At 46.0% G+C, this 57,671-nt stretch carries 54 protein-coding genes, 1 pseudogene and 1 other annotated feature (2 of these 56 cut by a window edge); of the genes and pseudogenes, 8 read left to right on the top strand and 47 right to left on the bottom strand.

The window, feature by feature from the left end; genetic code table 11:
* From V756_RS0103790 to V756_RS0103730, 13 genes are all read right to left on the bottom strand, one after another.
* Nucleotides 1-666, bottom strand: partial view of a sugar phosphate isomerase/epimerase family protein gene (locus V756_RS0103790; RefSeq protein WP_024713497.1) — the 5' portion only. It extends 252 nt beyond the left edge of the window; only the first 666 of its 918 coding nucleotides appear in the window; the start codon lies at nucleotides 664-666; its stop codon lies off the left edge, out of view.
* A 3-nt stretch (nucleotides 667-669) separates the two neighbouring features.
* On the bottom strand, nucleotides 670-1,347 hold the full coding sequence (locus tag V756_RS0103785) for a PIG-L deacetylase family protein (RefSeq protein WP_024713496.1): 678 nt from the start codon (nucleotides 1,345-1,347) through the stop codon (nucleotides 670-672).
* Complete coding sequence (locus V756_RS0103780) at nucleotides 1,310-2,068, bottom strand: WbqC family protein (protein WP_024713495.1); 759 nt, start codon at nucleotides 2,066-2,068, stop codon at nucleotides 1,310-1,312. Before V756_RS0103780 ends, V756_RS0103785 begins: the two co-directional genes overlap by 38 nt.
* Nucleotides 2,041-2,922, bottom strand: coding sequence for a GNAT family N-acetyltransferase (locus V756_RS0103775; RefSeq protein WP_024713494.1), 882 nt, complete (start codon nucleotides 2,920-2,922; stop codon nucleotides 2,041-2,043). Before V756_RS0103775 ends, V756_RS0103780 begins: the two co-directional genes overlap by 28 nt.
* 16 nt (nucleotides 2,923-2,938) lie before the next feature.
* Nucleotides 2,939-4,183, bottom strand: coding sequence for an aminotransferase class V-fold PLP-dependent enzyme (locus V756_RS0103770; protein ID WP_024713493.1), 1,245 nt, complete (start codon nucleotides 4,181-4,183; stop codon nucleotides 2,939-2,941).
* Nucleotides 4,149-5,078: an NAD-dependent epimerase/dehydratase family protein gene (locus tag V756_RS0103765; RefSeq protein ID WP_024713492.1), complete on the bottom strand. Its 930-nt coding sequence runs from the start codon at nucleotides 5,076-5,078 to the stop codon at nucleotides 4,149-4,151. The genes V756_RS0103770 and V756_RS0103765 overlap by 35 nt, the downstream gene beginning before the upstream one ends.
* Entirely contained in the window at nucleotides 5,075-6,205 is a 1,131-nt protein-coding gene (locus V756_RS0103760) for a DegT/DnrJ/EryC1/StrS family aminotransferase (RefSeq protein WP_024713491.1), read from the bottom strand. Before V756_RS0103760 ends, V756_RS0103765 begins: the two co-directional genes overlap by 4 nt.
* 48 nt (nucleotides 6,206-6,253) lie before the next feature.
* The gene (locus tag V756_RS0103755; protein WP_024713490.1) at nucleotides 6,254-7,588 is read right to left on the bottom strand and encodes a nucleotide sugar dehydrogenase; all 1,335 of its coding nucleotides are present in this window, start codon (nucleotides 7,586-7,588) and stop codon (nucleotides 6,254-6,256) included.
* Nucleotides 7,589-7,849: 261 nt separating this feature from the next.
* Nucleotides 7,850-9,127 (bottom strand): M20/M25/M40 family metallo-hydrolase, encoded by a 1,278-nt coding sequence (locus V756_RS0103750; RefSeq protein ID WP_024713489.1) that lies wholly within the window; start codon nucleotides 9,125-9,127, stop codon nucleotides 7,850-7,852.
* Between the two features lie 179 nt (nucleotides 9,128-9,306).
* On the bottom strand, nucleotides 9,307-10,599 hold the full coding sequence (eno, locus tag V756_RS0103745) for a phosphopyruvate hydratase (protein ID WP_024713488.1): 1,293 nt from the start codon (nucleotides 10,597-10,599) through the stop codon (nucleotides 9,307-9,309).
* A gap of 28 nt (nucleotides 10,600-10,627) precedes the next feature.
* Nucleotides 10,628-12,163 carry a 2,3-bisphosphoglycerate-independent phosphoglycerate mutase gene (gene gpmI, locus V756_RS0103740; RefSeq protein ID WP_024713487.1) on the bottom strand — a complete coding sequence of 512 codons (1,536 nt, stop codon included), beginning with the start codon at nucleotides 12,161-12,163 and terminating at the stop codon, nucleotides 10,628-10,630.
* Nucleotides 12,156-12,917 carry a triose-phosphate isomerase gene (gene tpiA / locus V756_RS0103735; protein ID WP_024713486.1) on the bottom strand — a complete coding sequence of 254 codons (762 nt, stop codon included), beginning with the start codon at nucleotides 12,915-12,917 and terminating at the stop codon, nucleotides 12,156-12,158. The genes gpmI and tpiA overlap by 8 nt, the downstream gene beginning before the upstream one ends.
* A gap of 30 nt (nucleotides 12,918-12,947) precedes the next feature.
* A complete protein-coding gene (locus tag V756_RS0103730) occupies nucleotides 12,948-14,132 on the bottom strand; it encodes a phosphoglycerate kinase (RefSeq protein WP_024713485.1) in 1,185 nt (394 codons plus the stop codon).
* Between V756_RS0103730 and V756_RS1000000123825 the strand changes: the two genes are divergently transcribed.
* Entirely contained in the window at nucleotides 14,131-14,337 is a 207-nt protein-coding gene (locus tag V756_RS1000000123825; RefSeq protein WP_255210010.1) for a hypothetical protein, read from the top strand. The genes V756_RS0103730 and V756_RS1000000123825 overlap by 2 nt on opposite strands.
* 112 nt (nucleotides 14,338-14,449) lie before the next feature.
* Here the strand turns inward: V756_RS1000000123825 and gap are convergent, their stop codons facing one another.
* The 3 genes from gap to araE all read right to left on the bottom strand — a co-directional run bounded on the left by gap (nucleotide 14,450) and on the right by araE (nucleotide 18,221).
* Nucleotides 14,450-15,457 (bottom strand): type I glyceraldehyde-3-phosphate dehydrogenase, encoded by a 1,008-nt coding sequence (gene gap / locus V756_RS0103720; RefSeq protein ID WP_024713484.1) that lies wholly within the window; start codon nucleotides 15,455-15,457, stop codon nucleotides 14,450-14,452.
* 46 nt (nucleotides 15,458-15,503) lie between these two features.
* The gene (gene cggR / locus V756_RS0103715) at nucleotides 15,504-16,526 is read right to left on the bottom strand and encodes a gapA transcriptional regulator CggR (protein ID WP_024713483.1); all 1,023 of its coding nucleotides are present in this window, start codon (nucleotides 16,524-16,526) and stop codon (nucleotides 15,504-15,506) included.
* 300 nt (nucleotides 16,527-16,826) lie between these two features.
* Entirely contained in the window at nucleotides 16,827-18,221 is a 1,395-nt protein-coding gene (gene araE / locus V756_RS0103710; protein ID WP_024713482.1) for an arabinose-proton symporter AraE, read from the bottom strand.
* Between the two features lie 203 nt (nucleotides 18,222-18,424).
* On the opposite strand from araE, the gene araR reads away from it, so the two are divergent.
* A complete protein-coding gene (gene araR / locus V756_RS0103705; RefSeq protein ID WP_024713481.1) occupies nucleotides 18,425-19,513 on the top strand; it encodes an arabinose utilization transcriptional regulator AraR in 1,089 nt (362 codons plus the stop codon).
* A gap of 48 nt (nucleotides 19,514-19,561) precedes the next feature.
* On the opposite strand, the gene V756_RS0103700 is transcribed toward araR, so the two are convergent.
* Nucleotides 19,562-20,572, bottom strand: coding sequence for an LLM class flavin-dependent oxidoreductase (locus V756_RS0103700; protein ID WP_024713480.1), 1,011 nt, complete (start codon nucleotides 20,570-20,572; stop codon nucleotides 19,562-19,564).
* A 161-nt stretch (nucleotides 20,573-20,733) separates the two neighbouring features.
* Complete coding sequence (locus tag V756_RS0103695; RefSeq protein WP_024713479.1) at nucleotides 20,734-21,612, bottom strand: LysR family transcriptional regulator; 879 nt, start codon at nucleotides 21,610-21,612, stop codon at nucleotides 20,734-20,736.
* A 99-nt stretch (nucleotides 21,613-21,711) separates the two neighbouring features.
* Between V756_RS0103695 and V756_RS0103690 the strand changes: the two genes are divergently transcribed.
* Nucleotides 21,712-22,629 (top strand): DMT family transporter, encoded by a 918-nt coding sequence (locus V756_RS0103690; RefSeq protein WP_024713478.1) that lies wholly within the window; start codon nucleotides 21,712-21,714, stop codon nucleotides 22,627-22,629.
* A gap of 45 nt (nucleotides 22,630-22,674) precedes the next feature.
* On the opposite strand, the gene V756_RS0103685 is transcribed toward V756_RS0103690, so the two are convergent.
* The 11 genes from V756_RS0103685 to V756_RS0103635 form a co-directional block, all read right to left on the bottom strand.
* The gene (locus V756_RS0103685) at nucleotides 22,675-24,018 is read right to left on the bottom strand and encodes an amino acid permease (protein WP_024713477.1); all 1,344 of its coding nucleotides are present in this window, start codon (nucleotides 24,016-24,018) and stop codon (nucleotides 22,675-22,677) included.
* Nucleotides 24,019-24,088: 70 nt separating this feature from the next.
* Nucleotides 24,089-24,324: a binding site (T-box leader), on the bottom strand.
* Between the two features lie 98 nt (nucleotides 24,325-24,422).
* On the bottom strand, nucleotides 24,423-25,457 hold the full coding sequence (locus tag V756_RS0103680; RefSeq protein WP_024713476.1) for a glycosyl hydrolase family 18 protein: 1,035 nt from the start codon (nucleotides 25,455-25,457) through the stop codon (nucleotides 24,423-24,425).
* 105 nt (nucleotides 25,458-25,562) lie between these two features.
* Nucleotides 25,563-26,288, bottom strand: coding sequence for a lactate utilization protein LutC (gene lutC / locus V756_RS0103675; RefSeq protein ID WP_024713475.1), 726 nt, complete (start codon nucleotides 26,286-26,288; stop codon nucleotides 25,563-25,565).
* Nucleotides 26,288-27,727 carry a lactate utilization iron-sulfur protein LutB gene (lutB, locus tag V756_RS0103670; protein ID WP_024713474.1) on the bottom strand — a complete coding sequence of 480 codons (1,440 nt, stop codon included), beginning with the start codon at nucleotides 27,725-27,727 and terminating at the stop codon, nucleotides 26,288-26,290. Before lutB ends, lutC begins: the two co-directional genes overlap by 1 nt.
* A 27-nt stretch (nucleotides 27,728-27,754) precedes the next feature.
* Nucleotides 27,755-28,471: a lactate utilization iron-sulfur protein LutA gene (gene lutA / locus V756_RS0103665; RefSeq protein ID WP_024713473.1), complete on the bottom strand. Its 717-nt coding sequence runs from the start codon at nucleotides 28,469-28,471 to the stop codon at nucleotides 27,755-27,757.
* 173 nt (nucleotides 28,472-28,644) lie between these two features.
* On the bottom strand, nucleotides 28,645-29,262 hold the full coding sequence (locus tag V756_RS0103660) for a DUF2812 domain-containing protein (protein WP_024713472.1): 618 nt from the start codon (nucleotides 29,260-29,262) through the stop codon (nucleotides 28,645-28,647).
* Nucleotides 29,259-29,588 (bottom strand): PadR family transcriptional regulator, encoded by a 330-nt coding sequence (locus tag V756_RS0103655; RefSeq protein WP_024713471.1) that lies wholly within the window; start codon nucleotides 29,586-29,588, stop codon nucleotides 29,259-29,261. The genes V756_RS0103660 and V756_RS0103655 overlap by 4 nt, the downstream gene beginning before the upstream one ends.
* Before the next feature lie 118 nt (nucleotides 29,589-29,706).
* On the bottom strand, nucleotides 29,707-30,309 hold the full coding sequence (locus V756_RS0103650) for a response regulator transcription factor (protein ID WP_024713470.1): 603 nt from the start codon (nucleotides 30,307-30,309) through the stop codon (nucleotides 29,707-29,709).
* A gap of 15 nt (nucleotides 30,310-30,324) precedes the next feature.
* Complete coding sequence (locus V756_RS0103645) at nucleotides 30,325-31,440, bottom strand: sensor histidine kinase (RefSeq protein WP_024713469.1); 1,116 nt, start codon at nucleotides 31,438-31,440, stop codon at nucleotides 30,325-30,327.
* A 3-nt stretch (nucleotides 31,441-31,443) separates the two neighbouring features.
* Nucleotides 31,444-32,181 (bottom strand): ABC transporter permease, encoded by a 738-nt coding sequence (locus V756_RS0103640; RefSeq protein WP_024713468.1) that lies wholly within the window; start codon nucleotides 32,179-32,181, stop codon nucleotides 31,444-31,446.
* Complete coding sequence (locus V756_RS0103635; RefSeq protein ID WP_081719762.1) at nucleotides 32,182-33,087, bottom strand: ABC transporter ATP-binding protein; 906 nt, start codon at nucleotides 33,085-33,087, stop codon at nucleotides 32,182-32,184.
* Between the two features lie 286 nt (nucleotides 33,088-33,373).
* Between V756_RS0103635 and rsbQ the strand changes: the two genes are divergently transcribed.
* A complete protein-coding gene (rsbQ, locus tag V756_RS0103630; RefSeq protein WP_024713466.1) occupies nucleotides 33,374-34,183 on the top strand; it encodes a sigma factor SigB/phosphatase RsbP regulator RsbQ in 810 nt (269 codons plus the stop codon).
* A gap of 34 nt (nucleotides 34,184-34,217) precedes the next feature.
* Nucleotides 34,218-35,429: a phosphoserine phosphatase RsbP gene (gene rsbP, locus V756_RS0103625; protein ID WP_024713465.1), complete on the top strand. Its 1,212-nt coding sequence runs from the start codon at nucleotides 34,218-34,220 to the stop codon at nucleotides 35,427-35,429.
* Nucleotides 35,430-35,471: 42 nt separating this feature from the next.
* On the opposite strand, the gene ganB is transcribed toward rsbP, so the two are convergent.
* From ganB to lutR, 5 genes and pseudogenes are all read right to left on the bottom strand, one after another.
* On the bottom strand, nucleotides 35,472-36,749 hold the full coding sequence (gene ganB, locus V756_RS0103620) for an arabinogalactan endo-beta-1,4-galactanase (RefSeq protein WP_024713464.1): 1,278 nt from the start codon (nucleotides 36,747-36,749) through the stop codon (nucleotides 35,472-35,474).
* A 59-nt stretch (nucleotides 36,750-36,808) separates the two neighbouring features.
* The gene (gene ganA, locus V756_RS0103615) at nucleotides 36,809-38,872 is read right to left on the bottom strand and encodes a beta-galactosidase GanA (protein WP_081719761.1); all 2,064 of its coding nucleotides are present in this window, start codon (nucleotides 38,870-38,872) and stop codon (nucleotides 36,809-36,811) included.
* Nucleotides 38,873-38,890: 18 nt separating this feature from the next.
* A pseudogene (gene ganQ / locus V756_RS01000000121795) lies at nucleotides 38,891-39,660 on the bottom strand (galactooligosaccharide ABC transporter permease GanQ); the annotation flags it as partial.
* Between the two features lie 188 nt (nucleotides 39,661-39,848).
* Entirely contained in the window at nucleotides 39,849-40,841 is a 993-nt protein-coding gene (gene ganR, locus V756_RS0103605) for a galactan degradation operon transcriptional regulator GanR (RefSeq protein WP_024713462.1), read from the bottom strand.
* 182 nt (nucleotides 40,842-41,023) lie between these two features.
* Entirely contained in the window at nucleotides 41,024-41,746 is a 723-nt protein-coding gene (gene lutR, locus V756_RS0103600) for an L-lactate utilization/bacilysin biosynthesis transcriptional regulator LutR (RefSeq protein ID WP_024713461.1), read from the bottom strand.
* 228 nt (nucleotides 41,747-41,974) lie between these two features.
* On the opposite strand from lutR, the gene lutP reads away from it, so the two are divergent.
* Complete coding sequence (gene lutP / locus V756_RS0103595) at nucleotides 41,975-43,666, top strand: L-lactate permease LutP (protein WP_024713460.1); 1,692 nt, start codon at nucleotides 41,975-41,977, stop codon at nucleotides 43,664-43,666.
* Between the two features lie 39 nt (nucleotides 43,667-43,705).
* On the opposite strand, the gene V756_RS0103590 is transcribed toward lutP, so the two are convergent.
* Nucleotides 43,706-44,875, bottom strand: a complete 1,170-nt coding sequence (locus tag V756_RS0103590; RefSeq protein ID WP_024713459.1) for a DUF4885 family protein — start codon at nucleotides 44,873-44,875, stop codon at nucleotides 43,706-43,708.
* An 89-nt stretch (nucleotides 44,876-44,964) separates the two neighbouring features.
* Here V756_RS0103590 and V756_RS0103585 point away from each other — a divergent pair, with 89 nt between their 5' ends.
* Entirely contained in the window at nucleotides 44,965-45,258 is a 294-nt protein-coding gene (locus V756_RS0103585) for a hypothetical protein (protein ID WP_024713458.1), read from the top strand.
* Nucleotides 45,259-45,445: 187 nt separating this feature from the next.
* Here V756_RS0103585 and rpoN read toward each other — a convergent pair whose 3' ends face one another.
* Nucleotides 45,446-46,756: an RNA polymerase factor sigma-54 gene (rpoN, locus tag V756_RS0103580; RefSeq protein ID WP_024713457.1), complete on the bottom strand. Its 1,311-nt coding sequence runs from the start codon at nucleotides 46,754-46,756 to the stop codon at nucleotides 45,446-45,448.
* 78 nt (nucleotides 46,757-46,834) lie between these two features.
* Here rpoN and yvfG point away from each other — a divergent pair, with 78 nt between their 5' ends.
* Nucleotides 46,835-47,053, top strand: a complete 219-nt coding sequence (gene yvfG / locus V756_RS0103575) for a protein YvfG (RefSeq protein WP_003235267.1) — start codon at nucleotides 46,835-46,837, stop codon at nucleotides 47,051-47,053.
* 9 nt (nucleotides 47,054-47,062) lie between these two features.
* Here yvfG and V756_RS0103570 read toward each other — a convergent pair whose 3' ends face one another.
* The 11 genes in view from V756_RS0103570 to epsE are tightly spaced (at most 24 nt apart) and all read right to left on the bottom strand, a layout consistent with a single transcriptional unit that may run on beyond the window.
* Nucleotides 47,063-48,031, bottom strand: a complete 969-nt coding sequence (locus V756_RS0103570; protein ID WP_024713456.1) for a polysaccharide pyruvyl transferase family protein — start codon at nucleotides 48,029-48,031, stop codon at nucleotides 47,063-47,065.
* Nucleotides 48,010-49,176 (bottom strand): DegT/DnrJ/EryC1/StrS family aminotransferase, encoded by a 1,167-nt coding sequence (locus V756_RS0103565; protein WP_024713455.1) that lies wholly within the window; start codon nucleotides 49,174-49,176, stop codon nucleotides 48,010-48,012. Before V756_RS0103565 ends, V756_RS0103570 begins: the two co-directional genes overlap by 22 nt.
* Before the next feature lie 17 nt (nucleotides 49,177-49,193).
* Nucleotides 49,194-49,832 carry an acetyltransferase gene (locus tag V756_RS0103560; RefSeq protein WP_024713454.1) on the bottom strand — a complete coding sequence of 213 codons (639 nt, stop codon included), beginning with the start codon at nucleotides 49,830-49,832 and terminating at the stop codon, nucleotides 49,194-49,196.
* Nucleotides 49,829-50,437: a sugar transferase gene (locus V756_RS0103555; RefSeq protein ID WP_024713453.1), complete on the bottom strand. Its 609-nt coding sequence runs from the start codon at nucleotides 50,435-50,437 to the stop codon at nucleotides 49,829-49,831. The genes V756_RS0103560 and V756_RS0103555 overlap by 4 nt, the downstream gene beginning before the upstream one ends.
* On the bottom strand, nucleotides 50,434-51,951 hold the full coding sequence (locus V756_RS0103550; protein WP_024713452.1) for an MATE family efflux transporter: 1,518 nt from the start codon (nucleotides 51,949-51,951) through the stop codon (nucleotides 50,434-50,436). The genes V756_RS0103555 and V756_RS0103550 overlap by 4 nt, the downstream gene beginning before the upstream one ends.
* A complete protein-coding gene (locus V756_RS0103545) occupies nucleotides 51,948-52,982 on the bottom strand; it encodes a glycosyltransferase (protein WP_024713451.1) in 1,035 nt (344 codons plus the stop codon). The genes V756_RS0103550 and V756_RS0103545 overlap by 4 nt, the downstream gene beginning before the upstream one ends.
* On the bottom strand, nucleotides 52,979-54,055 hold the full coding sequence (locus V756_RS0103540; protein ID WP_024713450.1) for a polysaccharide pyruvyl transferase family protein: 1,077 nt from the start codon (nucleotides 54,053-54,055) through the stop codon (nucleotides 52,979-52,981). The genes V756_RS0103545 and V756_RS0103540 overlap by 4 nt, the downstream gene beginning before the upstream one ends.
* A gap of 4 nt (nucleotides 54,056-54,059) precedes the next feature.
* Nucleotides 54,060-55,094: a glycosyltransferase family 2 protein gene (locus V756_RS0103535; protein WP_024713449.1), complete on the bottom strand. Its 1,035-nt coding sequence runs from the start codon at nucleotides 55,092-55,094 to the stop codon at nucleotides 54,060-54,062.
* A 24-nt stretch (nucleotides 55,095-55,118) separates the two neighbouring features.
* On the bottom strand, nucleotides 55,119-56,222 hold the full coding sequence (epsG, locus tag V756_RS0103530; protein ID WP_024713448.1) for a biofilm exopolysaccharide biosynthesis protein EpsG: 1,104 nt from the start codon (nucleotides 56,220-56,222) through the stop codon (nucleotides 55,119-55,121).
* Nucleotides 56,223-56,224: 2 nt separating this feature from the next.
* On the bottom strand, nucleotides 56,225-57,373 hold the full coding sequence (locus V756_RS0103525) for a glycosyltransferase family 1 protein (protein ID WP_024713447.1): 1,149 nt from the start codon (nucleotides 57,371-57,373) through the stop codon (nucleotides 56,225-56,227).
* Nucleotides 57,366-57,671 carry the end of a glycosyltransferase EpsE gene (gene epsE / locus V756_RS0103520; RefSeq protein WP_024713446.1) on the bottom strand. Its footprint extends 531 nt past the window's final position, so the window shows 306 of its 837 coding nt (coding positions 532-837); its start codon lies beyond the right edge, outside the window; its stop codon occupies nucleotides 57,366-57,368. The genes V756_RS0103525 and epsE overlap by 8 nt, the downstream gene beginning before the upstream one ends.

Raw genomic sequence — 57,671 nt, 5'->3', positions numbered from 1 at the left:
ATGATAATGTTTTATGCTTTCCTGTAAGCTAAGAAACTGAAAAAAATCAGGGTATCTCAGTTTTTCATCCCTGAACATAAGTGATGATGACAGATGTGTCTGATAGGTAATGGCCCAATGACACAGATCCCATGTAATGCCGACATGTTTTAATCCGAGCTGAATCAGTTCCTCAAAATCCTCAGGATAAATAAATATCGGGTCAAAGTCTTCGCCCAAATTCCCGATAATCGGCAGATTTTCGACTCCAATCCATATATCCGTGCCCTTCAGTTCATCATCAAACGCAGCAAAAAATTCAATGACTTTTCTACGGTTTCCTTCTAAATCATAGCCTTGGAATTCTTCAACGGACATAAATTGATTGGCATGAACAGTGATGCCCTTAGCGCCGTACATATCCGCAAGCTCTGCAAATTGCAGCAGACGGTCCTTTATATGCGCTTTGTGAACATAATCCGCATTGTCGGTGGGAAAATGAAGCGTTAATAATGACGGCTCAAGCTGTTTTGTGTAATCAAGTGCCCGCTTAAAAGTTTTCACATAATCGGTTTCTTCAAACGATTTTCCGTCGAAGATGTTGGCTTCAAGACCGTATCCTGCTTCGACCCACTTTTTATCGATTTGCTTCGGGTCTAACCCGAAAAACGGTATTTGCGCAATCATCCGTCACCACGTCCCTCTCACAAGCATAAATGCTTCTGCTGCAGAAAAACCCGATTTTGCTCCCCATACGTACGCGTTATTTTCTATCGCTTGCAAGGATCGCGGATGCGGGAAATCCCTCAGCTCTGAATCATAGCACGCCATGGCCTTCAGCTTCAGTTCAAGCTCTTCTTCTATATTAATGAAGAAATTTGCATGGAATTGATCCTTATTCAAGTAGTTCCACTCAGTCGAGGATAACGTTTCGTATGCGAGAACCTGTTTTACGGAATGACCCGGAAGCGGGCGGGTTGCTGTCATCACCGCTCTGAATACGACAGCATGGTCAATATTAATGTCACCGCCGTATTGTGTATATACGATATCGGGCTGAAACCGTTCAATTTGTTTTTCTGCTTCTTTTACTACATCTAGCAAATCCATTGAATCAAGCCTGTTATCAGGAAGATTCAACCTGACAAAATCGCTTATGCCGAGCGTGCTAAGCGCTTGTTCCGTCTCACTATAGGAATGCTGCATGATCGAATCACAAGGTTTTTCATAATCTTCTTTTCTAGACGATTTACCTTCAGCCATAATGACAGCCGACACACTGTCTCCTTGGCGGACATGTTTCGCCAATGCTCCGCCGACGCCGATAATTTCATCGTCCGGGTGCGCCGCAAATACCATTACTTTCATCATATTGTCCCCCTTTAATTAACGTTTCGGAAATATCCGCTCCGCAATTCATAAGCATATCAAGCATAGAGAGATGAGGAATGTGCTCCCCGAACAGCTGTGGATACTGTATGGCTCTGATTTGCTGGTATTCGATTGTAATTCCGCTTTTATCAAAATCACTTTCTATTAAATAGTCTGATCCTTGGCTGCCTGAATAATAGTGATCAGCCCCAAGTTCCTTACAAAGCGCGAGCACAAAATCACTCTTTTTTTCATTTTGGCATTCAAGCTCCGACACATAGCAAATTGGCGTCGATATACGAAGTTCCCGCAGAAAAAAATCAATGATGAACATATTTAAATCATGAAGGTACTCCCATTCCCGCTGATAGACATCTTTAAAAAACATTTGATATTCCTCGAAATAGGGAGCTTTCGCATAATTCATTTTAATCGCCATCCAGTGTTTCTTCCGCCAGTCCTGTTCTTGATCGATTTTCATATCACGAAGTCTGATATCCTTGTAATTTTTCATTTGCAGAGGAACAGTCAGCCACATCGGGCCTTGGGATGTTTTAATCCTGTTCCGATTGAGAAATCCCTTTTTCTCAAACTGGGCTGTATCGTGAATCGCAAATACATCTGATTTGTAGATTTTTTCAAAAAAACCATACCATGGGAGATAACTGGATTGATGGCCGCTTACCACCTTTACTCCGCTTCTGTGAAATGTCGACATCGTTTCTCTTCAGCTCCCCAATATCGTTTCGGTCGGGCAATTTCTTTACTGTGAGAATATCCAAAATCAACCCATTGCAGTTTCTTGCCGATGGCGAATGATAAAGCGTTGCGCATTAACAAATAAGAGGCCTGCGTTTCTTTTCCGGCAGGGCTGTTTACATTTTGCCAATAATAGAAATGGGAATGGTCATATAGAAAAATACTGCTGCTGATCATTTCACTCTCAAGAAATGCCCCTACCCAAAAGACTTGCCTTCCAAGGCTTTCTAGCAGCTTTTGAAAAAAATCCTGACTCAGCATATAGGCTGCGCCGATCGCTGCTGTATGCGCCTTATACAGTTCGTAAAATTCAGGTATCAATTCCTGTCCGATTAGGCGGACGGACACATTTTTCTTCTCCGCATATCTGACGGCAGTCCGAGCTTTTCCCGAACAGTTTGTCCATAGCTCTTCAAATGTATCGGGAAGCGTCAATATATGTGTGGCTTTCTCCGCCCATTGTTCTCCCTTTTCTTCGATAAAAGAAGTTTGGCCATGCGGAAGCAGGAGCCGCGATAATTTCTGTCCAAATAAAGCCTCGATTTCGCTTTGCAGCCATTCAAATGAAATCGGACGGTCTGAAATGACACCGCCGTAACCGATCATATTCCCGCTGAGCAAGCCATTCTGCTCAAACACCGGAACATATATCACCTGCCCGCCGTCCGATATCAGCTTAATGGGATGAAACGAGGTATTGGGGAGCTCTTCCATGAGCTTCCCCCAATCATAGCTTTGAAACAATCCAGTCTGAAATATGCCAGCTGCCCGATCCCATGCTTGACGAGTTACCAAATTCGCTGTGTTTTGCACAATATATCACCAACATTCATTTCTTATTCTTTTGCTCTGCATACGCTAAAACAGTTTCAGCAATATACTTCACCTGCTCTGTACCTAGAGGCGGTTTGAACGGCAGTGAAAGAACCCTTTTCCAAAGAGAATGTTCATCCTCTTGCCGTGAATAAGGCTGATACAGCGGAATAAGGTGAAGGGGAAGGTAGTTCCAGCAGGTTTGAATCCCTTTTGCCGCTAAATAAGCGGAGCAGTCGTACCTTTGGCCTTCATGAGGAAAGACGATTGTCAAATAGTTCAGGCTTTCTCCCTCCTGCGGCTGTATCATCTTGATCCCGTATAACTCTTCTGCCTGCGCAAAAATGCATTTTGCAGTCTCCAAATTTTTAGATGAGTCTTTCACCAGCCGCTCCATCTTTGACAGCTGGTATTCGATCATAGCTTGTCTCACCGGATGCATTCGCAATAAAGGGACAGTAGCAGGTGTTTTCGGAAGGACTTCAAGCTTGCTCGTTTTCATAGAAGTCTGAACACCCATTTTTCTCAATAAGAAAGACAGAGTCCTAGATCTCATCAAAACCTGTATTCGCTGCTGTCTCATATAAGCATAGTAATCAGCATTGACTTGCTTTCGCTGTTCCATCGGCAGCCTGCCGTTTTTCTCCAGAACCTCTTTTCGAGCGATTAACGCTCCGCCCCCTATACTGCTGAGAGGCTTTGACGGCCCAAAGCTCAAGATGCCGAAATCCCCCAATCCGCCTGCAAAAGTTCCGGCTTGTTTTGTAAACATAGCCTGAGCGGCATCGTCGATGACACGAATGCGCTTCTCTTTCGCCCACTCAATAAGTTTCATGTTTTCCTTCCGGCCGTATACATGTGTCAAAATGACAGCGCATGTCCTCTCGCTCACTTTGTTTTTGACATCTTCAAAGGATAGGGACAAATCATCATCCAGATTGGCAAAAACCGGCGAGGCTCCGGATTGAAGCACAGCATCAATGACATTCGGACAGCTGAATGATGAAAAAATCACTTCTTTTCCAGGACCCGCTCCGGAAAACGCCAGTGCAAGCACTAATGCCGCACTGCCGCTTGAAGTTAATTCGATACCCTTTCCATAGCGTTTTTCCAATTTTTCTGCCAACGTTGTTCTTTTAGCTGAGATGAAATGTGTGACTGCCGGGAAAAGATTTCTGCCTGAAAGCTGACCCGCATAAATGGGAAACTTGATCTGTTTCGGATTTTCAGGATAATGGAAGTTTTTGTTTTCGTCTTTCAACTTTAATCATCCTCAGGCCTTCCTCAAGGTGAACTTTAGGAGCATATCCAAGCAGGCGCTTTGCCTTCTCGATCGAGGGAGCACGCTTGAAAATTTCAATGTCTTTACTCCGCACGCCATCCTCACCCAGCTTTTTAAAGGTGTAATTCTCTTTCTTCCTGCCTGTCATCACGTTGATTTTTTCTGCCAATCCTTTTATGCTGATTGGCAGATCGTTTCCTATGTTGAAATCTTCAAAAGCACTGCCTTTGTGCAAAAGTGCCAGATATGTTCCGTTCACGATATCGCTAATATAGCTAAAGCATCTGATTTGGCCGCCGTCTCCATAAAGAGGAAGCTCCGCGCCAGCTTCAGCCAAACTGAAGAACTTGTTAATAACAAAGTCCTCCCGCTGCTTCGGGCCGTATACATTAAAGTACCGGACAACCCTGACATGCAGCGAGTCTGATGCCTGCTCTTTCAAATATTCCTCCGACTTCAGCTTTGCTTTTCCATAAGCGGATTTTGGGAGCTTCTTGCTCAATTCCGTATACGGATAATCGGGTGAATCCCCGAATACCTCTGAGCTGGAGGAGAAAAGAAGCGTCTTGATCCTTAGCTCCTTGCATACTTCGGTTACGTTTTTCGTTCCCTCAAAATTCACCTTGATCACGTCTTCTTCATTGCTGCGGCAGCTGTCTACCCCGACCATAGCCGCTAAATGAACGACAGCATCCGCTCCTTTCAATGATTCCCGCAGCGATTGCCGGTCTAAAATATTCGTTTGCCGAAATTCCGCCTGAAAATCCGGCTTTTTTTGATCAGCGATAATCGTATGATAACCCTTAGTCTCTAATAACCTCGCTAATTCACTTCCTATAAAACCCGCTCCGCCTAAGATAGCTATGTGTTTCATTGTCCGACCTCCTGGCTTAAAGATAAAACTTCTTTAATGGATTGAACGATATATTGACAATTTTCCTTCGATAATTGGCTATAAAGAGGCAATGATACAATTTCAGAAAAGATGCGTTCAGTTACCGGCAGCTTTGCGGGAAAATGCTCTCTATAGTAGGGATGCATATGCACAGGAATGAAATGGACACTCAAGCCAATATGTTTCGCTTTCATATTTTCAATAAACTGGTCTCGCTCCATTTCCCCGCGTTTTTTCACCCGAAGGATAAACAGATGCCAAGAGTGAGTAACGTGGCTTGGAATGTCTGTCAAAGGAAGTGCTGCTCTTTCTGATTGATTGATAAGCTCAGACGCATAATAGTTTGCGATTTTTGTGCGTTTTTCTTGGATCTCAGCAGCTCGTTTCAATTGAATGAGCCCTAGCGCAGCTTGAATGTCTGTCATGTTGTACTTAAAGCCGGGAAGCAAAACATCATATCGCCAGCTGCCCTTTTCACCGTAGCGGTTCCAAGCATTTTTAGTAATGCCGTGCCACCCATACAGTCTTGCTCTCTCGGCCGCTGCTTCATCCTGAAGAATCAGAGCTCCCCCTTCTCCCGTCGTTATATTTTTGGTGGCATAAAAGCTGAAGCATACGGCATCTCCATGCGTGCCGATCATCTTCCCTTTATACCTGGTCCCTAACGCGTGAGCGGCATCTTCAATCAAATACAGCCCATGTTCCTTGCATATGCCGCTAAGCTCATCCAAATTTGCCGGATAACCTGCAAAATGAACCGCAATGACCGCTTTTGTGCGCGGAGAAAGTTTTTGTCTGACATCTTCCGGATCTATACATAAATCGTCCTCGCAAATATCGGCAAAAACCGGGGTTGCTCCGACATGCAAAATGACGTTTACACTTGAACAAAACGTGAAGCTTGGAACTATGACTTCATCGCCTTCTCCTACACCGAGTGCAAGCAATGCCATATGCAAGGCTGCTGTTCCTGAATTACAGCTGATGACGTGCTCTGCGCTTAAATATTCGCCCAGCTTTTTTTCAAATTCAATCACCTTCGGACCTTTTGAAATCCACCCTGACTTGATCGTTTCGGCTACAGTTTCCAGTTCTTCATTTGTGATATCAGGTCTGTGAAAAGAGATAAATTGTTTACTGATGATCGTTCCCTCCTATAGTGTGACAAGGTTTGCATAGTCAGCCATTTTTTCTCTGCAAATATTTCTGGTATCGAAAATAATAGGTGCTGCATCCCGCAAGATGCTGTAATTGATATCATCATGATCAGTATGGATAATGACAACATCATATTGATTGACCTGCTCCTTCGTGAAAGGAACGGAATGCTTGGTGCTGCCGTCTTCTAAGCGGATTTCACTGATAAATGGATCATAGTAATCTATCGTGCATCCCTTTTTCATTAAATCACCGATAATTGCAAATGCAGAAGACTCACGAGAATCATTGGTATTTTTTTTATAAGCGGCGCCTATTAATAAAATACTGCATTGTTCTTTATCAACCAGCTTCATGGCATAGTCGGACACTGAAAACGGCATTTCAGAATTAATTTCATCCGCTAGATCAATCAGCTTTGTCTGTAATCCCTTTTGATTGGCTATCCATTTAAAATAAAAAGGATCAATCGGTATACAATGGCCGCCTACGCCAGGGCCGGGGCTGAACTTTTGAAACCCGAACGGCTTCGTGTCTGCCGCATTGATCACGTCCCATATATCAATATCGAGTTCTCGGCAATTGAGTGCCATTTCATTGATGAGAGCTATATTTACATAACGGTAGGTATTCTCTAGGAGTTTAGCTGTTTCTGCTACTTCTGGTGAGGTTACTGGATGAACGCTTGTAACGATGGTGTTGTAAAACGCTGAGGCAAGTTTTGTGCAATTCCGGGTCATTCCGCCGACCACTTTAGGGATATCGGCGACTTCATATTGGCTGTTTCCAGGATCGATTCGTTCAGGAGAATAAGCGATAAAAAAGTCGGAGCCTATGTTCACCTGCCGCCCTGATGCCATTCGATCAGCAATTTTTTGTTTGGTTGTCCCCGGATAGGTTGTACTTTCTAAAATTAAAAGCTGATTTGGCCTTCCATAAGCCAGCATGGTGTCAACCGCACTGTCTATGTAGCTGAGATCAGGAATTTTGTCTTTTTTGTTCAAAGGTGTCGGAACGCATATCACAACGATGTCGCAGTGTTCAATGAGAGACATATTTTCACTCACTTGAAAACGCTCTGTGTGCAGCGCCTCTTTTAATTGGTTATCGTCTATATCCCGAATATGGCTGTGTCCGTCTTTCAGCAAAGAAACTTTTTCACTGTTTTTATCGAAGCCGATGACGCTGTATCCTTTATTGACACATTCCAATGCAAGAGGAAATCCCACATATCCCATCCCCAATACACCTACGACAGCCTGTTTTGTTTCAATCAATTCTAAAAGCCGCTTATGACCGAGGTTTCGAGCTTCTTTTGTGACAGGATTCATTTTTGGCCCTCCTATAAGATAGAAAAGGATATTTTTTTACAAAATTAAACAATTATCGATCGATAAAGCTATTATACCAAAAGTAAAAAAACGGTAAATGAGTTTTGCATCCTTTTATTCGGTAGGACATATTGATGCCATTTGATGGTAATTGATATTTTACATACCTACGATAAGGTATTTATTAGGGAAATAGTGAGAAAATCTCCCTTAATTGAAAGAATATAGTGAAAAGTAAAAAAACAGGCCGAAGCCTGTTTTTTATTTCATATTTGCCTCTTTTACAGCAGATAGCAAGAGCTGCCCCGCTTCCTTTAATCTTTCTTTGCTGATATGTGTTATATTATCATTTTCAGTGTGATACCATGACCCAGGCTCTTGTTTATCCGGGCTGAGCCAAATCCAATTAGCTGAAGGTATGCCCGCTTCATAAAATGACACATGATCAGAGTATCCAAGCTGGGTAAGGCGAGGTGCGTCAAGCTGGGCCTTCTGGGCAGCATGTACCGCATAATTGACACTTGCATTCTTTTTGCCATCCGGAGTGGTTATATACAATTGGCTGGCTTCTTTCCAATCAGTTGCAATCATATCAGCGTTAAAGTTCGCACGGCTGTGTTTGATTTCATCTGAAGTAAGCGTACTGACATAATATGAGGAACCCGCTGACCACAGCTCTTCAGCTCCGAATAAGATAAAACGGATTTCTTTGTTTTTGGGAAGATCCTTGCTTTGCTTACTCATCTCCAGAACAGCAGATGTGCCTGATGCATTATCATCAGCCCCTGGTGCACCTTTAACTGTGTCATAATGGGCCGTTACATAAAGAATATCCGGGTGTTTTGTATGCTGCGCTTTGCGTGTCCCTATTATATTTTGTGAAGTGCGGTTTTGATAGTTTTTAAATTGAATGACAGCCTGCTTTTCTTTCAGTAAAGCTTCTCCGTCTTCTTTTTTCATCCCGGCTGCCGGTATTGTGATTTGTTTTGGTTTTATCGGACGGATCGCGAGGGGTTTTGTCTTGCTGTTATAAATAATGACAGCCTTTGCGCCAGCATCTTGGGCGTTTTTTAATTTTTGAGCTACTGATATTTTTCCCTCTCTGATAACGGCAATTTTTCCTTTTGCTTCTTTTACATCAAGGCTTAACCCATAGCCACCGTCAAAGACGCCAGCCTCTAATTTTTCTTCCTTTTCAACAGCGGTCTTATCTGCTGAGCGTATTGGATACTCGTGATCGCCTGCCATGACTGAACCAGAAAAATATGTTTTCACATGAAATGGCTGAGTGCGGACAGTTAATCCCTCATCTTGAAGCCGTTTTGATATGTATGATGCCGTTTCTTTTTCTTTCTCTGTCCCTGTTTCTCTCGGTCCTATGACTTCACTAAGCTCATGAATGGTTTCATATGCATGCTCTTCATCAAACAACGGGGCCTTTTCTGAAACGGAATGAGGCTGCGACTCGTTCAGCTGTGCAGCTGAAGCTCCCCATATAACGCTTCCGGCCAGTGCTGCTGACATCAATATCATTTTCATCTTCACATTCCTCCTCTTATTCACTCCTATCTTTTCGGTTCTGCAGTATTGATTCCTTTAAAAAGCAATAAAATGAATACTAATTACCAAATCAAGGTAATGAAATAGAAGGAGAATAAGAATGACGCTAGGAAAGTTTGCATAAAAAAACCGCCGAGAAAACCTCGGCGGTCAATTTATTACTTGTTTAAGTTGTAGAAAGAGTTAATACCGTGGTATTGAGCAGTTTCAGCCAACTGGTCTTCGATGCGAAGAAGCTGGTTGTATTTCGCAACACGGTCCGTACGAGACGGAGCACCTGTTTTGATTTGTCCTGCGTTCGTTGCCACAGCGATGTCAGCGATTGTGCTGTCTTCAGTTTCACCTGAACGGTGAGAGATAACGGCAGTGTAGCCTGCGCGTTTCGCCATTTCGATCGCATCGAATGTTTCAGTCAATGTACCGATTTGGTTTACTTTGATCAGGATAGAGTTGCCTACGCCGTTTTTAATACCTTCAGCAAGCTTTTTCGTGTTTGTAACGAAGAGGTCGTCACCGACAAGCTGAACTTTTTTGCCAAGACGCTCAGTAAGAAGCTTGTGGCCTTCCCAGTCGTTTTCGTCAAGTCCGTCTTCGATAGAGATGATTGGGTATTTAGAAACCATTTCTTCGTACCAGTCAACCATTTCAGCAGATGTTTTCACAACGCCTTCGCCAGACAGATGGTATTTGCCGTCTTCTTTGTTGTAGAACTCAGAAGATGCAGCATCCATAGCAAGTTTCACTTCTTCGCCAGGTTTGAAGCCGGCTTTTTCGATTGCTTCAACAATTGTTTGAAGCGCTTCTTCGTTAGAACCAAGGTTTGGAGCGAATCCGCCTTCATCACCTACAGCTGTGTTCATTCCTTTAGCAGAAAGAACTGATTTCAAGCTGTGGAAGATTTGAGCGCCCATGCGAAGTGCTTCATGGAAGTTAGGAGCACCTACAGGCATGATCATGAATTCTTGAATATCCACGTTGTTATCAGCATGCTCTCCGCCGTTTACGATGTTCATCATCGGTACAGGAAGAGTTTTTGAGTTGAATCCTCCAAGGTATTGGTAAAGAGGAATCTGTAAGAAATCAGCAGCTGCGCGTGCACAAGCCATAGATACGCCAAGGATTGCGTTCGCACCAAGTTTGCCTTTGTTTTCAGTACCGTCAAGCTCAATTAAAAGCTGATCGATTGCGTTTTGTTCAGTTACATCAAAGCCAAGAAGCTCTGGAGAAATGATTTCGTTTACGTTGTTAACAGCTGTTAACACGCCTTTTCCAAGGTAACGGTCTTTGTCGCCGTCACGAAGCTCAACTGCTTCGTATTCACCTGTAGAAGCTCCGCTTGGCACTAATGCGCGGCCGAAAGCTCCTGTTTCTGTATATACTTCAACTTCAACTGTTGGGTTGCCGCGGGAGTCTAATACTTCGCGTGCATAAACATCAACAATGTATGGCATGAGTTTTGTCTCTCCTTTTGATTTCAAATTATTTTTGAATTAAAGATGTTCCTGTCATTTCTTTCGGTTTTTCAACACCGAGAAGGTCTAATAACGTTGGTGCAAGGTCGCCTAGGATTCCGCCTTCACGCAACGTAATGCCTTCTTTCGTCACAATCACAGGGACTGGGTTTGTCGTATGCGCCGTGTGCGGTTCGCCTGATTCTGTAATCAGAATGTCAGCATTACCGTGATCAGCGGTAATGATGGCGTGTCCGCCTTTAGCGAGAATCGCGTCAACGACTTCGCCCAAGCATTCGTCCACTGCTTCAATTGCTTTAATTGTTGGTTCAACCATTCCGGAGTGGCCGACCATATCAGGGTTTGCGAAGTTCAGAATGATCGCGTCATGCTTGTCAGCTTCAATTTCTTTGACAAGCGCGTCCTTCACTTCATACGCACTCATTTCAGGCTTTAAGTCATACGTTGCAACTTTAGGCGAGTTGATGAGAATACGCTCTTCACCCGGGAATTCAGCTTCACGGCCGCCGCTCATAAAGAACGTGACGTGCGGATACTTTTCAGTTTCTGCAATTCGAAGCTGTTTTAATCCGTGCTGAGATAATACTTCTCCGACTGTGTTATCAAGATTTATCGGTTTAAACGCTACATAGCCGTCAACTGATTCACTGAAGTGCGTCAGGCAAACGAAATGCAGGTTTTTCGGATAATTCTCGCCGCGGTCGAAATCGCGGAAGTCTTTGTTTGTGAACGTGTTGGAAATCTGGATGGCGCGGTCCGGTCTGAAATTATAGAAAATCACAGAATCGCCGTCTTGGATTTTCGCAACAGGTTCACCGTTTTCTTTTGTGATGACAGACGGAATGACGAATTCATCATAAATTCCGTTCGCATAGGAATCATCAACAACATCCATTGCGCTGCGGTATGTCGGGCCTTCGCCGTATGCCATTGCGCGGTACGCTTTTTCTACACGGTCCCAGCGTTTGTCGCGGTCCATTGAGTAGTAGCGTCCGGACACACTGGCGATTTCCCCAATACCGATTTCCTCGATTTGTTCGTTCAGCTGCTTGATATAAGTTTTCGCTGTTTGCGGACCTACATCGCGGCCGTCAAGGAAACCATGAATGTAAACCTTTGTCAGTCCTTCATTTTTCGCAAGTTTTAACAATGCGAACAAATGGTTGATGTGGCTGTGCACACCGCCGTCTGATAAAAGGCCGAACAGGTGCAGGGCTTTGTTATTTTCTTTCGCGTTGTTCATTGCGTCAAGGAATGTTTGATTGCGTTCAAACTCTCCATCGCGAATGGCAACATTTACGCGTGTTAAGCTTTGGTACACAATACGTCCCGCACCGATATTTAAGTGACCTACCTCGGAGTTCCCCATCTGTCCGTCAGGAAGGCCTACAGCCTCACCTGAAGCAGTCAACGTTTGATGAGGATACTGGTTCCAGTAGCGGTCAAAATTCGGTTTTTTCGCTAAAGCGACTGCGTTTCCTACTGTTTCGTTGCGTAATCCGAACCCATCAAGAATGATGAGTGCAGCTGGTTTTTTACTCATATTGACCTTCCTCCAATAATTGAACGAATGACTGTGGCTCAAGGCTTGCGCCGCCGACCAAAGCACCATCAATATCGGACTCTGCCATATATTCTTTAATGTTTGCAGGCTTTACGCTTCCGCCATATTGAATACGAAGCTTGTCTGCAGTTTCTTGGCTGAAGCTTTCAGCGACGGTTTTACGGATATGCGCACACACGTCATTCGCATCTTTCGCTGTAGAAGATTTACCTGTTCCGATTGCCCAGATTGGCTCATACGCAATAACAGAAGCAGCAACTTGTTCTTCAGAAAGACCAGCAAGGCCTTTTTTCACTTGGTCAGCAACAAGATCATTTGTTTTGCCGGCTTCGCGCTCTTCAAGCGTTTCACCCACACAGATGATCGGCACAATGCCGTGTTTGAAAGCAGCATGTGCTTTTTTGTTAACTGTTTCATCAGTTTCAGCGAACATTTCACGGCGCTCAGAGTGTCCGATGACGCAGTAGTCAACGCCAAGGTCTTTCAGAGCAACCGGGCTGATTTCACCTGTGAACGCGCCGTTTTCTTCAAAGTGCATGTTTTGAGCGCCGACTTTAAGGTCAGTGCCTTTAACAGCAGAAGCAAGCTTTTCTAGGAAAAGCGCTGGCGCGCAAACAACAGCTTCCGCTTTGTCTGCTGCTGGAATGGAAGATTTCACTTCTTCAACGAAGCTGACAGCTTCGCCGAGTGTTTTGTTCATTTTCCAGTTACCGGCGATAATTGGTTTTCTCATCTGTTCCACTTCCTTATAGCAGTATTGAGATTATTTATCGTTCAGTGCAGCTACCCCTGGAAGCTCTTTGCCTTCCATAAACTCAAGGGATGCGCCGCCGCCTGTTGAGATGTGGCTCATTTTGTCAGCAAGGCCGAATTTTTCAACCGCTGCCGCAGAGTCTCCTCCGCCGATGACAGAGTATGTATCTTTCGCCTCTGCCAATGCTTCTGCAACCGCTTTTGTTCCTTGAGCGAACAAGTCGATTTCGAACACGCCCATCGGTCCGTTCCACACAACAAGTTTGCTGTTTTTGATAACGTCAGCATATGTTTCGCGTGTTTTCGTACCGATGTCGATTGCTTCTAAATCACTAGGGATTTCAGAAACCGGCACCATTTTTACGTTTGCATCGTTAGAGAAATCGTCTGCAACGAGTACATCTTCAGGCATATAGAAGTTAACGCCTTTTTCTTTCGCGCGGTCCATAAATGATTTGGCAAGCTCGATTTTATCTTCTTCAAGAAGAGATTTACCGACTTCATAGCCAAGCGCTTTAACGAAAGTATAGGCAAGACCTCCGCCGATGATCAGGTTGTCTACTTTATCAAGAAGACTTTCGATTACACCGATTTTGTCTTTTACTTTCGCTCCGCCGATGATCGCTGTGAACGGGCGGTCAGGGTTAGAAACGGCTTTTCCGAGTACATCAAGCTCTTTTTCCATTAAGAAACCTGCAACTGCTGGCAGATGCTCGGCAATTCCAGCTGTAGATGCGTGAGCACGGTGGGCAGCACCGAATGCGTCATTTACATATACATCTGCAAGCTCAGCAAATGCTTTTGCAAGCTCAGGATCATTTTTCTCTTCACCAGGGTAGAAACGTACGTTTTCCAATACAAGAACGTCTCCGTCCTTCATGTCAGAAATTTGTGCTTTTACAGCATCTCCGTAAGCTTCATCCGCTTTTTTCACTTCTTTTCCAAGCAGTTCGCCGAGACGTGCAGCAACAGGAGTTAAACGAAGCTCCTCAACCACTTCGCCTTTCGGGCGGCCCAAGTGGCTCGCAAGAAGGACTTTCGCGCCTTGTTCTGCAAGGTGTTTGATTGTTGGAAGCGCAGCACGGATACGTGTATCGTCTGTTACTTCCCCGTCTTTCATTGGAACGTTAAAGTCAACGCGGCAGAATACAACTTTGCCTTTTACGTCGATGTCTTTGAGAGTTTTCTTATTCATGCCAGGAGATCCTCCTTCAAAATGGTTTGCATACAGCACGAAAAACGTGAAACCGTCTGATCAAGCGCTAACGCCGCCAGGGCAGATCGGCAGTCTTTTTCGGCACAGGGCAGTTCGTCTAAAAGCCAGGGCAGCGGTCTTAGTCGAAAGCGCCGGCAAAGCTGCTGAAAAAGCGGTCGTTTCTCTATCACAGAACGTTTTCTGAAAGCCGGTCTTCATGGAAAAAGGGAAAGGGAGTCCGTCCCCTTCCCTTGTCCGCTTTCATTATAGCGCTTCTATACAAAAGAACCAAGTCAGGTCCTTTTTTCAGCTATGAATTAAAGACCTTTTTTTGCGATGTAAGCTGCAAGGTCAACAACGCGGTTAGAGTAGCCGCTTTCGTTATCGTACCAAGAGATTACTTTTACCATGCTGCCTTCCATAACCATTGTAGAAAGAGCATCGATTGTAGAAGAGTTTTTGTTTCCGTTGTAGTCGCCAGAAACTAATGGCTCTTCGCTGTAGCCAAGAATTCCTTTAAGATCGCCTTCAGCTGCTTCTTTAAGAGCTGCGTTTACTTCTTCTACTGTTACATCTTTGTTCAGTTCAGCAACCAAGTCAACTAGAGAAACGTTTGGAGTTGGAACACGCATTGCTCCGCCGTTCAGTTTGCCTTTTAGTTCAGGAAGAACTAGAGAAACTGCTTTAGCAGCACCCGTTGATGTTGGGATGATGTTTTCAGCTGCTGCACGCGCACGACGGTAGTCTTTGTGCGGAAGATCAAGGATTTGCTGATCGTTTGTGTAAGAGTGAACAGTTGTCATCATACCGCGTTTGATGCCGAATTTGTCGTTAAGTACTTTTGCAAACGGCGCAAGGCAGTTTGTTGTGCAAGATGCGTTAGAGATAACATCGTGGTTAGCTGCATCGTATTTATCTTCGTTAACACCCATAACGATTGTGATATCTTCTTCGTTAGCAGGAGCAGAGATGATTACTTTTTTCGCGCCAGCTTCTAAGTGTTTCGCAGCGTCTGCGCGTTTTGTGAAGAAACCAGTAGATTCAACTACGATTTCAACGCCTTGTTTGCCCCAGCTAAGTTTAGCAGGATCGCGTTCTGCAGAAACTTCAATTGTTTTTCCGTTAACAACAAGGTTGTTACCGTCAACTGAAACTTCAGCGTCTAATTTTCCGTGTACGGAATCATATTGTAAAAGGTGAGCAAGCATGTTAGCATCTGTTAAATCATTAACCGCTACTACCTCAACTTCAGGATTGTTTAATGCTGCGCGGAATACGTTACGTCCAATACGACCAAAACCGTTAATACCGACTTTTACTGCCATGATTATTTCCTCCTTTAAATAAGTGAGAGATATTTATATTGAGGGATTATTCATCCCTTAATAACTTCTTTGCGGCTCCTTCGTCTGTGACAAGAACCGTGTTGCGGGGCTTTTTAAAGTAAGCCTCGATCGCATCGGCTTTTGATGATCCGCCCGCTACCGCAATAATATCGGGGATGGCGTCTATATCATCCAGCTGCATTCCGACAGAATGCACTTTGTGGACCACTTCGCCGTCCGCGTTAAAATAGTAGCCGAACGCTTCTGTCACCGCGTCGTTGTCATCTATTTTCTTTAAGTCTTCTAAAGGTGTGTTTCTCCGTTCAGCCATAGTTTTAGCTTCACCGATTCCGTGAACCAGCATACTCGCTGATTTAATGGTGTTCAGCACCTCTTTGACAGAAGGCTCTTCAATAATAGATGAATAGGCGCCTTGTGACAGCTGTCCCGGAACAAACAAAAGCCGGTAAGTGCCTGAAGCCTTTTCCGCCATATGCGCGCATATGGTGTTCGCCTGGTTCTTCACGTCTTCGCCTAAACCGCCCCTTGCAGGCACAAACAAAAGCTCGCGGTTTTTAGAATCCGGCGTCATCATTTCGGCGACAGCTTCGATTGTCGTACCGCCTGTTACAGCGACGATATTTTTGCCTGAAAATCTTTTTTTCATACACGCGACAGCCGCTCTTCCCATTTCTTTTTTGACCCATGGGGATTGGTCGCTGTCACCGGACACAATAATAGCATCCTTAAGATTTAAACGTTCTTTTAATGTCTTTTCCAAAAGAGTCAAACCTAAAACATCTTTCATCGTATCTTCCAGAACGGAAAGCAGTTCATAGCCCTCTTCTGTCAATGTCATGCCGTTTGTTTTGATATCGACCAGGTTCTGTTCCTTTAAAAACTGAACCTCGCCTCTCAGCACACGTTCGCTGATTTCGAGACTGGCAGACAGGCTTCTTCGCCCAATGGGTTCTGTCAGTCTGATATACTGCAAGATTTCAAACCTCTTTTGCATAACGAGCAGAAGATCAGGCAATAATTTTTTTTGAGCTTGTAATAACTGGTTCATCTGACTCAAACGTTCCTTCCTTTTTTTGCTGGACATTATATGTCCCGCTATGACAAAAAACGTCCCATCATAGCCAAAAAAAATTATTTCTGCTTTCTTTAATTATTTTAACAGGCTGGAATTGTTTATTCAACTGTTAAGAGCCAATTCATCGACAATATTCGCAGAGTTTTCACACCGCAGCGTTTTATCCAGCACTATTTTTCCCTATATATCTATATCTTATACAGAAAACGCCAAAAGGTGCATCCCAGCATTAACAGCCCTTTCTATTCGAAGGGCTGTTATTTTAAAGCGTTTTCATTTTATCCAAAGCTTTTCAATTTCTTCGAGCGATTTATTCTTTGTTTCCGGGCAGATCGTAACGACAAACAGGAAGCAAAGGATGTTAATCACCGCAAAAATCCAGAATGTGTAGGCAAGGCCGAAAGAATCAATCATCATTGGAACAAACTGTCCAATCGCCCAGTTTGCTCCCCATAAGAAAATGGTCGCAATCCCTGCGGCTCTCGCCCGAAGATGGTTCGGGAAGATTTCAGAAATCATAATCCATGTGATCGGCCCGACCGATACACAGAAAGCAGCGACAAATCCTAATATAAGGACGATCAGCATGATCCCGCTGGTTAAATGAAAATAAAACGACGTTCCGATTAGAATCATAAAAATAGCCATAAAAGCAGAACCGATGGACATCAGTTTTTTTCGTCCGACTTTATCAATCAGCAAAACCGCAATGACCGTAAAAATGACTTCTACAACACCGACGATACAGGTTGTCACAAATCCGGCATTTTGCCCGTATCCCATCATTTTAAAAATTTCCGGCCCGTAGTAAGTAATGGCGTTCATGCCGATGACTTGGTTAAACAGCGCCAGCAGGATTCCAATGACGAGCGCCTTTCTGAGACCCGGCTTGAACAGCTGGGAGAGCGATCCCATTTGTTCTATTTTTAAAGAGTTCTCTATGTTCTTTAACTCTTCTTTTGCGACAGTTTCTCCATTAATACGTGTCAGTATCTTGAGCGCTTCTTTTGTTTTGCCCGCTTTCGCCAGCCACCTCGGACTTTCCGGAACAACGAGCAGGACAAGGAAAAAGATGACGGCCGGCACCATTCCATAAGCAAGCATCCATCTCCAGCCGGTGTGCACACCCCATTCGTAAGTTCCAGACCGCTGCACAGCGAGATTAATAAAGTACGTTGCGGAAATGCCCAATATCGTAAAAAGCTGATATAAGGATGAAAGGCTTCCCCGTATGGCAGGCGGCGCCGCTTCCGTAATATACGTTACAGAGAGCGAGGAGCCCATCCCGATCCCGAGGCCTCCGATAATCCTTGCAATGATTAAGGTGGAGACGTCTTGAGAAATCGCTGAAACGACTGCTGATATCGCAAATAACAAAGCGGCGGTCATTAAAATTTTTCTCCGGCCGAACCTGTCACTTAAAAATCCGGATATCCCGACGCCCGCTACTCCTCCGATCATAATGCTGGAAATCACGAGGCCTTCCATAAACGGACTCAGGCTGTATAAATCCTTCAGAAAACCGATGGCGCCCGAAATCACTGCCGTATCATAGCCGTACAGTAAGCCGCCAAGTCCCGCCGCGCATGAGATCAAAATAACAAATCCCATCGAATGGCTTCTTGTTACAGGAACATTTGGTTCTAATTGAGTTGGAGTATTCTTCATTTCCCTGCCCTCCCGAATGTAGAGTAAAGCGTTTACATTTATCCTTTCAATTGTACGTACTTATATTAAAATTTAACGAAAATTCCATTTAATTAGTACGTACAAATATAGAATAATCCTGTTTGCATTTTCTGTCAATGTTTTCTTACAAAGAACGCTGTGATATACTAAAATTTGTCCGTATACATTTTGGAGGAATAAATATGTTACCAAAATACGCTCAAGTAAAAGAAGCAATCAGTTCATGGATTAATCAAGGTAAAATACTGCCCGACCAAAAGATCCCTACCGAAAACGAATTAATGCAGCAATTCGGCGTCAGCCGGCATACCATTCGCAAAGCGATCGGAGACCTCGTCTCACAGGGTCTCTTATACAGTGTGCAAGGCGGAGGAACCTTTGTCGCTTCACGCTCTGCCAAGTCAGCGCTGCATTCCAATAAAACGATCGGTGTTCTGACAACCTACATATCAGACTATATTTTCCCGAGCATCATTAGAGGAATCGAGTCTTATTTAAGCGAGCAGGGATATTCCATGCTTTTGACAAGCACAAACAACAACCCGGACAATGAACGAAGAGGTTTAGAAAATCTGCTTTCCCAGCATATTGACGGACTCATCGTGGAGCCGACAAAAAGCGCACTGCAAACGCCGAATATCGGCTATTATTTGAATTTGGAGAAAAACGGCATTCCGTTTGCGATGATTAACGCGTCCTACGCTGAGCTTGCAGCACCGAGTTTTACCTTGGATGATGTAAAAGGCGGCATGATGGCGGCGGAGCATTTGCTGTCTCTCGGCCACACGCATACGATGGGTATTTTTAAAGCTGATGATACACAAGGCGTGAAACGGATGAACGGATTTATACAGGCGCACCGGGAGCGTGGGTTGCTTCCTTCTCCGGATATGATCGTGACGTTTACGACGGAGGAAAAAGAAGCAAGGCTGCTGGAGAAAGTGAAGGCCACACTTGAGAAAAACAGCAAGCATATGCCGACAGCCATTCTTTGTTATAATGATGAAATTGCGCTGAAGGTGATTGATATGCTCCGGGAGATGGATGTCAAGGTGCCGGAGCATATGTCTATCGTCGGGTATGATGATTCGCATTTCGCCCAAATCTCCGAGGTGAAATTAACCTCTGTCAAGCATCCGAAATCCGCGCTTGGAAAAGCAGCTGCAAAATATGTCATTGACTGCCTCGAGCATAAAAAGCCAAAACAAGAGGATGTCGTATTTGAGCCTGAGTTGATCATTCGGCAATCAGCCAGAAAACTGCATGAATAAAAAAAGCAATGTATGGGTCTCCCCGTTACATTGCTTTTTTTATAGCTGCTATCTGTTTTTCCAAACGTCAGCGATGATTTCAAACGAACGCATTCTGTCTGCATGTTCAAAGGTTTCTGAGTTGACCATAATTTCATCAGCCTGCGTTGTTTTGACAAAGTCTTCGAGCTTCGCCTTCACCTCTTCAGGACCCCCGACGATCGTGGAGCTCAGCTGCTCATTGACCATCGCTTTTTCATACGGGCTCCAAATTTGGTCCATGTCCTCAACAGGCGGCTTAAGCTGGTTCGGCGTGCCGCGCACAAGGTCAAGAAATCTTTGATAATGCGACGTCGCAAGGTGCTGCGCTTTCTCGTTTGTATCTGCCGCGATAATGGTGACGCCGACCATCGCATACGGTTCGTCGAGCACGTCTGACGGCGTAAAGGAGTTGCGGTACAGCTCCAAAGCGGGAACCGTATTCGCCGGTGAGAAATGGGCCGCGAACGCAAACGGAAGGCCAAGTTCGCCTGCCAGACGGGCGCTGAAGCCGCTTGAGCCCAGCAGCCAAATCGGCACATCTATGCCCTCTCCCGGTATGGCGCGGACTTGATTGCGCACATTTCCCGACGGTTTAAAGTAATGGCGCAGTTCCTCTAATTGTTCCGGAAAATCTTCACCGCTGCTAATGTTTCTGCGGAGCGCTCTTGCTGTCAATTGGTCCGTTCCCGGCGCACGTCCGAGCCCCAGATCAATCCGTCCGGGATACAGCGTTTCCAGCGTGCCGAATTGCTCGGCAATCACCAATGAAGAGTGGTTTGGAAGCATAATGCCGCCGGAACCGACGCGGATTTTTTTTGTACCGCCGGCAATATGGCCGATCAAAACCGCAGTAGCTGAGCTTGCGACACCTTCTATATTATGATGCTCAGCAAGCCAGTAGCGATGATAGCCCCATTCCTCAGCACGGCGTGCCAAGTCCATACTGTTTCGGAATGATTCCGCAATCGTTCCTCCCTGAACAACAGGAGATAAATTCAAGACAGAAAGCAAGGTATCTTTGCGTTGTTGAGTAGACATGTTTTTCTCCTTTGCAAATGTGTTATCAGTAAACAACAGCCTCAAGCTGTCAAGTCATGATCGAAAGGACTTCTCTCACACCATAACACAACCGCATTCAGGAATAAAAGAATTTGATTCGATGAAATTCGAACAATATAAAAACGAACAGTTTCATACCGTTATTCTGCCCCAAACAGCTCCTGCGCCATCTCAATAAAAAGCTTAGCCGCCAGAGAAGCCTCCTTCAGCGACGGAACAGCAAGCTGCACATCGCGATATACCTGCGGGTCCAGATCCCGCGTCACCACATGCTCCGGCAGCGGCATGCCCGACATGGACATTTCTGATAAAATCGCCAGCCCCAAGCCTTCTCTGATCATATTGATCGAGGTGTTCATGTTATAGACTGTAAAAGCGGCGTTCAGCGTAGCGCCCGCCTGCCTGAACATATCGTGAAAAGGTGATTCATAGCCGCCGTCACAGACGATTATCGGTTCATGATCGAGATCTTTCAGCGTAATGGCTGAACGGCTGCAAAGCGGGTGATCGTCTCTGAGCACAACGGCCATTTTATCTTTTTTCAGATGAATGTACTCCATCCCCTCTGATGGATACAGAAGAATGCCGACATCGATCATCCGCGTGTGAAGCCACTCCTTGACTTCATTTACGGTCCCCTCATGCAGTACGAGCTCCAGTTTCGGATATTTTTGTTTAAACTCACTGATCAGCTTCGGCATAAAATAAGCCGAGGCAGTTGAGAATGTGCCGATATGGATCGTTCCCAATTCAAAGCCTTTTTCCGCGGCCGCGACTTGTTCAACTTTTTCAACGCCTTTTAAAACTTCCCTGATGTGTACTAGCACCTTTTTTCCTGTCTCGGTCAGCATCAGGCCATTGCGGCGATCACGGATGATCAGCTTCATATCAAGCTCTGCTTCAATGGCAGAAATCGCATGGCTGACAGCCGGCTGCGTCATGTTCAGCGCCTGCCCCGCTTTTGTAAAGCTCCCCGTTTCAGCTATTTTTACGAAAACCCTTAATTGTGTAATGGTCATAACAATTTACTTATGCTCCTTATAAAAAAGATTCATTTTATTTATCTTATATTCTACCGTATCATATGATGGAAACGTTCTACAAGGAGTGATCGAAAAGTGAACCAGCTCTCAAAAACGCGGACAGCGCTCCTGCTCGCCTTTCTCGTCATCATGTGGGGCGTCAATTGGCCGCTGTCGAAAGCAGCGCTCGCCTATTCGCCGCCATTGTTGTTCGCGGGCATCCGGACGCTGATCGGTGGACTTTTATTAGTCATTGTCGCACTGCCGCGTATTCATAAATTGCGCTTAAAAGAAACATGGCCGATTTATCTTGTTTCTGCGATTTTAAATATTACATTATTCTATGGTCTGCAAACGATCGGGCTGAATTATCTTCCAGCCGGCTTGTTTTCCGCTATCGTCTTCTTTCAGCCGGTGCTGATGGGTGTGTTTTCTTGGCTGTGGCTCGGCGAATCGATGTTTGCGATGAAAGTGATCGGGCTGATCCTCGGTTTTGCGGGTGTAGCGGTCATTAGTGCCGCGGGCTTTGGCGGGCATATTTCTGTCATTGGGGTTCTGCTCGCTCTCGGCTCCGCAATCAGCTGGGCGCTCGGGACGGTATATATGAAAAAAACAGGCAGCCGTGTCGATTCCATTTGGATGGTCGCCTTGCAGCTGACGATCGGAAGCGTGTTTCTGCTGATATCCGGCTTTTGGACAGAAAGCTTTTCCGCGATCCAATGGACAGCTCCTTTTATCACAAGCCTGCTGTTCATCTCTGTATTCGTTATCGCGCTCGGCTGGCTTGTCTTTTTTACGCTTGTCGGTTCAGGAGAAGCAAGCAAGGTTGCATCCTACACTTTTTTGATTCCGCTCATATCGATTATGGCCAGCTCCATTTTCCTGCATGAACCGCTCACCCTTAGCCTCTTGGCGGGTCTGCTGCTGATTGTAACGAGCATCTGCCTCGTGAATTCGAAATCGAAAGCACAGAAAGCCGCGGCGATCGGTGTAAAGGAGAAGGCCGCACAATAATAAGAAACCCTCTTGCCGAATGCGGCAAGAGGGTTTTTATTTTATTTACTGATACCTGCGTCCTTTGACCAGATATGCCACTGTAATCAAAAGATAGATCGCCGCAGTGATGAGCGTAATGACGATTGACGTTGTCATGATGACCCCGATCAAAATGGCGAGTAATGCCAGTACCGCAAACCATGTTGTGTACGGGAACCATTTTACATAATAAGCCGGTGTTTCTATTTGCTGTTTTCTCGATTTCAAATGGGCGAGCCCGATGATCAGCCAAATGAATAAAACGGTATACCCCAATGATCCCATTAAGTAATTAAACGTTTGGCTCCCTGCGAACAGAGAAATCAATACGCCAATATAGAGAGAGGAAGTGCACATCAGAATGGCAAACATCGGCACGTTTTTCGATGAAAGCTTCGAAAAGATCTTCGGAAGTCTTCCGTCGGTTGCCTGTGTATATAAAATGCGTGATGATCCGTATAAACCTGAGTTCATCGAAGAAATGATCGCCAAAAGGATGACTGCATTCATGATATGATCCGCGCCCGGAATGCCAACCATTTTAAAGACCATCACGAAAGGACTCTCCGGAACGGAATTGACTTGATTCCATGGAATCAGGCTGACGATGATGAAAAACGGCAGCAGATAGAACGCGACAATCCGTGTCAGTGTGCTGCGGACAGCTTTCGGGACAACCTTTTCCGGATTCTTTGTTTCGGCAAGTGTCACACCGATAATTTCTGTACCGCCGTAAGAGTAGATGACGACAAGCATTGCCGTAATCAGCCCTGTGCCGCCGTGCGGGAAAAATCCGCCGTGCTCTGTCAGGTTCGAAAATCCGGCAGCTGTGTGATCACCGAATGAGACGAATAAAAGCAATAATCCTAAAATAATAAAGACAATAATAACGGTAATCTTGATCATGGCCAGCCAATATTCGGTTTCGGCGAAGATCTTAACAGAAAGCAAGTTCACAATCGTGACGACGAGAGAAATCCCCAATGCCAGCACCCAAATCGGGCAGCCCGGCAGCCAATATTGAATAAAAATCGCAGCTACAACAGCTTCAGCCGCAATATTAAGCACCCACATCTTCCAATATATCCAATCCAGAAAATAAGCGGCGTAATTCCCTAACACCTGCTGGACAAGGTCCCGGAAGGTTCTGGCGTTACGGTTGCGCACAGCCATTTCCGCGAGCCCCTGCATAATAAACAGCAAAATTATTCCGCCAAGCAGGTAAGCGATAATGACAGATGGCCCTGCCACATCGATCGCCGAGCTGCTCCCTTTAAATAAACCCGCGCCGATTGCGCCGCCCAGCGCCATCATCATAATATGGCGGGACGTCATCGTGCGCTTTAACGTCTGATTGTCCTTTTTCATCCTCTTCTACCTCTCCTTCTCGTTTTCAAAAACAAAAAAAGCCCGCCGTCTCCTATCTACATCTAATAGATAAAGAGACGACGAGCCTTTGGCTGACCGCGGTACCACTCTTGTTGATTCTTCATGAAGAATCCAGCTTTTGACCTGTAACGAAGGTTAGCCGTTAAAACATAGGGAATATTCAATCTATTCCGTTCCGTCTTACCACTCCCGGGCGAGTTCAAAGAAGAATCAGGCTGCGTCGCACCACCCCGCAGCTCTCTGTTCTGATCACTTTCTTTTACTGCTCCCAATCTATGTGTTTTAGTTTTCTGAAAAACTTAAATTTTATGATCTGAATATATTAACATAATATACGTGCTTCTCATTTCCCTGTCAATAACTTCAGAGAAAAAAAGAATCTGTTATTTTGTCCCTTTTTGAATGGCTTTCCAAAAGGACTCTGACTCGTTCCCTAATGCATAGACTGAGACACCTGCTATTTTATATAGCTTTGACAAATGGCTTTTCGTTTGAACGGTTTTTTCGTTTTCATACCACACGACATGTTTATGTTTCTTTTTGTCAAGGTAGGAAAATGTCATCGAACCTGATTTTTTGTGGAATGCCGGCTTTGCTTTCTGCTTTTTGATGAGAGATTTGAGTTCATTCCATTCTCTCGCTGCGCTGCCGCTTCCGTCTTTGACATCCCAGTCATAGCCGTATGCGGGAATTCCCATAATGACTTTATTGGCTTTGATTTTTTTGACTGAAAACTGCAGGGAGCTTTTGATCCAGCTTGTGCTCGCCACTGATCCCGGATCGCCCCAAATGCCGTGTTCGTCGTAAGTCATGACTTGTACGTAATCCGCATATTTACCGATTTTCGCATAATCATACGGCCAGCTCCAGTCATCTTTTTGATCATCGGCGCTTTTGGCGGGAACCGAAACCATTGTTTTGATCTGTTTCTTTTTCAAAGCCTGTGAAACATCCTGAATGAAGCGTGAATATTTGGATCTGTCTTCTGGATTCACTGCTTCAAAATCGATATTGATACCGTAGTATGAGTGCTTTTTGTCCAGTGCTATCAGCTGATCTGTGAAACGTTTTTTCGCTGTTTTATTACTCATAACTCGACTCGCTAAATCTCCGTCAAAATCGGAAATGGCGTCATTATAGTTAGAAATGACGGCCCATGTCTTGATTTTTGTCTTCTTCGCATATGTCAGCTGCTTAGTTGGGGCATCGCCAATGATATGTCCGTTTTTTTCAAACGCAAACGTATCTGTGGCGATGGAATTCATGTATGTATGATATTTCGCAAGAGAATTGTACGAGGCCGTATCACCAGTCGTGTAGCCTAATGTCATGCCGGCTGCCTTCGCCTCTGCGTTTGAATACATAAACAGAACAATCGCAATCGCCAGTGAAATCGCTGCGATCAGCCACTTTTTCATCGCATTTCCTCCTTATTCAAGCCATACTCTTCTCATCGGCGAAAATATCAGAAATTAAAGTTTTTTCAAGCAAAAACCCGGCATATGCTGCCGGGCTTTCTGAGATCAGCGGTCAGAGACGAGAATATATGCGGCTTTTACAGGTCCGTGCACCCCGACGACTAAATCCATTTCGATGTCGGCTGAGTTGCTCGGTCCGGTAATGTAGTTGATGCATGAAGGAACAGTGACGCCGTCCGCAATGTTTTGACGGATGATATCACTGGCTTGCGTCATTCTCGGCACGATGCTTGATTTCGGGACAATCGCAATATAGGTCGTCGGCAGAAGGCTGACAGACCGGCCGATGTCTTTCGAGGAAAAGAGGACAACTGTCCCCGACTCTGCCAGTGTGATCTCGCTGAATGTAATCCCTACATTGGCTTGCTCCGCTTTTTTGATATTTTCTTCCCCTTTGGCGGCATCCCACTCCCAGACCGGCGTGCCATCGTTCGGCCAGTCCTTGGTGAGCAGGCTTTTTAGACCGTATGCTTCAAAGCGGGGGTCCTTCGGAATGATGACAGGGCCTCCTGAAAAACGGCTGACTTGCTCGCGCAGGGCATCGTAAAGGCCCGTTGAATCCGTTTCAATCAGCTCTGTATGGATTTTGACACAATGGTTTTTAAGCACCGTGACTAAGTCATCCGCTGAATATCCTGCAAGCGTTTGATGCTGCGGCTGGTGCGCCCACTCAGGGACTGCCACGCCTCCTGTTCTTCTTTCACGGCCCAGGCGTGATGCGATTCGGTTTAAAAAGCTCTCCTGATTCTGAATGGTTCCCTTCGTCGTCATCACTTCTCCTCCTTCGTGCGTTCACTTGTTTCTCTATCTGTAAACCAGTCTCTGAATCTCGATTTATGCGGTGCCGGGAAGTCGCGGATCTGCGTCCAGCTTTTGAGCGGGCCGGGCCCTTTCGAAATTTTGTCGTCCTCTGTAAAAGGCGTCATGGCGGCCGGTGCCCATTTTGAGCCCATTTTGTAAAGCGACAAAGAGGATGCGCCAAGCCCGAATGCTTTCATCGCAAGCTTTTCACTGATCGGCGCTTTGCCTTCTTTTTCGACGATGTTCTGGCGATGCTTGAGAAGCAGTTCATGCAGCGGAATTTTGACCGGACAAGCTTCTGTACAAGCAGCGCACAGTGAAGACGCATACGGCAGTTCCTTAAAATCGTCGTAACCCCCGAGCAACGGCGATAAAACTGCTCCGATCGGCCCCGAATAGATGGAGCCGTATGAGTGTCCGCCGACATGGCGGTATACTGGGCAGACATTGATACAGGCGGCACAGCGGATGCATTGCAGCACAGATTGGAATTCCGTTCCGAGAATGTTGGAGCGGCCATTGTCAACAATGACAAGATGGAATTCCTCCGGCCCGTCCGCTTCCTCTTCCAGCTTTGGACCTGTCAAAGCCGTAATATAACTTGTCAGCCGCTGTCCGACAGCGCTTCTTGTCAGCATGCTGACAAGCACTTCAAATTCAGAAAATGACGGGACGATCCGCTCCATTCCCATGACGGTGATTTGTGTTTTCGGCAAGGTGCTGACAAGCCGTCCATTTCCTTCATTGGTCACAAGGCTGACAGAACCCGTGTCAGCGATGGCGAAGTTGCAGCCGGTTATGCCGATATCCGCTTCCAGAAACTTTTCCCGCAAGATGGCGCGCGCGTGCATGACAAGCTCTTCCGGTTTTTCGGTATGCTGATAGTTGAGCCTTTCTGTAAACACATCGCGTATCTGCTCTTTATTTTTATGAAGGGCGGGCGCTACGATATGTGACGGCGGATCATGATCATCAATCTGCAAAATATATTCGCCCAGGTCAGTTTCAACGACTTCGCAGCCTTCCTGCTCCAGCACCTCATTCAGATTGATTTCCTCTGTGACCATAGATTTTGATTTTACGATTTTCTTCCCGTTCTGCTTTTGAATGACATCGCGAATATAAGAAGACGCCTCCTCCGATGTTTCCGCGAAGTAGACATGCCCGCCTCTTTTCGCCACATTTTCGGCAAGCTGACCGAGATAGAAATCGAGGTTGTCAAGGACGTGCTGCCTGATTTCCTCTGATAGCGAGCGCCACTCTTCCCAGTTTCCCAGCTCTTCTGCCGCTTCAAGGCGCCGTGTCCGCAGACGCTCCTGCGCCCCCAAAACAGCGCCTCTCATAAATTCATTATCAATCCCCTGTGATACCCGCTCTTTAAAAGCGTCAGTACCGATTTTCATCGCCATGATCCTTTTCCCCCTCTGTATCCAGTTTTATCTGCTGTTGAGCACTTCGGCGATGTGCATCACTTTGACATTCTTGTCTTTTCGGTCAAGCCGTCCCCCGATATTCATCAAACAGCCGCAGTCAGCGCCGATCAGCACCTCTGCTCCCGTTTCCTCAACACATGCGACTTTTTCATCGACCATCTGCTCAGAAATCTGCGCCATTTTGACGGAGAACGTTCCTCCAAATCCGCAGCAGTTATGTTTGCCCGGAAGCGCTGTAAACTCTAAGCCCTTCACATGGCTCAGAAGTTTCATCGGCTCCTCCCGAACCCCGAGCAGCCTTGTCATATGGCACGACGTATGCAAGGTCGCTTTTGTATGAAGGGTCGCGCCGACATCCTCGACCCCAAGGACATTTACGATAAAATCCGTCAGTTCATACGTTTTATCGGCAAGCTTTTGCGCTTTGTCTGCCCATTTCGGATCATCCGCAAACAAGTGCGGATACTCCCTGAACATTGTCGTGCAGGAGCCGGAAGGACTGACGACATATTCGGAATCCTCAAACGTTTCGATCATCCGTTTCATTGCTTTTTTGGCGTCATGGACATAGCCGCTGTTGTAAGCCGGCTGCCCGCAGCAAATTTGCCCTTCCGGAAAATCAACCTCACACCCAAGCCGCTCCAGCAGCTCAACCGTTGCTTTTCCGACATTTGTTTGAAACATATCAACAAGACAAGTGACAAAAAGTGAGACTTTCATGATGAACCCCTCTCTTATCCCCAATATATGATCAGGTCATCTGATGACCTGACTTAAAATAACTCTATGAATATCGTACACTATTCTGACAATAAAAGGGAAGGTTTTTCTAAACATCCGCAATAAAAAACGCCTGTTTCACTGGACAGACGTTCATAGCACTATACCCTTTTTCACTGGCCATACAGGCACTTTCTGTACTTTTTATATGTTTTCATAAATAAATAAAAGAAGCTAAGAGCGCTAAAGAGAACAATCCAGCCTGCTCCCCCTCTCATTAGTGCAATAGGTGTTTCAAATAAAAAGGCTCTGATAAAAGCCGCTCCGGTCTTATCCCACAGACCCGGCGTATAATATAAACTCTGAGGACGGATAAATAAATCAATAGTCAAAGCTTTGGTAGTATAGAGAATCAAAATGAAGGATAAAAATAGAAAAGAAAGTGCAAAGTATGATTGCAACAGGCGTTTATATCTTCCGGCTCTTGATTCTGTATCAGAAAAAATATCGTCTGATGCATTGGCATCCTCTTTTCTAAAATAATGCAGGCCTTGTGAACTGAAAAGATGCTTCCATCCGCTGTCTTCAAAAAGAGTCCGATAATCAGTAAAATCCTCCGGATGTGTAAATGTGCGATAGTCAATTCTGATGGTAGAGTTGTCAGAGGATGCTTCATCTGCAAAACGATAGGATAACAACCCTCTCCCTTCTAATTCACACCCCTTATATGCCATCTTATTGAGCCATTGTTCCTCACTGTCAATGTCCATAAAATATCTGTATTTCTTCATATGGCCTCCCCCTTTTTATTTAATTTCCGCCTCGTTATGCCGACCAGCTGCTCCATTCTCTCCATGTCCTTCCTTAACACATTTCTTCCAAATTCAGTGATGATATATGTTTTTCTGCGGCGATCATCACTTGGATAGGGCTCAATCAATTGATGTTTCAATAAGTTTTCGATTGCTCCATAAAGAGTTCCGGGCGCCATTTTCACTCTTCCGCCGCTAAGTTCTTCAATATTTTTCATAATGATGTAGCCGTGAGCAGGATGTAACAAAGATAAAAGAACATAGTAAACAGTCTCAGTCAGCGGCAAATGCTTATTTTCATTCATATAACGGCCTCCATACTCAGTATCACTGTATAATGCTATCATATACAGTGATACTGAGTAATGCAACCATAAATAACCAGACAAATACAAAAAACCTGGCTAAATCGCCAGGTTTTCATTAAATCCACCCTTTTTCCTCAGCAATGCTTGCGGCTTCTGTCCGATTTTTCGCATTGAGCTTTTGGATGATGTCTGATATGTAGTTTCTGACAGTTCCTTGAGATAAATAGAGCTCCAGCGTAATATCCTTTGTTGTCTTGCCTAATGCCGCCAGCCGGAGAATTTCTCGCTCTCTTAAGGTGAGGGGATTTTCGTCTCGAATCATGTTAAACGTCAGCTCGGGGCTGAAAACTCGTTTTCCCTCTACACACTTCCGGATGGCGGCGGCCAGATCGTCAATCTCGCCGTCTTTCAGCAGATAGCCGTGTACGCCGGCTTTGACGGCGCGTTCAAAATAGCCGGGGCGGGCAAAGGTCGTTAAAATAATGACCTTGCTGCCGCAGCCTTTTTGCATTAATGCCTCTGCCACGTCCAGCCCGCTTCGAACCGGCATTTCAATGTCCATGATGCATACATCCGGCTCCAGCTTCAAAATGGCTTTTAGCGCTTCTTCCCCGTTTAATGCCTGTCCGATGACTGTCATATCCTCTTCTAAATCAAGCAGAGACCCCAATGCGCCTAAAAGCATTCGCTGGTCCTCAGCAATCAACAGACGAATCATTCTTTCGTCCTCCCATCATTCTGCTTTTTTAATCAGCGGAATCGTCAGCGTCACCGCCGTTCCCTTATGAGCCGAAAGCGTTAATCCGCCTTCAATAAGCATAAGCCGTTCTTCCATGCCCCGCAGACCATTGCCAAACGTTTTCTCCTTAGCAGCTCCCTTTCCGTCATCCCGTATCACAATCCTCATTTTATCAACAAACTGAGTAATGCTGATGGCGCAGTGGGTCGCTTTGCTATGCTTGATGATGTTGGTCACGGCTTCCCGCATACACATGCTGATAATATTTTGCGTGACGGGTGATATCGCTGTAAAATCATCGTCTCCTTCATACTCAAAGGTAATGTTCCCCGCTCTTAATATGTGCTGAATGTTGGCAAGCTCCTCAGTCATCGTGACCGTTCTCATATCAGAAACCAACTCACGAACTTGCTTGAGTGCGGCTCTCGAGCTTGTTTCCATCTCTTTTGCCTCAAGCCTCGTCCGCTCTGGATCAGATGCTGCCAGCCGCTGAATGAGCTGGCTTTTTAATGTAAGAAGCGACAGGGTATGACCGAGGGTATCATGAAGGTCACGGGCGATTCGAACGCGCTCCTCCCTTTTGGAGAGTTCTTTTATCTGTTCGTTTGCTTGGTCAAGCTTTGTTTCAAGCTCTATTCTCCGAAACATAGAACGGATTCCGAATGGAGAAATCAGCATGATGACCTGAAATGGAAGAATAGAGAACAGCTCCCGAATGGAGACCGAATCCGCAAATAATCGGTACAGACAAGGGAGCAGCAGCATGAAGAGTAAACCGCAGAAAGCACGGTTAAACTTCGTTTTCTCTTTGTAATAACCAACAAAGTTTGCCGGGAAAAAACCTAAGTATATATAGCTGATATCATAAAACAGACTGTATATCAAAATAACCGCCATTTGCACGATGAGCCAATATGTAAACGAACCTCTGCCCAAGCTGCTGAACAATTGGCGATATGCCGCAACGAAAAGGACCAGCATGCTATATCCAATCAGCTGTTTGATGCCTGACTCTTTCAATAAAGTGAGGAACGGCATAATGATATACACTAGAAAGATATAAGGGAAAAACCCGAATTGCTTCGGGAAAATAGATATTGCTTTTTTCATATATTACACCGCTTCTTGTTTTCTTCTTATATACTTAGATAGTAGCATGAAGAGCAGCAAATAAGCGATTAAAACCAGAATATTTTTCCATGTTGGACTCCCGCCACGAACAAGTTCCCACGCCCCGTTCCCGAAATGATAAGACGGAAGCCAGCGGCCAATGTTCTGCATCATGTCAGGCATGACCTCAACCGGCATCCACATGCCCCCGCCTAAAGCCAGAAGCATGTAAAGCACATTACTGATTCCGGCCGCTGTTTCTACTTTTCTCATGAGGCCGATTAGAGTGCCTAACGCTAAAAACGGCAATGCGCCAAACAAAATCCACAGCCCGCTCATGATCCATTCAAACGGCGACAAGGCAATGTCATTAATAATTGCGCCGAAAAGAAAAATGACGGTAATGGATAAAACGTGAATCACACTTTGCCCGATCATCTGAGCTGATAAATAGATATGATCCGGAAGAGGCGTAATACGGATAAAGGCAGTCCAGCCTTGTGACCGTTCTTGAACCATGCGGATGCCAAGCGTCATGATAGAAGAACCCATCACGCTGAAGGCTGTCATCGACATTAAGTAATGGGCTTCCCATTCACGTTGGTCGGGAACGTTGGTATTCACTACATTGGTAAAGAAATAATAAAAAGCGATCGGCATCATCAGCGACCAAAGCACAAAATACTTATTCCTAAGCACCCTTTTCATTTCAGCTACACTTTGCTTCAGCAGCATGTTCACTCACATCGCCTCCCTTTTTCCGTCAGCCAGCCGGCGAAATGCCTCATCGAGCGTTCCATGCTCAATTCGAATATCCCGTGCTTGGATGTTTTCTTGAAAGATCAGCGCTAACACTTTGTCTGTATTTGATGTTTGGATGATGATTCTCTGATGCTCTCGGATGACTTGCTCTACTTCCGGGTGTCGGGACAGATTTTCCAACGATTCCTCTGCACGGAGCGCAAAAGAAACAGACTGTTTCTGAATCCTTGAGCGGAGCTGCATTGGCGAGCCGTCTGCCACAAGCTGTCCGTCAGCGAAAAATAAGATTCGCTGTGCGGCATCATCTGCTTCCTGTAAATAATGAGTTGAAAAAATAATTGTTTTCCCCTGGTCTGCCAGTCCATGAATGGTCTGCCAGAACCGATGTCTTGATGATGTGTCCATCCCGACTGTCGGTTCATCGAATATCAGCAGCTCCGGGTTCCCGACAAGAGCCAATGCAAAGCTCAAACGGCGTTTTTGTCCGCCTGATAATTTTTCTGCCCTTGTTTTCAAGTCTTCTGTTGTGAGAGCTGTTAACGAAACGAGTTCTTTCAAGGACAATGGATTCGGATAATAGCTTCGAAAGAGTTCGAGAATTTCATTCACTTTCAGACCCGGCATGACACTCACTTCCTGCAGCATCACGCCTATTTGCTCGCGAACCTGCTGATCATGCGGAGCCCGGTTAAATAATTTGATTTCTCCCCCACTCGGCTTCAGCAATCCTAATATCATAGAGATGACGGTCGTCTTCCCTGCCCCATTCGGTCCGAGAATGGCTGCAATTTCTCCTTTTTTCATGCTGAAGCTGATGTTGTTCACAGCTGTTTTTTGCTGGAACTGTTTTGTCACATTGCTTACTGATACTGTCTCATTCATCACATAAGCACCTCCTGATCGCTTACATTGATTGTAAAATGCCGGAGGAGCTGTTGTTAGTATGGGGTGTCATGATAATGGAGTGACAAATGTCATATTTTTTCTCACCGCATGCGCCCAGGCCATCCATCCCCCTGCATCTTCCAATTCAACCGCTTTTCTATGCCGCATGTTCCTTTTTCTTTTAAACTGCTATTACTTTCATAGAAAGATGCACTCTTCAAACAGTCCGAGTGTTATGATAGACATACTGGACTTTATTTTACTTTCCGGCTGAAAGGAGCCAATCATGAACGAAGCGATTTTGTCACGAAATCATGTGAAGGTGAAGGGCAGCGGCACATCATCTATTATGTTTGCACCTGGTTTTGGATGCGATCAAAGCGTGTGGAGCGCCGTGGCGCCGGCCTTCGAAGAAGATCATCAAGTCATTTTATTTGATTATGTCGGTTCGGGACATTCAGATTTGCACGCATATGACCTGAATCGTTACCGGACACTTGATGGCTATGCCCAAGATGTTCTTGATGTTTGTGAAGCTTTAGATCTGGAAAAAACCGTATTCGTGGGGCACTCTGTCGGAGCTGTGATTGGAATGCTTGCTTCCATCCGCCGCCCGGATCTTTTTTCCCATCTGGTGATGGTCGGCCCTTCTCCTTGTTATTTGAACGATCCGCCTGAGTATTACGGAGGATTTGAAGAGGAGCAGCTCTTTGGCTTGCTGGAGATGATGGAGAAAAATTACATAGGCTGGGCCACTGTATTTGCGGGAACGGTTCTGAATCAGTCAGATCGGCCTGACATCAAGGAAGAGCTTGAAAGCCGTTTTTGTTCTACCGATCCTGTGATTGCCCGCCGATTCGCAAAAGCCGCGTTTTTTTCTGACCACCGGGAGGATCTTTCGAAGGTAACGGTTCCCTCTCTTATTCTCCAATGCTCAGATGATATCATCGCACCGGCAGCAGTAGGTGAATATGTGCATAAGCATCTGCCTTATAGCAGACTGAAACAAATGGAGGCCCGCGGGCATTGCCCCCACATGAGCCATCCTGAAGAGACGATCCGGCTGATCAGCGATTATTTGAAAGTGCACGTGTAATAGAGGAACGAAAGGGATAGAGGTGACCCTCTTAATGGACAAACAATTGAATGATGCACCATGCGGTTTCCTCACTTTGTCAGAAGAGGGTTTGATGATAGCTGTCAACCGTACCTTGCTAAAGACTCTGAATGAAGAGCCGGAACAGATTATCGGCAAGCATATGAATACGATTTTAACCGTTCCCTCACAGCTTTTTTACCAGCTCTATTTTGTTCCGCTTTTGAAACTGGAGCACCACACCGAAGAAATATACTTGTCTCTGAAAGCAAGGAATGGGGAAGAAATCCCCGTCCTTGTCAATGCGATTGCGAGAGCCGATAGCGGGGCTTCTGTCTTCGATTGTGTTCTGATTCCGATGCGGAAGCGAAATGAATATGAAAATGAGCTGCTGATGGCCAGAAACGCGGCTCAGGAAGCTTTGCTTGCCAAACAGAAAGCCAATGCGGAGTTAGAAGTTGCCTTGGGAACGCTGAAGGCAAAACAAGAAGAACTTCTTGAAATCAACAAACAAAATCAGCAATTTAAATTAAGCACCAAAAGAGAGCTTGAGCTCGCCAGAAAGATTCAGGAAAACTCATTGACTGAACCGATTGTAAATGATCAGATTCAAATTGACGCTTATTACAAAGCCTCCAGTGAGTTATCGGGTGACCTATACGGGTTTTATCAAATCGATAAACATCGTTACGGCATTATTATTCTTGATGTGATGGGGCACGGGATTTCATCGGCTTTGATTACAATGTCTCTGCATCCTTTGTTCCAGCGCCAGATCACGCAAGGCCTCAGTCCCGTCAACGTCATGAAGGAATTAGACCGACACCTTCACAGCTTGTTTCAAAATGATGAGGAAGCAAGACATTATTGCACTGCAATTTATCTCGAAATTGATACAGCTCGGAAAAGAATGGATTATGTTAACGCAGGGCACCCGCCGGTATTATGGCAGGGCGCCGATGGAACCCAGCATCCGCTGCACGCAACCGCGCCTCCGATCGGGATGTTTGAAGACACGGTCTTTCAATCAAACAGCCTTTCATACCCGGAGGGCGGAAGGCTCCTTCTGTATACCGATGGCGTGATGGACCCTACGGCTTCATGTTATTTATTTGATCTATTAAAGGATGATCCCGATTTGCCTATTGCTGGCCTGAAGGAGAAAATTCTTACATCACTGCAGCATCATAAAGAAACCCAGCATAAAAGTGATGATGAGTGTTTTATATTAGTTGATTTGAAATAAAAAAGATCCATGAGATTTGCTGCATCTCATGGATCTTTTGTTTTAACGTTTTTTCGTGATATGGCCTGACTGTACATATTGAAACACCTGCAGGGAAGGAAGCGGGTGTCCGTTACAATCAAACAAAGCTTGGTTATCCACAGCACTTCCCCCGTACCACTTCCCTGCATCTTCAGGGTCGTATTCGGCAGCATAACTGGAGGCCCATCCTGACCCATATGTTTCCCACAACACTTTGTTTTTCTCCACCCGCGTTTTCGGCCCGACCGGAATCCACGCCGGCTCCCAATAGAAAACGCCAAGTCCTGCCGTGCCCGTATTCGCTACGGCCTGCATCACATCTCTTATCGCATTCGCCTGGCCTTGAACGGATATTGGATATGGCAGCGTCTGTCCGCTTTTTGGCGCCGTATTTTCATGACCGTCGCCATCTTCAGCGGTATATGTGTACGAGGTCTCCGCTACCATGACTTTTTTGCCGTATGTATCGGCAACAGCCTTCAGGACGGAGGTCAAATTCTGCAGCGTGCCGTGCCAGAAAGGATAATAGGAGCTCGCAAACACATCATAATCCACTTTGTTTTTGCTGAGTGTTTCCGCAATAAATGAATACCTTCCAGCCGTTTCAGGATTGGTAAAATGCAGTGCGACTAGAATGCCGCGGTTTGTTTCCCTGACCGCCCGGCTTCCTTCGTTAAACAATTGGCTCATCTTTGTCCAATCGGTTTCGCCGGCAAATGCGCCTGTCGTTTCATTTCCGACTTGAACCATGCCGATATTGACGCCTTCCTCGATCATCCTTTGCAGGCTTTGTTTTGTAAATTCGTAGAGCCTTGCTTTTTTAGCTTCAAAGCTGAGATTCGCCCACGCTTTAGGCACCTTCTGTTTCGCGGGGTCCGCCCAGAAATCAGAATAATGAAAGTCGGCCAGCACCTTCATTCCGTTTGCTGTCGCTCTTTTTCCGATTTCGATGGCTTTTTGAACATCATTGTTTCCCCCGCCATACCCATTGCCGCTTGAATCATACGGGTTATTCCAGATGCGGACGCGAACATAGTTGACGCCAGCTTGTTTTAAGGTTGTAAAGATGTCCTGGCGTTTTCCGCTTGTGTTGTAAAAGGTGACACCGCTGTTTTCCAAAGCAATAACACTGGACACATCTGCCCCTTTAATAAAGTCCCTGTTCATGCCCTCTGCTTTTTTAACGGAAAGATCCTCTGGCACATGTTTTTCCTGCTTAACAGCTGCAGCATATCCAGGTGAACTGAATACACTCCATACGATGGCAGCCGCAAAGAACATTTTCAATCCGCTTCTCATGATTCCACCCCTCACGCGGTTTCAAAAAAAGCCCAGCACGCATCAAGCGGAGCCTCAGCCTAATGTGTGTTTACGACTATTCTCACTTCATATTGTTCCATCGTCAGGTCGCCTGACAATATATCTCCTGTCATCATGTCCTTCACACTCTGATCAAACGTAACCAGCTGCTTTTCTTCCGTAAAGTTCATGATAAAAACATAATCATGGTCCTGATCCTGCCTGGCTTGTACGGAGACGCCTTTTCCGTGTCGAACCGGAAAAACAGGGGAAAGAGACAGGTCTGTGATGAGCCCTTCATAGAAATCCCGATGAAATTGATCTTCCAAACGCGCGCCGATAAAATACGCCTTGCCCTGCTGATATTGATGGCTTGTCACCGCTGGCGTACGCGCGTAAAAATCTTCTTGATACACCGCTTCTGCTGACGCGGTCTTTAACTCAATCACGGTTGCATAGTCCTTCATTTCATATGTTTGGCTGCGGTAGCTAACAGCATTTCGATCCTTTGGATACAGCGTGTCGGTTTCAAGAGGCTCCATTCCGAAAATAGCTTGAAGATCCGGATGCCATCCGCCTATATACGTTAAATCATGTTCGTTCACAATCCCGCTGATATATGTCATGACTAAGGTACCGCCGTTAGCTGTAAACGCTTTTAAACGAGAAATGGTGTCTTCGCTGATTAAGTACAGCATCGGGACGATCAGCAATTTATATGGTGAAAAGTCTTGTTCTTTCGTGATGACGTCGACAGGGATATCGTGTTCCCAGAACGTGCGGTAATGCTGCTGAAGCGTTTGCGCATAACGTTTTGTCTCCTTGGCAAACCCCTGAGCATCCTCGAGCGCCCAGTGATTTTCCCAGTCATATAAAATAGCGGTTTCAGCAGGCCTCTTCGTTCCGACAACTCCGGACAGCTGTTCTAATGTTTTGCCGACTTTGGCTACCTCTTGAAAGACGCGGTTCTTCGGGCTATTGTCATGCCCCACAATCGCCCCGTGCAATTTTTCTGATGATCCGCGTGATTTGCGGTATTGGAAATAGAGAACGCTGTCCGAACCGTGGGCGATCATCTGCATGGATGACAGCAGATTCATGCCCGGGCGCTTCGCCTTGTTCACGTCATGCCAATTGACCGCGCTTGGCGTACACTCCATTAATAGGAAAGGCTGCTGCTTCAAGCTTCGGTACAGGTCATTGATGAAGCCGACCTTCATCGCCAAATCAGCTGTGCTTTCCCAGTCATTGTGCCAAACCGGATAGGCGTCCCAGCTGATGACATCGACATGCTTCGCAAATTTGCTGTAGTCGAGGCCCTGATACGGAATCAAATCCGGTGTGTCAGCCATAAAGTTTGTTGTGATAGGGATATGAGGCGTCAGTTCTTTCAGCGGAATGATTTCATTTTCATAAAACGAGATCGTTTGATCGGTGACAAACCGGCGCCAATCTAAATTCAGGCCATGCAAGCCATTTTCGCCGATCGGCGAAGGGCTTTCAATTTGTGACCAGTCATTAAATGTGTGGCTCCAAAACGAAGTCCACCACGCGTGGTTCAACGTCTTGAGGCTGTTGTCATATTTCGATTTCAGCCACTCCCTGAAAGCATGCTGGCATAGATCGCAATGGCAGTCTCCTCCGTATTCGTTTGAAATATGCCACATGAACAGCGCCGGATGGTTGCCGTATCGTTCTGCTAACAAGCGGTTGATGTTCCGGGTTTTTTCCCGATAGGCCTCTGATGTGATGCAGTGATTATGCCTTCCGCCGTGCAGCTGTTTGACTCGGGCAGCATTGACACGCAGCACTTCGGGATAGGTTTGCGACAGCCAGGCAGGACGGGCTCCGCTCGGCGTTGCCAATATGACACGTCCGCCTATGCTATGAATCCGTTCAAAAATATCATCAAGCCAGCCAAATTGATACACGCCCTCCTCCGGCTCAAGCGCGCTCCACGCAAAAATGCCAACAGAAAACGTATTCGTATGAGAAAGCTTCATCAGCTCGATATCATCGGCTAAAATATCGGGCCGATCAAGCCACTGATCAGGATTGTAGTCTCCTCCGTGAAGCATAAATTCCGCTTCTGTTACGCGCTTTTTTTCAAGCTTTGACATCATATTTTCCTCCCTATTCTCTTAGCCTTTCGTTCCGCCTGCCGTTAATCCGGACACAAAATTCTTTTGCAGCATGATAAAGATGACGGCAACCGGGATGCTGATGAGCAAGGCTCCGGCCGCAAATGTCGTATAGCTGGCCCCCATGACATCATTCACTACATTAAATAGGCCGACGGGCAATGTATATGATTCAGGCGTTCTCAATATCGTTGAGGACAGCACAAAATCTCCAAGCGGGCCGGTAAACCCGTTCATGGCGACCACGGCAGCCATCGGTTTTGATAATGGCAGAATGATCCGGAAACATATTTTTGTGCTGCCGGCCCCGTCAATCTTGGCGCTTTCGTCTAAATCCATCGGTATGGAGTCCATGTACCCTTTCATCAAATACGTATTCATCGGGATCAAGCCGCGATATAAAGCAGGATTAACAGCCAATGGCTATTGATCATTCCCAAGATTTGCGCCAATACAAACAAAGCGATTAAAGCCGAAAACTGAGGAATCATTTGCAGCAATAAAAAGAGGGTCAATGCGTATTTCCTCCCTTTGAACCGAAAGCGCGAAAACGCATAGGCCGTAAACGTGATGCAGAGCAAAGACCCGGCCATCGTAAACAGGCTGATCTTCATGGAGTTGATATACCACTGGACATATTGAAGGCTTTCTTTGCCTGCAAATAATTCCTTGTAATGGTCGAAAGTCGGATGCTTCGGAATGATGGATGTACTGATCAAGCTATTGCCGGGGTTAAAGCTTGCGCCTGCCGTCCAAAGGAGAGGATAAACCGACAGCCGCACACAGTATGAGTACGGAATACGTTTTTACCATTTTCATTGATCGTCACCCTTTCAGTATGAATGAAAGCGCTTTTAAAACAATATAGCACGGCTGAGAAAATGTGTAAACAAACTATTTACCCATACAAGTAAATTTTTTTATCCAATAAAAAATGGCTTAGCATCCTAAGCCATTGTTAATTCATACTCTTTCTGACGATTAATTCCGCGCCCACATATAATGTTTTTACCGTCTTTCTCTTGTCCTGTACCTGTTCAAGCAGCATTTCAACCGCATTTTTGCATAATTCATGTATATCAATATGAAACGTTGTCAGAGGGGGGGAGACATACTTTGAAAAGCTGATGTTGTTGATGCTTACAACGCTTACCCTGTTCGGTATGGCAATTCCTTTTTCGTTCAGTGCCTGCAGACAGCCCACTGCAATCGGGTCCGCCGCGATTAAAAAAGCAGTCGGGAGCTGATCGCCTAATGTGTCAATGGCTGCTGTCATCAAACGGTAGCCGTTTTCTACAGAGAATCCGCGATGACAAAAAATAAAACGCTCGTCCAGCATGCCTTTTTCGCTCATATAGGATCTGAAGGTTTGTTCACGGATGTCCATTTCATCCTGGTTGGTGTTCGGATTTTTGTATGTGCCGCCGATAAATCCGATGGTCTGATGCCCTTTTTCACTCAGAATATTTACTGTCTTTCTTGTCATTTGGGCTAAATCAGGCCTTACCGAGTCAAAATGATCGGGATCAGGTGTTGAATCGATAAAGACGCCGTTGTCAGTGAGATGTCTGAGGAAAGCCAGTTCTTGATCAGAAAATGTGCCGACAGCTATAAACCCTTCTGTATATTCAGGAATGCTCTCGATTCCATCCGATATTTTATAGGTGGTCATATCGACATTGAATGCTTTCGCCAGCTTCTCCACTTCTAATCTCATCGTTTTAAAATAGACATCCTCTAATTCCTCTTTATCTGTCAGCCAATATAAAAACGCAATATGTTTGACTAGCGGCCTCACTGTTTTCTTGCGGTAATTGAGCTTTTCCGCCGCTTCATAGATTTTCTCCCGTGTCTCATCAGGAACAGAAAGGCTTTCATCGTTATTTAAAACGCGGGAAACGGTTGAAATCGAAAATCCCGCCTCCTGCGCGATATCTTTAATTGTCGCCATTGCATCTGCCTCCATTATTCAGTTCTCGTTCATTTTAGTAAAATATTTTACTTTCTTTTCTGAAAATGTCAAGCGCGCATAGCCCTTGCTGCATTCAAGGAAAAAGACTGAACCATTTGCGGCTCAGTCTCGAGTGTTTATATCATTTTGGCACTTGCGGAATTGCCCGGGAAATGAGTTGATTATTGCACATTTTCCTCGAAATATCCCGAAAGCACATTTTCCACATTCGTCAAATGCGCCAGCATGGCGGCTTCCGCCTGCGCTCCATCCTGTGCAGCCACGGCATTGTAAATCCGTTCGTGCTCCTCATACAGCCGCTGGACTGAGGTCTTTTTGGAAAACAGCCAGATTTTCCGTGTTTCTCTCATCGTTTCCAGCAGCAATGATGATACGTGGTTCATCAAGTGTTTAAGAAGTTCATTTTGGGAAGCGTCCGCAAGCGCAAGATGAAATGCGAAGTCTGCTTTCTCGCCCAGCTCCCCGTCCGCTTCAATGCTGCCCATTTCCTCTAATGCAGCATGAATTCTTTCGAGATCGGCTGCCGTCCTTTTTTCAGCCGCTAATGACGCCACGCCGATTTCAAGCAGTTTTCTGACCTCGAGCAGCTGCTTGACGTCCTCTTTTTTCATGAGAAGGGCGGCTGAGAGCGGCTGAGAAATTTGGTTGAGCTCAAATTCCTTCAGGTACGTGCCTTCTCCCTGTTTCATTTCAACAAGCCCCATCGCTTTTAGCGCGGAAAGCGCTTCGCGAACCGCTGAGCGGCTGACTTGAAAGCTTTCAGCAAGCGCCTGAACCGAGTCCAGTTTATCTCCCGGCTTCAAATCGCCGTTTTTGATCATATCTAATAGCGCATCCGCCACTTCTTCGTATATTTTCTTTGTTTTAATCTGTTTGTATTTCAATGCAATTTCACCCCGTAACTTGTAGGTCTGGCTGTTTACGATCTATTATACTCTGTTTTGGGGGCCGCCAAAAGATTTTGACAATTTTGTCAAAAAGTCTTGTACTTTGATTTTTTTCAAAATATAATGCTAGGTAACTGGTCGTATTACCTAGTCATCAGATGATCATATCATCTATAGAAACCGCTCACACATAACGCCAGTTTATGTTTCAAGGAGGGGTTTGGGATGCAATGGACACAGGCATATACGCCTATAGGGGGAAATTTGCTTTTATCAGCGCTTGCCGCACTTGTACCGATCATTTTCTTTTTTTGGGCGCTCGCGATTAAAAGGATGAAGGGGTATACAGCGGGCTTGGCGACATTGGGGATCGCCCTTGTCATTGCTGTATTGGTTTATCGGATGCCGGCGGAAAAAGCGCTGATGTCCGCGACACAAGGAGCTGTATACGGGATTTTACCGATCGGCTGGATCATTGTGACGTCTGTTTTTTTATATAAAATCACGGTAAAAACGGGGCAGTTTGATATCATTCGCAGTTCTGTTCTCTCCATTACGGATGACCGCCGGCTTCAGGCGCTCCTGATCGCTTTCTCATTCGGGGCTTTTTTAGAAGGGGCTGCCGGCTTCGGGGCGCCGGTCGCCATTTCTGCCGCGCTGCTGGTCGGCCTCGGCTTTAACCCTCTTTACGCGGCGGGCATCTGTTTGATCGCCAATACGGCGCCGGTCGCCTTTGGGGCGATTGGGATTCCGATTACAGCCGTAGAAGGGCCGACAGGGATCCCGGCGATGGAGATTTCGCAAATGGTCGGGCGCCAGCTGCCGTTTTTATCTGTATTTATTCCTCTTTATTTAATCATCATTATGAGCGGGTTCAGGAAAGCCTTGGAGGTCTGGCCTGCGATTCTCGTTTCCGGTGTTTCCTTTGCTGTTGTTCAATATCTCAGTTCCAATTTCTTAGGACCAGAGCTGCCTGATGTTTTGTCGGCACTTGTTTCAATGGCTGCGCTTGCTGTGTTTCTGAAAGTGTGGAAGCCGAAAACAACATTCCGGTTTGCCGGTGAACAGGAATCAGCCGCCGCGATTGAAATGGCGAAAACGAATCCGGCTGCGGCTGCGTATAGCGGCGGACAGATTTTTAAAGCTTGGTCGCCATTTCTGCTGCTGACGGTGATGATTTCTATATGGGGTATTCCAGCTGTCAAATCCGCGCTGACCGGGCATTATGAAGGCTCTGCTGTTTTTTTGAAGTGGCTGGATGCTGTTGGCGAAAAACTGACTTTCGCACCTGGTGTGCCTTTTTTGAACAATCAAATTGTAAATGCTGACGGTACGCCGATTGAAGCGGTTTACAAGCTTGAGGTGCTTGGTTCGGCCGGCACCGCGATATTGATTGCCGCTGTGCTGTCAAAGTTCATCACGGCCATTTCGTGGAAAGACTGGGGAGCCGCTTTTAAGGAAACGATCCAAGAGTTGAAGTTTCCGATTTTGACTATCGCTTCTGTCGTTGGTTTTGCCTATGTTACCAATTCCTCGGGAATGAGCACGACACTCGGGATGACACTTGCACTGACAGGTTCGATGTTTACCTTCTTTTCGCCTGTTCTCGGCTGGCTCGGCGTCTTCATTACCGGCTCAGATACTTCTGCCAACCTGCTGTTCGGCAACCTGCAAAAAGTCACCGCGTTATCGGTCGGCATGGACCCTGTTCTGTCTGTCGCCGCCAACTCTTCGGGCGGTGTGACAGGGAAAATGATTTCACCGCAGTCAATTGCGGTGGCGTGCGCAGCGGTAGGACTCGCCGGAAAAGAGTCAGATCTTTTCCGCTTTACCATTAAGCACAGCCTGTTTTTACTGCTGCTCGTCTGCATCATTACCTTTTTGCAGCATCATGTGTTCAGCTGGATGATTCCTTAAAAAATCCTCCCGTCACGGGAGGGAATCATCATGTCAGTTTTAACGATCCGAAAGCTGCAATGACGGCAGCCAAGCGCGGTTGTTTGCACTATAATTTTTGCTCTGGCCCGCATCCTCAAGGAATCCATTTTGATAATGAATCGATAAAACCAAGTCAGGAACGGTATCATACCCAACTGATGCAAGGTGCTTTACTTCAGATCCGTAATGAGATAACGCTACTAACGTAAAGTCTTTCGTTAATGGATCTTTTTCTAATGCTTCACGATACACATCTAAAATGTCACGTCCGTCCTCTGTCAGGTAAGTTCCATTTTGGGCATGAAGATCACCAAGATAATAACCGGTTTTTTCATATATTTCTCGAACAACTCGGTATTTGTCGTATGTTTTTTTCTCAAATTGTGTGGAATCATCTGTCCTGCTTCCGATAATATGTTGAAATAATTCTTTGCTGTTACTGCCGCTATTCAAAAGGGCTTCAATCGTGTCAATTACCTTTTGATCATTGGTTCCTGTCACTGTTGCAGCATAATCAAATGGGGTAATGGTAAATGTTAATTTTGTATTCTTTGGAATCGTCAGGTGTTGGCGATCAAAGAGAAGGCCAATTTGTTGATTCACAACATCTCGCTGAAATGCTTTTGCTCGATCATCCTCATTTGGTCCAGACATATCAACATGCCGAAACGCCGCATCTCGCATATTGTAATGTTGCGCTTTTCCTTTATAAAGCCACTCTGTCTCATTGTCATATGCTGCTTGTCTCTCTTCGTTTGTTAAATCATGACGAAAATATGGTGAATTGACATTTTTATATTTGTCGCGTATATAACCAATCGGATTCTCTTTTGATAAATTGATTCTATTGATTCGGCTATATTTTTCATTAAGTATTTGAATTTCAATGTCACTTTCGGAAACATATGGATTTCTGCTATGAATTAACGTTTCCTCACCTGTATCCACAACTGTTTTCTCGTTCGCTAATTGATATCGTTTTGCGACCTCATTCTTATCACTCATTACCGATTCTCTAGAATAATTGATTTGTTTCAGGTTGCTGCTTTGTACGGGCGATGAATTTTTGTAAGCATGGAACTGATTCTCCTGTTTTGCGACTGTATCTTTTTTGCGGATAGATGAATAACTTTGCTTATTGATTTGTTGTGCTAAGTGTTGCAGCTTTACACTATCTTTTATGCGCATACCATTTCCTCTTTTCACATTTACTTTGTTATGGTTGATATCGACAAATAAATCAATTTTTTAACAATTATAAAGGAAAATAATGTAATATGACATATAATCTAGGGGCGTTCGTAATAAAAAATGGTTATATAATAATAATAAAAAAGTTGTATGTTTCTTTTACTAGTTTCATTGTTTTATCTGTGATGTTGTTCACTGCTTTTACCTTCACTCCATCTGCTAAAGCAGTAAGCGAGATTACAGGTAATCATTCTATGTCAACAGCAGCATATCTCGGTTATTGGGAATACCGCCCATATTCAGTTCCAAAAAAATTAAAGTCTGGTGAAAATGTCGCTTATTATAAATTCACTGCTCAAAATGAACAAAAAAACAATTAACTGAATCGTTTAGACCGAAGATAAAGTTCCATTTTTTCATGGAAAACTTCCTTATAAAAAATCATTTTCTCATACACGTTTGATGTCTAGACACAATTTTTACAGGATGTGAGGGCGTTCAAACAGGAGAGTTGGTCGTAAGTCGTCTCCCCTTACATTAGTAAAATCCTCCCGTCACGGGAGGATTTTATTTATATCGTTTTCTTGCTGCTGATGACGGAATGTTCATTTGATCGCGGTATTTTGCCACGGTTCGTCTGGAGATTTGGATCCCGCGCTGTTCACATAGCAAATCGGCAATCTTTTGATCTGAAAGCGGTTTTGTTTTGTCTTCTTGATTGATAAGTTCTTGAAGATGCGTTTTGACTGCGTAGTTAGACGCATCTCCATCTCCTGAAGCCTCAGCTTTTGCTGAGAAAAAGAGTTTCATCTCAAACAGTCCGTACGGCGTTTGTATCGTTTTCCCTTTAATTGCCCGGCTCACAGTTGATTCATGAAGGCTTAGGCGGTCCGCTATCTCCCTGAGAGTCAGCGGCTTCATTGCGCTTCGCCCTTTCAGAAAGAAATCCTTTTGGCGTGCGATCAGCTCATTGACAATTCTCGTAATCGTCTGTTTTCGCTGCCGCAGCGCACGGCTCAGCCAGCGCCATTCCTGATATTTCGCAGATAAATAAGAGGCGGTGTCCTGGCAGGAGCCGGATGATAACAGCGCGCTGTACTGCGGTTGCAGTTCAATATCAGGAAACGAGCGGGTATTCAGCTCCGCTGCGATGTGCCCGTTTTTCACGGTGATAAAAACGTCGGGCTCGATATACATATCTTGCTCTGGCCGTGCAAACAGAAGGCCTGGTCTTGGATGAAGCGCACTGATGCTATCAGAGATATCCTGAATGACATGAAGCGGAATTCCAGTTTCATTTGAAAGCGTTTTCCATTTTTTTTGTGCAAAATCATCAAAATGAGCTGAAACAAGCATTTCCGCTTGTTCATTTCTGTTCGGCAGCCGTTTTAATTGAAGCAGAATGCATTCTTGCAGAGATCTTGCGCCGATACCAGCCGGCTCTAATAACTGGAGTTTTGCCAAAACAGCTTCCGTTTCCTCTGTCGAAACAGATAGGCGCCGCGCTGCCTCCTCCACTTCATCTTCTAAATACCCATTCGAATCAAGCGAATGAATCAGATAATTGAAAATCTTTTTTTCAGTCTTTGTCAGATTCATATCGAGTGACTGGTGTTTTAACGCATCCTGCAATGTTTTTTGCGGATCACTTAGTTGAAGGCCCGCTTCCTGTGCATTCATCCTGTTTTTGTTTGTTTTATGGTAAGATAGTGGCGGTGTGTCTGTTTCCTTTCGTTCAATAAGAGGGTTTTCCAGTGAGAGCTCATCAATGTATTCGGCGAGTTCTGCCGAATGATAGCCTAGCAGCGTGATGGCCTGCCTGAGCTCCTGTGTCAGTTGAGGCTTTAATACTTGTACTTGCTGAAGTTTCATATCCATCTTGCTCACTCCCCTTTCTTCATTTTACATGATTGAGATCACACCGTATACATTTATGAAAAAGGAGCTGCCAAAGAAATGTCTGAACTTTTTTCCGTCCCTTATTTTATTGAGAATTTCAAACAGCATATTGAAATGAATCAGTCTGAGGATAAAATCCACGCGATGAACAGCTACTACCGTTCCGTCGTCTCAACGCTTGTGCAGGACCAGCTGACAAAAAACGCAGTCGTCTTGAAACGGATTCAGCATTTAGATGAAGCGTACAACAAAGTCAAACGGGGAGAATCAAAATAAACCTTCCGCTCACATGTGAGCAGGAAGGTTTTCTTTCTTTGAGGCGTTCTGGATGAGCCGGGTGTTTGGCACTCCTTCCATCCAGGTGTGATAGTAATTGGCGTTTTTCCCGTACGAATTATCAATAACCGTGTTTTCTTTTTGAAGAAGAGAAGACAGGATGTGGCCGTGCAGTCTGGATGTTTCCACCGATTCGTAACGGCTGAAAAAACGAATCGCTTTTTTGACGATATAATCCGAGTATTTTTCCCATATATACGCGATGGGCAGAGGGTTGCCCGCTTTTTTGTTCAGAACGTTCAATGTTTGCAGAAAAGCGATCGTCCTGCGGTCTGAAGCTGACAGCACCGTGCGCCAGTCGTAGCTTTCCGCTTTTGCGTGTTCCTGAAGCTCCCTATTCGCTTCATGATCTGTTCTGATAAATTTCAGCTTTTGGTTGAGCGGCTGCTCCGTGGGAACGACGGGAAACAGCTGATGAGCCATGTCAGGCAGAAGCCTAATGTGATTGCTTATAAAATAAGCCCGTGCCGTAGCATAGGAGACGTTTTCCCTTGTGATGATATGGAGGTTTGCATGCTTAGAACATATCTCCGCCGTCCGTTTGAGATTGTCTTCGTTTTGGAAATAAATCGATTGCGGCAAGATCACAATTTTATGGTTCGGATAGGTTTGGATGATCTTCTCTCTAAAGCTTTGATAATACGGATACAAATCCCCAAAGTTGCCGCCTCCCTGGCAGACGATGATGAGATTCGGGTCGAGCTTTCGGCCGACGGGGAAATTGTCGGGATTCCAGCGTTTCTTGACCCGTATTCCGTGTTCCTTAAAAAAGGCTTCTGTCCCCTTCATAATAAATAAATCCCCTACATTTCCGTATAGAGGATAGTCAGCGTATATGATTTCGGATTGTTTCGGAATGATGTCGAGCAGCCCGGACAGTTTCTGTTTTAGGCCGATCATCGAATGCTTGCTGTCCATGTTTTCACCTCGCCAGTTTGGAATAAGTGTACGAGCACATCAATGACCCTGTCTTGCTCTTCTTCCGTCAGATTTGACCCTGATGGAAGACAGATCCCTCGCTTGAAAAGATCATCGCATATGCTTCCTGTATCTTCATGAGAATAAAATAAAGAGCTCTTAAATAGCGGCTGGGTATGGAGCGGCTTCCACAGCGGACGCGCTTCAATGTTTTCTTCTGCAAGCCGCTGAACCGCGTCATACGGGTTCAGTCCGTTATCAAGTGTGAGCGTGGTAAGCCAGCGGTTGGATACGCCTGCTGCATGCTCCGGCATAAAGCGGACGCCGTTTATGTGACCTAGTGCGTGTTTATATCTCGTAAAAATGGCCCTTCTTTTCTCCACCCGCTCATCCAGCACTTCAAGCTGGGCAATGCCTATGCCGGCGAGGATATTGCTCAGCCTGTAATTGTGCCCGATTTGGCTGTGCTGATAATGAACAGCCGGGTCACGGGCCTGCGAGGCGAGAAATCTTGCTTTCTCAATGGCGGCTTCATCGTCTGAAACGAGCATCCCGCCGCCTGATGTGGTGATGATTTTGTTCCCGTTAAATGAAAAAATGCCGAAGCGTCCAAATGTCCCGCTTTGCTTCCCTTTATAAACTGTGCCAAGAGATTCAGCTGCGTCCTCAATCACAGGTACTCCGTATGCATCACACAGGCTGACGATTTCATCCATTTTCGCGCTTTGCCCATATAGATTGACGGCAATGACCGCTTTTGGCAGCTTTCCGTTTCTTTTCGCATCCTCCAGCGCTTTTTCAAGGGCTTTCGGCGACATATTCCACGTATCAGGCTCAGAATCAATAAAGACGGGCACCGCTTTTTCATACAAAATCGGGTTGGCGGTTGCCACAAATGTGAAGGACTGGCAAAACACGCTGTCTCCTTCTTTTATCTCAAGCAAACGCAGCGCCAGATGAATCGCCGCCGTTCCTGAGCTGACCGCAGCGGCTCCTTTTGCGCCGACGCGTTCAGCCAGTTGTTCTTCAAATGTATTCACGAGCGGACCAAGCGGCGCAATCCAGTTTGAACGAAAGGCTTCTGAAATAAAGCGCTCCTCTCTGCCGCTCATATGAGGGGGAGATAAATAGATTTTTTTATTCATATAATCATCCTTTGTGTTTATGTTTGAATGGAAGAAATCGTGCGCGCCGGGGCACCGGCCGCCGTTGCCCGGTCCGGTATGGAACGGATCACCGCGGAGCCGGCGCCCACAGTGCTCCAGGCCCCGATTGTGAGCTGCGGAATGACAGAAGCACCGGTTCCAAGGTGGGCGCCTTCCTGAACGGCAACTGCTCCTGACAGCGTGACTCGCGGGGAAAGATGGACGTAATCACTGATTTGATTATCATGCTCCGCCACTGCGCCCGTATTGATGATGCAGTGGGCGCCGATACGCGCGTCCGCCTGAATAATCGCGCCCGCCATAATCACGGTCCCTTCCCCGATGACAGCCGACTCGCTGACGATGGCTGATGGGTGAATCAATGTAATGAAATTTTCTTTTTTCAGTCTCAGCCGCTCTGCCAGCTTTTTTCTGACACTGTTGTTTCCGATTGCGATCAGAAAGAGCACATCGGGAATGAGCTTACGCAATTCAATAACGGCTTCCGGCGGACCTGTGTACCACTCTTTTCCGGATTCAAGCGTTCTGAATTTATCATCCAGCACAGCAGCTAAGCGTGTGTCTGGCCGGGCGTTAATCAACTCTCTAATCACCTTTCCGTGTCCCCCGTCACCCACAATGGCAACGTTTCTCATGAGGACACATCTCCGCTTCCGGTAAAGCGTTCCGCGGTCACATGATTGGTTTGCTGAATCCCTTCAGAAACGAGTACTTTTCGCACCGTCAAACATAAAATTTTTAAATCGAGAAAAAATGACCGATTGTCAACGTACCAAACATCTAATTCAAATTTCTTTTCCCAGGAAATCGCGTTTCTGCCATTGATTTGCGCCCAGCCTGTGATACCGGGCTTCACCTCATGGCGCCGGGCCTGCTTTACTGTATAAAGCGGAAGATAGTCCATCAAAAGCGGCCGCGGGCCGACAAGGCTCAGATCGCCTTTTAGGACATTCAGCAGCTGCGGAAGCTCATCAATGCTCAGCTTTCTGATCAGCCTGCCCGTTTTCGTCAGCCTGACTTCATCGGGCAGCAGGTTTCCTTCACTGTCCCGTTCATCCGTCATCGTTCGGAATTTATAAAGGGTGAACGGCTTGCCGTTCTGGCCCGGCCTTACTTGCTTAAAGAAGACAGGTGATCCTATTCTCAGCCTGATAACGGCGATGGTGAACAAAATGATAATACTTGTGCAGCACAATAAAAGAGTGGCGGCCGTCAGATCAAAAAATCGTTTCAGGATCAAAGATTCACAGCTCCTTTCGTTTTTCGCAACCGTTTCAGTACCAGCTGTCTTTCCTCTTTCGTACAAACAAGCGTAAACGCGAAAATGGCGTAGCAGCAGCTGACTGTCATTCCCGCCGCTATCAGTGATGCCCAGCCGTCAATCTTCACAACGAACCGGATCGCCTCACAAACCGCCCAGGCAAACACAGCGGCTGAAAGAGGCCCGATGATGCCTTTGAAGAACACGTGCTTTTTATAGCCGGTAATGCGGGATACATAAAGCGGCGTAAAGATGGCATTTTTTAAAATAAGGGAAATCGCCCCTGCCAATGTAATGCCGTACAGGCCGAGATGAGCCGGACCGCTCAGCGCGACAGCCAGCACCACATTCACCGCACCTAGCAGCAGGGTCACAATCGCCGGTGTTTTTTGTTTATTAAAAGCGGTCGCTATATAAAACAGCGGCATAAAGGCGAGGCTGACCACCAAGTATCCGGCATGAATATATAAAAGCGGTGCTATAGACAAAAAGGATGGCCCGAGCCAAATCGTCAGAAAAGGCCCCGCCAATCCGCCCAATAAGGCAGCAGGAAGCGCGAGCAGAAGACCGTTCAGCCTCACCGCCTTATTGGCGTAATCCACCAATCCGTCCATATCGCCTTTTGAGTAATACGAAGTCATAAGCGGCGCAAACAGAGATGCGACCGTTCCAGCCAAGCTTCGCAGCAGCAGCGGAAACTGGATAATCGCCGCGTACTTCCCGGCTGCAGACGCCCCCAGCACCAAATTGGCGGTTAATAGATCAATCTGCAAAAAAAGCAGAACGCCGATTTGATTGACGGAGTTCCACGCGCCTGCTTGAAACAGCTCCTTGCTTATTCGGAAAGAAAGATCCTTCATACGAAACGAGAACCACGGAATCAGTTTTTTGAAGAAATAGAAAGACAGCACAGCTGCTATGACAGCGCCAGCTAAAGCCGCAAGCTGGATCTGCCAGATTTTCGGCGCAAAACATGCAAACAAAAGCAGCACAGACAAAACGCGTACAAGCATTTGCACCGCCTGAATGGTGCTGGTGATATAAAGGCGGTTGGCATAAAAGGGTGCAGCGCCGAACCCCGCCATCAAAAACGTTAAAATAAACAGCAGACTGCCTATCAAAATCGACAAACGCACATCAGCCAAGAGCGCCGGCGGCACGTTCATCACCCGGTCAATCAAAAAAGCCGAGCCCGCAAGCGGCAGCAAAAGAAGCAATGAAATCAAAACAGACGCCGCCAAATAATTGCTGATATACGCATTTGCTTTTTCCCGCTCTCCTCTGTGGGCGGCGACAGAAAAGAAGCGTACGACAACTGAGCTGAGCGCTACGGTGATAATTGAAAAGTAATTAATCACGTTTTGTGTTAAATGAACAAAGCCGAACGCTTCCACACCAAGCGTTTTCACAATGAAAGGCGTCATCCAGACCGACAGGAAAACGGACAAGAGGAATGCCGCAAGATTAGCGCTGAAGTTGATCGTGAATTTCATGCCTGCTTCGCACTGCCTTTCATTGTTCCCCGCTGCTCGAAAAACAGCTTGATGAGAAATATGAGCCGCCATTTGCACAGTGCTAATACCAAACGCTCACCTCTTAATAATTGCTTATGCTGAACCGGTGTATGTCTGACAGCCTGGCGCACCATGTGATAGGACAAAATCCGTCTGATCTGCTTTTTGATGTCTTTCGGCGGATTCGGAGAAGCACAGGCGTTTGCCAAAAGCATCGGAAGCTGGTGCCTGCATATGTACACATTCAAATCTTCTTTGCATGCACCCGCTAAGCCGTGATGATTGTAGAATGCCATTTTCGCCTGGTATTGCTTTTGAATCTGTTCATCCATCGCCGGCTTATAAGGAACTTCTGTCAGGCTGTTCGGGTTTTCACGATAGATGTACAAGCCTTCATCCAGCATTTTCACCCGTTTCGCTCCGCAAAAAGCGGACAAATTGAAGGGAGAATCTTCAGCAAAACGGATGTCTTCATCAAACATCAGATTGGTTCTATCCAAAAGCTCACGGCGATACACATAACGCCATACATACCATATAAATCTCGTTTCGTGAGCATGTTTGAGCCGTTCGGCAATTTCCGGTTTTGTCAGCACGCGGTTTGTGTCAAGCTGCGGCGGCACATAAGTCTGCCCGTCCGCTGACTGCTTGTAAAAACCGCACCCGGCGATGTCTAGCTGATTTTGCTCTGCTTCTTCTATCAGCCTCTGGAACATGTCGGAAGATACATAATCGTCTCCGTCAACAAAGCCGATGTACGTCCCCTTTGCGGCTCTTATTCCCGCATTTCGCGCAGCACTCAGCCCGCCGTTTGTCTGATGGATGACCCGGATTCTCGCATCTCGTTTTGCATAGTTCTCTGCAAGCTCGCCAGAACGATCCGGCGAGCCGTCATTCACGAGGATGATTTCAATATCAGAAAGCGTTTGACGCTGCAGAGAATCAATGCACTCCTCTATAAATGGTTCAACATTATACATCGGGACTATAACGCTGGCGAGCGGAGTCATTGCACTTCACCGCTGATTTTGTCACGCAGCCCTTTAAAATACGCATCTCTCGGAAAGCCGGCACCAGGCGTTTCTTTTGTTAACAGCTCTTTTACTGCGGATGTCACACGCTCCGGATCCGGATGTTCAATCAGCCTCATGGATGGGATGTCTTTGAGCCATTGATAGCCTTCCATCACCTTATGGTCGAAAGAGCGGATGATGACACACGGCGTTCCTGTCAGCGCGCAAAAAATCATGCCGTGAAGCCTGTCAGTAACAACGGCCTCTGCGCTTTGCAGCTTAGTCCACAGCGCTTCAAGCTCCTGCTCCCGTGAATCTCTGCTGACCCGGCGCCCGATCGTTGTCGTAAAGGATTGAATGTCGCCGAACTCTTCAAAAAGCGCGGCCTTGACCCTTTTTCTCTCATCCTCCTGAAGAACGCTTTCCTGATCCTCGCGCAAACACATATAAACCCCATCGCGTTCTGCGGGGGTCTTGCTTCTGTCTAAATACAGCACCATGTCGGGCTGCTTCAAAATCGTTTTCTCTTGAAAATGCCGTTTCATAAACTGATACGTCGTTTCATCGCGGGCCATCAACAATAAGCCGGGGTGCGCGTTATAAATTTTCTGCGCCCGTTTCAGCTCTTTGCGCCCTTTTTTCGTGTCGGAAAAATGAGCCGTCGCCGGAAGCTGGATCACCCGATAGTCGTGAAATGTTTTAATGATGAAACGGCGCGTCCACTCCTCATAACGGTATAAATCCCCCATGTTTCCGCCCCCGATGATAAACACCATATCCTCCGGATGGCGCGAGCGGAGCAGCGCTTTCGCTGATTTGTAAATGTCCTTCATATCGATTTCGACGATATTAAAATCGGGGTATTCACTTTCAAGAAATGCCTTGCTGGCATAAGCAATCGCGTGATCTCCCAAATTATCATGGGACGGCAGCAGGGTTAGTATGATTTTTTTCTGATGCGCTGCGGCCTTTACCGGCTGATCTGCCGCACCCAGCCAATATTGGGACGGGTATTTGACCTTAAGCAGCAGCCATTCTGCAAGATTGATTTTCAATGATTGTAATGACATGTCCTCACCCTCTGTTTCTCATTTTGTACTCGATCACACGCTGATATACGGCCGATGCCATAGCGACGAACGGAATCATTCTGTATTTCGCCATCAGCAGCAGGCAGGACCGTTTCGTGTCAAAAGACGCAGTTCCCGTTTTTGAGAGGCTCTCTTGAAACACCGGGTCCGCGCAAATCACGCCGACATTTCTAAGTTTTTCAAACAGCCGGCGGCTGCCGCTCGTTTTCCATTCATTCAGCATACAGATGCTGCTGTGAAGAACGATAAATGTATCAAGCTCCTTATGATACTCCTCCAGTTTGTTGTTCTCCTGTAAAAACGCCGCATTCGCCTCGTACAGCGCAAGCCCTGATTCAAACAGTTTGTTCTGATAGCGCTGCACAATGGAGGAAAGGTGAATTCGGTAATGATAGAGCGGCGCTTTTACATAGGATACCGAGCGGGCGAAAAAATGAGCCCTGAAGCTGAAAAACTGATCCTCGACATGCTCCAGCTCGCCCCGAAGCGGAAACGACAGCCGATGCGCTTCAACCATGCTTCTTCTGTACAGCTTGTTCCAGGAAAACCCTCTGACCTTTCCTTCGAATAACGCCTTGATATAGTGCTCCTTAGGCTGATCCTGATAGGTTTCCGCAATGTCAGAGACCATGGTTTTTCCAGTGTCCTCAAGCTCCGCCGCATAATTGCAAATGATCAGATCAGTTTTGCCGTCTGCTGCCTGGAGCATTCGTTCGCAATAATCAGGCTCAATCCAATCATCTGAATCGATAAACGCGATAAACTCGCCGCGGGCCGCCTCAATGCCTTTATTCCGAACCGCGCCGAGCCCCTGGTTCTCTTGGTGAATCACCCTGAACCTGTGATCCTTTTTGGCGTATTCCTCCGCGATATCCGGGCTGGCATCTGCCGAACCGTCATTGACGATGATGATTTCAATATTGTTCACCGTCTGGTTCTGCAGTGATTCGAGACATGTTCTGATATATGTTTCTGTGTTATAAACAGCGACTAGCAGACTAACCGCAGGTGTTTCCATAATGACCGGCTCCTCTTGCATAAATTACCGGGAAAAAATCGTTCTGTAAGGCAGAACGGACGAATCAACCGGCATAAGCAAATAACTGTAAAGTAAATAACAAACAACGATCGCGATATAAATAAGGGCATTCGATTTTTCATCAAATATCCTGACAAAATAAGGGACTAAGATCAATTGATACAGACCGAAATAAATATTGAATCTGGCAAAGATGACGTCCTTTGTGGCCAAAAGCCCGAACAAAAACCCAAGCAGGCACAAATTGACGACGATATCAATTTGCGGCCACAGCTTCCGCAGACGCGCCCTATAGCAAAAGGCAAGAAACAGCGGCAGAATCAAGACAGCGATTTTGATCACATTCATTCCATTTGTATTCGACATGAGCCATTTTTCATAATGGCTGTAGGAGCTGTTTTCAAGTACAACGACAAACACAGAAATAAATTTTTGATATAAAAACGTCATGCCGAGAAATAGAGCTGATAGGCCGAATATCGCCGGTGACCAGGCTTTTCTTCTGACAATAAAATACACTGGAATCATAATCAGCGCTGAGGAATGAAAGAGCGAGCTGATCACCACGATCAGAAAATATCGCTTCCAGTTCCCGCTGATGATGTAACGGATCGCCCAAAATAAAGCGGCTGCCACCATGTATTGCCTGATGCCGTTAAAAGACGCGTAATAATGAAAGGTTCCCAAAAATAAAAAGACACTCAGCTCAAACGGCCTGCCATAGTCGGCGAGTGTCTTCAAAATAAAGCTGTAGGTCACGGCCGCAACCGTGATATACATGATTTGCGGATCTTTCGTGATGAAATTCAGCAGCCAAAGGAGTGCGGTAAAACCCGGATCTGTCGCCGTTTTCGCTGTGCCGAAACCGAATATTTGCCACACATTTTGATAATTGTCCGCCAATTCGTACAGCAGTGTGTACGTCTGAAAATCCGTTCCGACTCTGTAACGGAGACCTGACACAAGAACAAGTGAAGCAAGCGGAATCCAGATCAAAAGCTTATTCGGCCGATACCCTGTGGCAAGCGAATCGTCACGGCTGCCGCACATTTTGGCAAACCAGGACCAAATATATACAATCCCCATATTGACGGTATATACAAGCATCGTTATTGTCCTTTTACGCTGCTGATATTGTACATATTCAGCAGCTCTCCTACATTTTGCCGTGCATCATAGCCGAGTTCAGCGAGTGTTTCTTTGATGAGCTCACGCTTCGGCTTGCCTGCTGCGGCGGCCCTTGCAATGGTTTCAGCCCAGACGCCGATCGGCTCAGAAAGATTCAATCTCGTCACAAGCCCAAGACCGGCGTCGACTTTTTCTGTAATCGTATCTGAAATGATGCATGGAAGCCCAGACGCCTGCGCTTCCACAAGCACAACCGGCAAGCCTTCATACAGAGACGGCATGACAAACACATCAAAGGTGCGCATCAATTCATGAATGCGGTCTTCAGTGCCTAAGAAGAGGACATCTGAAAGCAGATCCTGCCGCCGCGCCTCCTTTGCTATCTCCTCTCGCAGCGGCCCGTCTCCTGCGAGGACGAGCTGAAAGCGAATCCCTCGTTCCTTGAGATGTGAAGCAAGCTTCAACAGAAACGCGTGGTTTTTCACTTCATGAAACCTAGCCACATGCCCGATGATGAGACGGTCAGCTGCAATGCCTCGCGCTGTTTTTTCTTCATCAGCCCTCTGCCCGTTTGGCGCAAACAAATCTAGATCAATCCCGTTCGGAAGGAGCTGAACACGCTCCCGCTCCATGTTGGACCGCCCGAATAAAAATCTGCCCGCATCCTCTCCGCAGGCACACAGTGCTGTCGCATTCGCCAAGATAAGCCGCCTGAACATCATCAGCTGCAGGCGATCCTTCCAATTGAAGCCCGTCTTCCATGACGTATTGTGGGAATGGCATACCCTGACCGGCACTCCGGCAAGCCTTGCGGCAAGGGCGATAAAACCCGTTTGGAAATCCGTATGCGCATGAACCGCACTGAACGGCCCATTTTCTTTAATCGTGTTTCTCACATTCCTCACAAATGTAAGGGGATTGCTTTGCCCGATGCTCGGGACATAAAAAAGCCGCCCGCCTAAAGATAAAATTTCTTCATCGTAAGCGCACGGATCATTTCGATATGTTAAAAAATCAAATTGTACTTTGCTTCTGTCCATTTTCCGATATAAATTCATCACCATGGTTTCCGCGCCGCCCCTGTTCATGCCGCTTAGAACATGAAGCACGCGTTTTTGGCTGCTATTCATGCTTGACAAGCCCTTCCTTTTGGTTCATCACTCTTTTTTTGTGGTAGCGATTCATCACAGCTGCAGGCATACACGCGCGGATTAACGGTTTTGCGATATATATGTAATCAGATAAAGGGAGCTTTAAGCGCCTGCATGCCTGATAGACAAGGATGGCATTGTCGATTGAATATGTAAATGACCGGCGCTTGAATGCATCGCTGTCTTCCCTTACTTTATACAAGGCTTCCTGAAGATTGTAGCCCCTGAAGCCTTCTTCAAAAAAGCGAAGCCACAAATCAATATCCTCCATCCGTCT

Source organism: Bacillus tequilensis KCTC 13622 (genome assembly GCF_000507145.1).
GTDB classification, from domain to species: Bacteria; Bacillota; Bacilli; order Bacillales; family Bacillaceae; genus Bacillus; species Bacillus tequilensis.
The sequence above is the reverse complement of the archived record's forward strand: the minus strand, read 5'-3'. Positions and strand labels throughout refer to the sequence as shown.

Excerpts from the sequence above, each read along its gene's own strand:
- V756_RS0103785 (WP_024713496.1), bottom strand. The coding sequence starts at position 1,347 with ATGAAAGTAATGGTATTTGCGGCGCACCCGGACGATGAAATTATCGGC.
- V756_RS0103565 (WP_024713455.1), bottom strand. The coding sequence starts at position 49,176 with ATGAATAAAAAAATCTATTTATCTCCCCCTCATATGAGCGGCAGAGAG.
- V756_RS0103535 (WP_024713449.1), bottom strand. The coding sequence starts at position 55,094 with ATGGAAACACCTGCGGTTAGTCTGCTAGTCGCTGTTTATAACACAGAA.
- V756_RS0103685 (WP_024713477.1), bottom strand. The coding sequence starts at position 24,018 with ATGAAAAAGGACAATCAGACGTTAAAGCGCACGATGACGTCCCGCCAT.
- eno (WP_024713488.1), bottom strand. The coding sequence starts at position 10,599 with ATGCCATACATTGTTGATGTTTATGCACGCGAAGTATTAGACTCCCGC.
- gpmI (WP_024713487.1), bottom strand. The coding sequence starts at position 12,163 with ATGAGTAAAAAACCAGCTGCACTCATCATTCTTGATGGGTTCGGATTA.
- tpiA (WP_024713486.1), bottom strand. The coding sequence starts at position 12,917 with ATGAGAAAACCAATTATCGCCGGTAACTGGAAAATGAACAAAACACTC.
- araE (WP_024713482.1), bottom strand. The coding sequence starts at position 18,221 with ATGAAGAATACTCCAACTCAATTAGAACCAAATGTTCCTGTAACAAGA.
- gap (WP_024713484.1), bottom strand. The coding sequence starts at position 15,457 with ATGGCAGTAAAAGTCGGTATTAACGGTTTTGGTCGTATTGGACGTAAC.
- V756_RS0103570 (WP_024713456.1), bottom strand. The coding sequence starts at position 48,031 with ATGGACAGCAAGCATTCGATGATCGGCCTAAAACAGAAACTGTCCGGG.
- V756_RS0103750 (WP_024713489.1), bottom strand. The coding sequence starts at position 9,127 with ATGAAAATGATATTGATGTCAGCAGCACTGGCCGGAAGCGTTATATGG.
- V756_RS0103525 (WP_024713447.1), bottom strand. The coding sequence starts at position 57,373 with ATGAATAGCAGCCAAAAACGCGTGCTTCATGTTCTAAGCGGCATGAAC.
- V756_RS0103560 (WP_024713454.1), bottom strand. The coding sequence starts at position 49,832 with ATGAGAAACGTTGCCATTGTGGGTGACGGGGGACACGGAAAGGTGATT.
- V756_RS1000000123825 (WP_255210010.1), top strand. The coding sequence starts at position 14,131 with ATGCCAGGAGATCCTCCTTCAAAATGGTTTGCATACAGCACGAAAAAC.
- rsbQ (WP_024713466.1), top strand. The coding sequence starts at position 33,374 with ATGAACGAAGCGATTTTGTCACGAAATCATGTGAAGGTGAAGGGCAGC.
- ganR (WP_024713462.1), bottom strand. The coding sequence starts at position 40,841 with ATGGCGACAATTAAAGATATCGCGCAGGAGGCGGGATTTTCGATTTCA.
- V756_RS0103645 (WP_024713469.1), bottom strand. The coding sequence starts at position 31,440 with ATGAAAAAAGCAATATCTATTTTCCCGAAGCAATTCGGGTTTTTCCCT.
- lutC (WP_024713475.1), bottom strand. The coding sequence starts at position 26,288 with ATGACGACGAAGGGAACCATTCAGAATCAGGAGAGCTTTTTAAACCGA.
- V756_RS0103585 (WP_024713458.1), top strand. The coding sequence starts at position 44,965 with ATGACATATAATCTAGGGGCGTTCGTAATAAAAAATGGTTATATAATA.
- rsbP (WP_024713465.1), top strand. The coding sequence starts at position 34,218 with ATGGACAAACAATTGAATGATGCACCATGCGGTTTCCTCACTTTGTCA.
- epsG (WP_024713448.1), bottom strand. The coding sequence starts at position 56,222 with ATGCTTGTATATACCGTCAATATGGGGATTGTATATATTTGGTCCTGG.
- lutP (WP_024713460.1), top strand. The coding sequence starts at position 41,975 with ATGCAATGGACACAGGCATATACGCCTATAGGGGGAAATTTGCTTTTA.
- V756_RS0103700 (WP_024713480.1), bottom strand. The coding sequence starts at position 20,572 with ATGTCTACTCAACAACGCAAAGATACCTTGCTTTCTGTCTTGAATTTA.
- V756_RS0103780 (WP_024713495.1), bottom strand. The coding sequence starts at position 2,068 with ATGTCGACATTTCACAGAAGCGGAGTAAAGGTGGTAAGCGGCCATCAA.
- V756_RS0103755 (WP_024713490.1), bottom strand. The coding sequence starts at position 7,588 with ATGAATCCTGTCACAAAAGAAGCTCGAAACCTCGGTCATAAGCGGCTT.
- araR (WP_024713481.1), top strand. The coding sequence starts at position 18,425 with ATGTTACCAAAATACGCTCAAGTAAAAGAAGCAATCAGTTCATGGATT.
- V756_RS0103550 (WP_024713452.1), bottom strand. The coding sequence starts at position 51,951 with ATGAAATTCACGATCAACTTCAGCGCTAATCTTGCGGCATTCCTCTTG.
- rpoN (WP_024713457.1), bottom strand. The coding sequence starts at position 46,756 with ATGGATATGAAACTTCAGCAAGTACAAGTATTAAAGCCTCAACTGACA.
- cggR (WP_024713483.1), bottom strand. The coding sequence starts at position 16,526 with ATGAACCAGTTATTACAAGCTCAAAAAAAATTATTGCCTGATCTTCTG.
- ganA (WP_081719761.1), bottom strand. The coding sequence starts at position 38,872 with ATGATGTCAAAGCTTGAAAAAAAGCGCGTAACAGAAGCGGAATTTATG.
- lutA (WP_024713473.1), bottom strand. The coding sequence starts at position 28,471 with ATGAAAGTCTCACTTTTTGTCACTTGTCTTGTTGATATGTTTCAAACA.
- V756_RS0103660 (WP_024713472.1), bottom strand. The coding sequence starts at position 29,262 with ATGAAGAAATACAGATATTTTATGGACATTGACAGTGAGGAACAATGG.
- V756_RS0103545 (WP_024713451.1), bottom strand. The coding sequence starts at position 52,982 with ATGACTCCGCTCGCCAGCGTTATAGTCCCGATGTATAATGTTGAACCA.
- V756_RS0103655 (WP_024713471.1), bottom strand. The coding sequence starts at position 29,588 with ATGAATGAAAATAAGCATTTGCCGCTGACTGAGACTGTTTACTATGTT.
- ganB (WP_024713464.1), bottom strand. The coding sequence starts at position 36,749 with ATGAGAAGCGGATTGAAAATGTTCTTTGCGGCTGCCATCGTATGGAGT.
- V756_RS0103695 (WP_024713479.1), bottom strand. The coding sequence starts at position 21,612 with ATGACCATTACACAATTAAGGGTTTTCGTAAAAATAGCTGAAACGGGG.
- V756_RS0103680 (WP_024713476.1), bottom strand. The coding sequence starts at position 25,457 with ATGAAAAAGTGGCTGATCGCAGCGATTTCACTGGCGATTGCGATTGTT.
- V756_RS0103730 (WP_024713485.1), bottom strand. The coding sequence starts at position 14,132 with ATGAATAAGAAAACTCTCAAAGACATCGACGTAAAAGGCAAAGTTGTA.
- lutB (WP_024713474.1), bottom strand. The coding sequence starts at position 27,727 with ATGGCGATGAAAATCGGTACTGACGCTTTTAAAGAGCGGGTATCACAG.
- V756_RS0103650 (WP_024713470.1), bottom strand. The coding sequence starts at position 30,309 with ATGATTCGTCTGTTGATTGCTGAGGACCAGCGAATGCTTTTAGGCGCA.
- yvfG (WP_003235267.1), top strand. The coding sequence starts at position 46,835 with ATGTCTGAACTTTTTTCCGTCCCTTATTTTATTGAGAATTTCAAACAG.
- V756_RS0103540 (WP_024713450.1), bottom strand. The coding sequence starts at position 54,055 with ATGTCATTACAATCATTGAAAATCAATCTTGCAGAATGGCTGCTGCTT.
- V756_RS0103590 (WP_024713459.1), bottom strand. The coding sequence starts at position 44,875 with ATGCGCATAAAAGATAGTGTAAAGCTGCAACACTTAGCACAACAAATC.
- V756_RS0103765 (WP_024713492.1), bottom strand. The coding sequence starts at position 5,078 with ATGAAACACATAGCTATCTTAGGCGGAGCGGGTTTTATAGGAAGTGAA.